This is a genomic window from Arthrobacter sp. KNU40, from assembly GCF_051515115.1.
GTDB lineage: Bacteria > Actinomycetota > Actinomycetes > Actinomycetales > Micrococcaceae > Arthrobacter.
On sequence record NZ_CP195850.1, the window covers coordinates 4,954,474 to 5,010,863 of the forward strand.

Here is a 56,390-nt window from a genome sequence, read left to right on the forward strand (position 1 = left end):
CACCAGCACGGAATCGTAGGTGGGGACCGCGCCATGAAGGCCCTCGGCGCCACAGCTCTCCAGCCAGTCAGCAAGACGGTGGACCGTGAGCCAGTTGTCCTCGCTTGCTTCAGCAAGTGCGACAACGCGCAATGCGGAGTCTCCGGATTCGTAGATCTCGGTGGGAACCGCAGTGAGAACGGACATGTCAGGCCGCCTTCCTCTTGGCATCCATGACCTCTGCCAACGGGGCGATGCGAACGCCAGCCAAGATGAGCTCCGAGCGGATGAGCCGGGCGAGTTCGACGGCGCCAGGGTTGTCCCCGTGAAGCAGGACGGTGTCCGTGGAGATGTCAATGTCAGTGCCGTTGGCGCAGCGGATCTTGCCCTCGCACACCATGCGGACGGTTCGCTCGACAATGGCCGAGGGATCGTGCAGTACGGCGCCCGGCTGGCTGCGCGGGACCAGCGTCCCATCCTCCTGGTAGGCACGGTCGACGATGCCCACAATGGCCACGTCCAAACCGGCCGAACGTGCCGCGTAGGCCAACTCGCCCTCCTGTGCGACCACGATGAGTTCGTTGTCCACGCGGGCGGCGGCCTCTGCCACGGCCGCAGCGTAGTCCGCACGGACGGCGACGAGATTTCCCAGCCGGCCGTGCGGCGCAATGTGGGTCACTTTGGTTCCGTGGAAGGCTGCGAAACCGTTAAGGGCCCCCAGCTGGTACAGGACATCGGCGCGCACCTCGTTGGCAGTCAGGCCCATGTCCCGGCGGCCGAAACCACGCAGGTCCGGGAAGCTCGGGTGGGCTCCAATACCGACCCCGCGGCGAACGCATTCGGCGACGGTGGCGTCCATGATGTCGGGATCGCCCGAGTGGAACCCGCAAGCGATATTGGCGCTTGAAACGATCTCCAGAAGATCGGTGTCGCTGCCTATGGTGTAGGCACCGAATCCCTCTCCAAGATCCGCTACAAGATCAATTATCGGGTTCACGTGGTTCTCTTTCCGCGGTTCTGCATTAGGGTCGGGATATTCCATACGAACGGCAGGAATATCCGGTAAACTCAGCCGCCTTTTCGATTGAAACTGTTTAGCTAAAATTCTTCAATCCGGCGAACTGTCGGTAATTCTTTGGTGATAGAAGTCTCGCACCAGAGAAGTTCGGGCACAAAGACCTATTCGCTATCACGGGATAGCTCCCGGTTATGACCTACGGCACACAAGCTGGTGGCGGGGTATATTTGGGTATCGGGACAATTGGTTGATGGGAGTCAACGAACTGTCAGTAAATGGTTGGGAAACGCCACCATGGGGATGTGGATCTCAAATTAGTCGCTGAGAGACAGGTCACACAAAGACGGATTGTGTGTCCCTACATAGAATTTCCTTATGGCATCCAGGCCCCAATGAGGACTTGGAGGAAGGCAGACCCATGGATACGCGGAAGCTCTCATATTTTGTAAAGATCGTCGATTCGGGGAGCATCACCAAGGCCGCCGCAGCGCTCCACGTCGCCCAGCCTGCCCTCAGCCAGCAGGTGTCGGCGCTGGAGACCGATTTGAAGCAGCGCCTGCTGATCCGCAGCAAGCAAGGAGTCGAGCCGACCGCCGCGGGACACACCCTCTATCGCCACGCCCAGACCATCCTGCGGCTCGTGGAACAAGCCCGGCTGGACGTAGCGGCGTCCGGGGCCGCGCCGTCGGGCAGGGTATCCATCGCCATCGCACCGTACAGCATGGCTTCCAGCCTGACGCCGCAGATCATCCGCGAGGTCGGCAGGCGATACCCGGACATTGTGGTGCACCTGACGGAGATCTTCGGCGGCGTGCTGAGCGAGGCAATCAAGAACGGCCGCCTGGACATGGCCCTGATCTACGAGCCAGGGAAGATCCGCGGAGTGCAGTTCACCACCATGATCGTGGAAGACCTGCACTTGGTGACCCATGAGGACGCCGATGTGGCCCAGGGTCGAACAACGGTCACGCTCGAAGAAGCCAGCAGCCTTGGGCTATTCCTCCCCGAAAAAAACCACACCCTGCGCCAGATCATCGAGAAGGGACTGGCTGACCACGGGTTGGCCCTGCGCCTTGTAGGGGAAGTGGAATCGGTTCCGTCACTCGTTCGACTCATCCGCGCAAACCTCGGCGCCACCGTGCTGCCGAAATCGGCCGCTGATGCGCTCTTCCCTGATGAGAACTTCAAGGTGTTGCGGATCGTCGAACCGGCACTGCAGAGCAAGATTGCCCTGTGCACCCCCGACCACGAGCCGCTGTCCGAGGCCGCCTCCGCGGTGCTCATCCTGGTCAAGGAGATGCTCCAGCAACAATTGATCAGCAAGTACGCGGCCGATCCAGCCGAAGCGTGATCCATCCATAACATTGCCTTATTCGGACAGACATCTTTGGTCTTATTCACCGGCATTTTTATTTCCTATTATCGAATTAGCAAGTAATTCGAAAGCGGCTCGCGGATTCCGTGAACCCAATCAAAGGAACAGCGGTGAAAAAGATCAGCCAGACCCAGTGGATTTCGAATCCGACTCGTGGATCGATCAGTGCGCGAACCGGATTCCACTGCCCGAGGAATGGTTTCTGGCGTCCTTTGGGCGGCCTGGGCGAACCTCTCTTCGTGTTCGAAGGAAGCCTCATGCCGGCGCACGCTGGACACAGTATCGAGTGGTACCTGGTCGACGCGCGGTCAGGACACCCCGGGCTGGACTGAAGCGGCTGGGGGGCAACCCGCCGTCGTCGGCTTCCTCAATCCCACCGCACCACTCAAGGCGCCCTGCCACTGGCAAGGCGCCTTCTGCGTGCCCGGAAACGGGCACGAGTTCTCGGGCGCACAAAGGGCCGGTCACCGCATTCGGTGACCGGCCCTCAGCAACAGGTTCAGTCTTCGACCAGGAGTCCCTTGGCCTTCAGCTTTTCCGTCAGTCCGCACAACTCGATGGTGGTGCCGCCGGCGTGGTAGGCCTTGATGAGCTCGCGTTCGGCGTCGTCCCGGGCCTGGGAGAGCGCAATGACCTCTTCAGCTTCTTCACGGCGGACCACCACGACGCCGTCAGCGTCACCGCGGAGGATGTCGCCGGGGTAGATGATCTCATCGCCGAAGACGAGCGGGTGGTTGATCGGCCCAAGGGTTTCCTTGACCGTGCCCTTGATGCAGACGCTGCCCGAGAAGACCGGAAGACCCAGTTCGATGAGGTCCTGGGTGTCGCGCACACCGGAGTCCGTCACCATGGCCGCGATGCCCTTGGCTTTCATGGCGTTGCCCAGGACGTCGCCGAAGGTTCCGGCGTCGGAGAATTCCTGCGCACCGACCAGGACCACGTCGCCGGCTTGGGCGTAGTGGATGGCGACCTGCAGCATGAGGTTGTCCTGCGGGGCGCACGCCACGGTCACGGCCGGGCCGCAGAACGACATCGAACGATCGATAGGCTTGATCTTGGAGCTCAGGGCGCCGCGGCGGCCCTGGGCTTCGTGGATGGTCGCGGAGGAGAACGCCGCGAGGCGGCTGACGACGTCGGCGTCCGGCCTCTGGAACTTGGTCTTGACGTGGATCATTTTCTGAATCTTTCTCTTGGCTGGCTGCTAGGGGTGCCCGTGGGCTTAGTTGAGGGCGCTGACTGCCTTGCGGATCGAGTCCACGCCGGCGTTGATGGTCTCCAGCGACGTGGCGAAGGAGATCCGGAAGTAGGGGCCAAGGCCATAGGCCGAGCCCTGGATGACGGCAACAGCGGCCGCGTTGAGGAGGTACAGCGTGAAGTCCTGGTCGGTTTCGATGAGGGTGCCGTCCGGAGCGGTCTTGCCGATGACGCCGCTGCAGTTCACGTAGGCGTAGAAGGCGCCCTCGGCCGGGGCGACGGACAGTCCGTCAATGAAGTTGAGGCCTTCGACGGCCACGTCACGGCGCTTGCGGTACACCTCCACGCTGTCCCGGACGAACGACTGATCGCCGTTCAGGGCGGCAGCCGCAGCTGCCTGGCTGACCGACGACGGGCAGGAGGACGTCTGGGACTGCAGCTTGTTCATGGCTGCGATCAAAGGCGCCGGGCCCACGCCGTAGCCAAGGCGCCAACCGGTCATGGCGTAGGCCTTGGAGACGCCGTTGACCAGCAGGATGCGGCTGCGCAGGGACGGAACCGCCGTGACAAGGCTCGTCACCCGGCCGTCGCCGAAGTGGATTTCGTCGTAGATCTCGTCGGTGAGGGTGAAGACGTGCGGGAATTCCTCAAGGACGGCACCCAGCGCCTGCAATTCTTCGCGGGAGTACACGGCCCCCGTCGGGTTGGACGGAGCGTTGAGGATGAGCCATTTGGTCTGGGGCGTGATGGCTTCGCGGAGGGCGGCCGGTGTGAGCTTGAAGCCTGTGTCTTCGCCGCAAGCGACGATCACGGGCGTGCCGTCGTTGGCGAGGACCATGTCCGGGTAGGAGACCCAGTACGGTGCGGGGACGATGACCTCGTCGCCCTCGTTGAGCGAGGCCATGAGCGCGACGTAGATGACTTGCTTGGCTCCGCCGCCGATGGTCAACTGGTTCGCTTCGTAGTGCATGCCGGTGTGGCTTTCAATCCGGCGGAGGATGGCGGTCTGCAGCTCGGGCGTTCCCGTCACCGAGGTGTATTTGGTCTGGCCGGCGTTGATCGCTTCGATAGCGGCCGCCTTGATGTGGTCGGGGGTGTCGAAGTCCGGCTCGCCGACGGTCAGGTCGATGATCGGAATGCCTTCGGCTCGTAGTTCACGGACGCGGGCGGCGGCCGCAACGCTCGCTGAGGACTTGATGCGTGTGACCCTCGACGCCGGCAGGTACTCGGACATTGTCTTCTCCAGAATCGTGAAACTCAGGATTCGGGTGTCGAATCCCCAATTTCGAGACTAGGCACTGCCGGGCGCCGTGGATAAGACCTAATGTGCGTGGATCAATAAGAGACCCTTATGACCGCCTGCTCCATTTGGGAGCTCCGGCTTCGTTTGGGGACATTTCCAAGCTATATAGGAATCTTCTATGCACTTTCCTTATGGGTTCACGCGGTATTGGTATTTCCGCAGCTCTGCGAACGCCGCCTAGATTTCATAGATCAGAAGTTCGCGAAGAGTCAGAAAGGGATCCATTGCCAGCCCAATCCGGCTCCCTTGGGGGCCTGTCAGCCACCGACAGGTACACCTACCGGGCCAAGGCTCCGGCCCGGCCCCAAACCGTGGCCAAAGGGGAGCGTGCCAAGCTCACGCACGCCCTCGCGGCGCACAGGCAACTCCTGTCCCACGCTTCGAGCGCCATCCGGACATTGACCGCTGCCCGCAACGAGATGATCGCCCAGGCCCTTGAAGACGGGCTCACCCTGGCCACAATTTCCGCGGTGACCGGGGAGAACATGCGTGCCGTCCGGTCTATCGGTTTGGCTTATGACGACCTTCACCCGAGTGGGCTTCCGCGAGGCGCACATGTGGATGGCCTGAGGGCGAAAAGCGAGCAACTCAAAACAGCCGAAAGGCACCGCGACCAGATCGTTAATCAGCGGGAAGCGTTGATTGTCACTGCGCTCCGCACCCAAGCTTGCGATGACCTTGAACTTGCCTCGCTGACCGGCCTCACACCCGAGCATATCCGCCGGTCAACGCGGGGGACCGCACGCTCCGCCTAGCCTCCGCGGGCCAGCCCAGACGGTGCCTCTAACCCAACTGACTAACAGTTGTTGTCGTTATGAGGCGTCAAAACGACAACAACTGCGAGTCAGTTGGGAGTGCTCACTTCGTTGGCTCTTTCTTGGCCGCGGGCGTCCTGCAGCTAAACAGTTCCTGTGTTCCCGTTTTCCTTGCGATGAGAACCGTCAATGCGCGGGCGGACGTAGAGATCGGTTCAAAATGTTGGATCGACCGCGCGCCAACGTTCCAGATGCGCTTCACGCCCAGCACCCGGTCATGCTCATCCGTCGCAACCAAGGGCGGACTTCCCTGCCCTGCCATGGGCCTGCGTTTCCAGCACAGACTGACTACCGTCGCGTGCTCCCAGAATTCCACGGCGGTTACGAAGAATTCGCGCCCCTCGTCATCCAGGAACAGCCCGGACTGCGGGACGTAAACAGCCCGCAGATCGTACTCCACGGGGCCTGGATGCCTTGCAGCCGGCGATTCGGCGATGGCTGCGGCTTGTTGAGGATTGAGATCTGGTTGCGGGACCACGGCATGCTCCATTGAAATTGCGGTCGACCCCCTCCTCGACCGCCCCCGAGTGGCCTCGGGATATCCAATGTAGCTCCGTCCAAGGACCTCCGAAAGAGTACCGACTACCTACCTAGTTCAGTAGCTCGACGGCGTGTCACCTGTCCCGCCAAAGGGGGTTCCGCCGTCGGGGGCTGTTGGAATGAACTTGTCCGCGAGGGCTTCCGTGCCGCGCGCCAGGAGTGCGACATCCGCCCCGACCAGCACGAACTTCGCCCCGGCGTCCAGATACGCACGCGCTGTGGCTTCGTTGAAGGCGTTGACGCCGGCCGGTTTGCCCGCGGTCTTCGCCGCGGCGAGGCAGTGTTCGACGGCGGCGCGCACCTTGGGGTGTTCCTGCTCGCCGAGCAGGCCCATGGACGCGGCGAGGTCGGAGGGGCCGAGGAAGATGGCGTCGACGCCGTCGACCGCCAGGATCTCCTCCACGGCGGCGACGGCGGCCTCGGTTTCGATCTGGACCGTGACGCTGACCGTCTCCGAGGCCCGGGCGAGGTAGTCCGGGATGCGGTTCCAGCGCGAGGCGCGGGCCAGGGCCGATCCTACGCCCCGCACGCCGTGCGGCGGGTAGCGTACCGCAGCGACGGCGGCCTTGGCTTCCGCGGCGGAGTTGACCATGGGGATCAGCAGGTCCTGCACGCCCAGGTCCAGGTATTGCTTGAGGAGCACGGTGTCGTTGACCGGCGGTCGGACCACGGCCTGGACGGGGTAGCCGCGGACGGCCTGGAGCTGGGCGAGGATGGATTCGAGGCCGTTGGGGCTGTGTTCGGCGTCGATCAGGAGCCAGTCCAGACCCGCCCCGGCGCACAGTTCGGCGATCAGCGGGCTGCCGGAGCACACCCACATCCCGGCCAGGGGCCTGTCCGCGATGGCCAAGGCTTCGCGGAACGTGCGGTCTGGTTCTACTCGAACCGGCATGTGACAACTCCCAAGGGTCCGTAGTCGGCGTGGACGGTATCGCCTTTGTACACCCAGAGCGGTCGGGTGAAGGAGCCGGCGAGGATGATCTCCCCGGCTTTCAGCCCGTCACCGTGCGGGGCGATCTTGTTAACGAGCCAGTGCACGCCGTTCGCCGGGTGGTCCAGGACGCCGGCAGCGACGCCGGTCTCCTCCACGGTCTGGTTTTTGTACAGGATCGCCGATACCCAACGGAGGTCGACGGCGTCCGGGCGCACCGGGCGCCCGCCCACCACCATGGCTCCCATCGCCGCGTTGTCCGAAATGGTGTCCACGATGGTCCGGCCCTCCATCTCGATCCGGGAATCCAAGATCTCAAGGGCCGGAACCACGTAGTCGGTGGCGTTCAGGACGTCGAAGATCGTGCAACCGGGTCCGGAGAGATCCTTCTTGAGCACGAACGCCAGTTCCACCTCCACCCTTGGGTGGGTGTACTGGTCCCACGGCACGGAGCATCCGGTGTCCAGGACCATGTCATCGAAAATCGCGCCATAGTCCGGTTCGGTGATGCCCGTGGCAGCCTGCATGGCCTTGGACGTCAGCCCGATCTTGCGGCCCACGAGCGTGCGCCCGGCGTCCTCGTTGCGGCGGCGCCACAATTGCTGGACGGCGTAGGAATCCTCCACCGTCATCCCGGGGTAGCGGGCAGTCAGGCGTGGAACCGGGGTCCGGGACCGGCCTGCTTCCAGCAGTTCGTCCGCAATGGTTTCTATCGTCTTCGGGTCAAGCATCTCCACACTCCATTCGGCCATCCTGCGGTCAGCATACGTTGAGGGCTGCGGGCCTAGAGCTGCGAGCCGACCTTGAAACCCATCTTTTCTCCTGCGGGGCCGCCGTCGGGCTGGCGGGTGTAGGAGAAGCCGTCGGCGCCGACGGTGACGGCCATTTCGCTCTTTTCCTCGCGGATGATCACGGGCTGGGGGTTGCCGTCCAAGTCCAGGACGAGGGAGGCCTCGGTGTACCAGGACGGGACGACGGGGTTGCCCCACCAGTCGCGGCGCTGGTTGTCGTGGACGTCCCAGGTGACGGTGGGGTTGTCCGGGTCCCCGGTGTAGTAGTCCTGGGTGTAGATCTCGATGCGGTGCCCGTCGGGGTCCAGGATGTACAGGTAGAACGCGTTGGAGACGCCGTGCCGGCCGGGGCCGCGTTCGATCCGGTCACTGATGCGCAGGGCGCCCATCTTGTCGCAGATCTGGATGATGTTGTGCTTCTCGTGGGTGGAGAAGGCGATGTGGTGCAGGCGGGGCCCGTTGCCGCCGGTCAGGGCGGTGTCGTGCACGGTCTGCTTGCGGTGCATCCACGCGGCGTACGTGACGCCGTCGGAGTCCTTGATGTCTTCCGAGACGCGGAAGCCGAGGTCCTCGAGGTATTTCCGGCCCCGGGGGACGTCGGGGGTGACCTGGTTGAAGTGGTCCAGGCGGACCAGTTCGCCGGCGGAGTAGAGGTCGTAGCGCTGGGTGAGGCGTTCGACGTGTTCGACGTCGTAGAAGAATTCGTAGGGGAAGCCCAGCGGGTCCTCGACGCGGACGGAGTCGCCGACGCCCTTGGTGAAGCCGTCCTTGCGGCGCTCCACCCGGCAGCCGAGCTCGCGGTAGTAGGCCTCGGCGGCGTCGACTTCGGCGGGGGACTTCACCCGGTACGCGAACGCCGCGGCCGCGGCGACCGGTCCCTTGCGCAGGACCAGGTTGTGGTGGATGAACTCCTCGAAGGAGCGCAGGTAGATGGTGTCCTCGTCTTCCTCGGTCACGTGCAGGCCGAGCAGGTCCACGTAGAACTCGCGGGACTTGGCGAGGTCGGTGACGACAAGTTCGAGGTAGGCGCAGCGGACGATATCCGGGGCCGGGACGGTGGGGGTGGGGACGAAGTTGGTCATGGGGTTCTCTCTTCTTTGAAAGGGGTGTCCGTGTTGAAAGTGCCACCCAACTGACTCGCAGTAAGTGTCGTTTTGGAGCCTCATAACGACAACAAGTGCGAGTTAGTTGGGCTGGGCGGGGCGGGTTGGGCTGCCCGGTGCTTAGGCGCCGAACTTGGGAGTATGAACAGCGCCGAGGGTGATGTGGACGGCTTGCTGGTCGGTGTAGAAATCGATGGAGCGGTAGCCGCCCTCGTGTCCCAGGCCGGAGGCTTTGACGCCGCCGAAGGGGGTGCGCAGGTCCCGGACGTTGTGGCTGTTCAGCCACACCATGCCGGCTTCGACGTTCTGCGCGAAGTTGTGGGCGCGGGTCAGGTTCTGGGTCCAGATGTAGGCCGCCAGACCGTATTTGGTGTTGTTCGCGAGGGCGAGGGCTTCGTCGTCGTTCTCGAACGGGGTGATCGCGACGACGGGACCGAAGATTTCCTCCTGGAAGATCCGCGCGTCGGGCGCGACGTCGGCGAACACCGTCGGTGCGATGTAGTTGCTGTTGTTGAGCCCTGCGGGCAAGTTTTCCGGGCGACCGCCGCCGGCGAGCAGCCGGCCTTCGGTCTTGCCGATTTCCACGTAGGAGGCGACTTTTTCGTAGTGCTCGGGGTGGACGAGGGCGCCGACCTGGGTCTTGGGGTCGTGCGGGTCGCCGACGACGATGTTCTTCGCGCGGGCGGCGTACTTTTCGCAGAACTCGTCATAGATGGCGCGCTCTACCAGGATCCGCGAGCCGGCGGTGCAGCGTTCTCCGTTGAGGGAGAAGACCCCGAACAGTGCCGAGTCGATCGCGGCGTCGAGGTCGGCGTCGGCGAACACGACGCACGGGGACTTCCCGCCGAGCTCCATGGACAGGCCCTTGAGGTTGGCTGCGGCGTTGCGGAAGATCGTCTGGCCGGTGGTGGTCTCCCCGGTGAAGGAGATCAGGGGAACGTCCGGGTGCTTGACCAACGCGTCGCCGGCTTCTTCGCCGAGGCCGTTGACCAGGTTGAACACGCCGTCGGGCAGGCCTGCGTCCTTGAAGATCTGTGCCCAGAGCGAGGCAGAGAGCGGGGTGAACTCGGCCGGCTTGAGCACCACGGTGTTGCCGGTGGCCAAGGCCGGGGCAAGCTTCCAGGACTCGAGCATGAACGGGGTGTTCCACGGCGTGATCAGGCCCGCGACGCCGATCGGCTTACGGTTCACGTAGTTGATCTGGGAGCCCGGGACCTTCATGGCGTCGTCGAACTGGGCCACGATCAGGTCCGCGAAGAAGCGGAAGTTCTCCGCCGCACGCAGCGCCTGGCCTTTGGCCTGGGTGATCGGCAGGCCGGTGTCGAAGGTTTCGAGCTCGGCGAGGCGTTCTTCCTGGGCTTCAACGGCGTCGGCGATCTTGTTCAGGACGCGGGCACGTTCGCGCGGCTTCATCTTCGGCCACGGGCCGTTCACGAACGCTTCGCGGGCGGCGGCGACGGCAAGGTCGATGTCTTCCTTCTGCCCGGCCGCGGCGGTGGCGTAGTTGGTGTTTGATACCGGGTCCAGTACGTCGAAGGTCTTCCCGCCCACCGAGTCAACGAACCGGCCGTTGATGAAGTGCTGGATGTGGGCCGGAAGGTCCTCCGGGACGTAATGGGAGGTGGTTTCTGGTGCAGTGAACGTCATTGTTTTCTCCTTTGCTATTGCAACGCGGGGTCACTTACGGCCCATGTTGAGCCGTCTAATGGGCGCTAAGTGACCCCGCGTTGCTTTGTGCGAGGTACGCGTCGAGGGTGGCGCTGCGGTGCCGGCGGGCGGCTTGTTCGATGGTGTCCGCGTCGGCGTTGCTTTCGATCAGCTGCAGCAGCGCCTCGTGCTCTTTCACGGATTCCTGTGCGCGGCCGGGGACGAAGCGGAACGTCGAGGCCCTGATCGAGGCGAGGCGGTTCCAGCCCCGGTGGACGAGGTCAAGGATGTGCGGATTGGGGCAGTGTTCGAAGAGCACGCTGTGGAAATCCTGGTTCAGCGCCGTGAAGCGGACCGGATCGAAATGCTCCAGGCAGTCGCGCATCTCCCCATTCACGGCACGGGCCCGGGCAATCGCCACGGAATCGATCAGCGGTGCGGACAACGCCGTCGCGGCTCCTTCGATGATGCTCAAAGTCTGCATCGTGTACAGGTACTCGGTCGGATCGATCCCCGAGACCGTGGCGCCGACGTTGCGCTCGAACTTCACGAGCCCTTCGGCCTCCAGGCGGCGGATCGCCTCCCGGACAGGGACCACGCTCACGCCCAGGTCCTCGGCGATCTTGGCCAGCACCAGCCGGTAACCCGGCGAATAGGTGCCTTCGACGATCCGCGCCTTGACGGCCGCATAGGCCTGCTCGGACTTGCTCCCGACGGCGGTTTCAGTCATCTTGGGCCCCTTCCCACTGTTCGTAGCGGGCACGCCACTGCGCGTTCATCGGGTATAAACCGTCCACGCTATTGCCCTGCTTGACCATCTCGAAGATGAAGGCCTCTTCCTTCTCCTGCTCGATGCACTCATCCACGAGCTCCCCCGCGATCGCCGGCGGAATCACCAGGATGCCGTCCGAGTCGGCCACGATGATGTCCCCGGGCTGGATAGTGGCCCCGCCGCAAGCGATGGTGATGTCCGTGTCCCACGGGATGTGGCGCCGGCCCAGCACGGCGGGGTGCGGGTTGGCGAAGTAGGTGGGCATGTCCAGTCCTGCCACCGCGGAGTAGTCCCGGACACCGCCGTCGGTGATGATGGCCGCGGCGCCGCGCATCTGGGCACGTAGTGCGAGGATGTCCCCGACCGTCCCGGTGCCCTTTTCGCCGCGGGCTTCCATGACCAGGATCTCGCCTTCGTTGACGGAGTCGATGGCCCGCTTCTGGGCGTTGAAGCCGCCGCCGTGGGTCGTGAAAAGGTCCTCGCGGTTGGGAACATAACGCAGCGTCCGGGCGAGCCCGACAACGCGGCGGTCCGGGCGCGTGGCCTGCAACCCGTCGATGCTCACGTTGTTCAGCCCGCGCTTGCGCAACTGGCTGGACAGGGTGGCCGTGGCGACACTTTCGAGCTTCTTCTTCAGCTCGGGGGTCAGGACAGGCACGACGACGGCGAGGCCCGCCGCTTCACGGGAACCGTATGCCTCCTCCCGCTGGGTGTCATCGGACTTGGGCCGGGCACCGAAGTCCGCGAACGGCGCCGTACCCTCCGTCACGGTGGTGGCCAGGCGGCCGCTGCTGAGCCCGCCGGCGGTCACTTCAACCTCGACGACGTCGCCGGGCTGGGCGACGGAGGCGCCGGCCGGGGTGCCGGTCAGGATGATGTCGCCGGTTTCGAGCGTGAGGAGCTGGGAAAGATCGGCAACGAGGCGCGCGAAGGGAAACAGCAGGTCCTCGGTGGTGTCCTCCTGGACGAGTTCGCCGTTGTGCCACGTGCGGATGCGCAGTCCCGAAGGGTCGACGTCGGCGGCCGGGATGAGCGCGGGGCCCACCGGGGTGAAGCCGTCGCCGCCCTTGGACCGGAGATTGGAGCCCTTGTCCGCGTAGCGCAGGTCATAGACGCCGAGGTCGTTGCTCGCCGTGACCCACCCGACGTGGTCCCAGGCGTCCTCGATGCGGACGCGGCGCGCAGCCTTGCCGATGACAAGCGCGATCTCGCCCTCATAGCCGAGGAGTTCACAGCCTGCCGGACGTTCTACTGTCGAGCCGCTGAGAGCAAGGGACGACGGTGGCTTCAGGAAGTATGACGGCTGCTCCGGCGTACGGCCGCGCTGGGCCGCCCGGCTGGGGTAGTTGATATGCACCGCGATGACCTTGCGGGCCGCGGCCAGGGTGTGGTCGGTGACCTGTTCCAAGTTTCACTCCTCATCGAGTACGAAATCGTATACGATAACTATGGCCCCGGAGCTTCGGGACGTCAACCCCTGTTTTTTAGGCGCACTCGACCTTGTAACCCCCGCCACGCCTGCCGTACAGTGTGAATCCAAACTCAAGGTTCAAATAAAGAATTCACAGTTCTATAATTGAACAACCACACGATGAAGTGAGGAAAGCCCATGCAGTTCCACCACCACGGTTATGTGTCCGGTGACCCCCGAGTCCAAGCGGCCGCCGGCGTCGGCATCGACAGGCCCGCCGAACTTCCCGACGAGGTCGACGTGCTCATCGTGGGCAGCGGACCGGCAGGCATGCTCGCCGCCGCGCAGTTGTCCCAGTTCCCGGGCGTCACAACCCGTATCGTGGAGCGCCGCCCCGGGCGGCTCGCGATCGGCCAGGCCGACGGGATCCAGGCCCGAAGCGTGGAGACCTTCCAGGCCTTCGGATTCGCCGAGCGGATCATTGCCGAGGCGTACCGGATCACCGAGATGGCGTTCTGGAAGCCGGACCCCGCGGACCCCTCGCGAATCATCCGGACCGCCCGCGCCCTCGACGATCCGACAGGAGACATCAGCGAATTCCCGCACCTCATCGTCAACCAGGCGCGCGTGCTCGACTACTTCGCCGAATTCATGGCGAACTCCCCTACCCGCATGACTCCCGACTACGGATACGAATTCCGCGGCCTCGAGGTCAGCGGTGAGGGCGACTACCCCGTCACGGTTACCCTTCTCCACACCGCCGGACCCAACGAAGGCCAGGAGCGCGTTGTCCGGGCCAAGTACGTCGTGGGGGCGGACGGCGCCCGGAGCAAGGTGCGGGAGTCGATCGGCTGCACGCTCGCCGGCGACCAGGCCAACCACGCGTGGGGCGTCATGGACGTCCTTGCCGTCACGGACTTCCCCGACATCCGCACGAAGTGCGCGATCCAGTCCGGCACCGGTGGCAGCATCCTGTTGATCCCGCGCGAAGGCGGTCATCTTTTCCGCATGTACGTCGACCTCGGCGAGGTGGACCGGAACGACAACCGCTCCGTGCGCAACACCACCATCGAGGAGATCATCGCCAAAGCCAACGACATCCTCCACCCCTACACGCTCGATGTGCGCAACGTCGCCTGGCACAGCGTGTACGAAGTGGGCCACCGCCTCACGGACAGGTTCGACGACGTCCTTCCGGAGGAGCGCGGCACCCGCACGCCACGCGTTTTCATTACGGGCGATGCCTGCCACACCCACAGCGCGAAGGCCGGCCAGGGCATGAACGTCTCCATGCAGGACGGGTTCAACCTGGCCTGGAAGCTCGGGCACGTACTCGAAGGCCGCAGCCCGGAGAGCTTGCTGTCCACATACTCCGCCGAGCGCCAAGTTGTTGCCAAGAACCTCATCGATTTCGACAAAGAGTGGTCCACGCTCATGGCGAAGAAGCCCGAGGAATTTGAGGATCCCACTGAGCTCGAGAACTTCTATGTGAGCACGGCAGAGTTCCCTGCCGGTTTCATGACCCATTACGCCCCCTCGCCGCTCATCGCCGAGCCCACGCACCAAGGCCTGGCCACGGGATTCACCATCGGCAAGCGCTTCAAGTCCGCGCCGGTAGTGCGCGTCTGCGACACCAACCCGGTGCAACTCGGTCACCAGGCCAAGGCGGACGGACGGTGGCGCATCTACGTCTTCGCGGACGCAAGCGAAGCTGCCGGGACGGCAAAAGTGGGAACCTCGCCGGTCGTCGACTTTGCCGAGTGGATCGCGAACTCGCCGGACTCGCCGCTGGCCGCAACGCCGTCGGGCGCCGACCGTGACGCATGGTTCGACGTGAAGGTGATCTACCAGCAGGAACACACGAGCGTCGACATCGGGGCGGTGCCGGAGGCATTCAAGCCGCAGGTGGGACCGTTCAAGCTCACGTACCTTGAGAACGTCTACGGCACCGATCCTTCGGCTGACATCTTCGAGCTGCGCGGCCTCGACCGCGGCGGCGTCGTGGTGGTGGTGCGGCCGGACCAGTACGTGGCGAACGTGTTGCCCTTGACCGCGACGGCGGAACTCGCCGCGTTCTTCGCGCCCCTCCTTCGATCGGGACGGACCGCGGCAGTGTGAGCTGTTGGCGTCCCGGCGTGCGGGACCAACGCAAGGGTTCATTCTGTCGGTGGCCCGTCGTAGGGTACCGGCATGGATATCATCATGGTTCCCGGATTCTGGTTGGACGCTTCTTCATGGTCGGAGGTCACCCCGCCGCTCGTTGCTGCAGGGCATACGGTCCACCCGCTCACGCTGCCTGGGCTGGAAGCTGTTGACGCCCCGAGGTCAGGGATCGGCCTCAGGGATCACATCGAAGCAGTAGTGGCGGCGGTCGACGCCGTTGGCAATCCCGTAGTACTGGTCGGCCACTCCGGCGGAGGTGCCATCATCCACGGAGCCGTCGACGCCCGCCCGGACCGCGTGGTCCGGGCGGTCTACGTAGATAGCGGCCCGCTCGGCGAGGGCGGTGTCATCAACGACGAACTGCCAGTCGAGGGCGATGCCGTGCCCTTGCCACCATGGGAGCTTTTCGAAAATGAGGATCTCGTGGACCTCAACGAGGAGCTGCGGGCCGCCTTCCGCGCACGGGCCATCCCGGAACCAAAGAACGTCACCACAGATAAGCAGCGCTTGCACGATGTTCGCCGTTACGACGTCCCCGCCACCATCATCGCGTGCGAGTTCCCGTCCAGCCTGCTCGGCGAATGGATCGAATCCGGCCACCCCTTCGTGGCCGAGCTCGCCCGCATCAACGACGTCGAATTCATGGATCTGCCCACCGGACACTGGCCCCAGTTCACCAAGCCGATAGAGCTCGGGAAAGCAATTCTTGCGGCGGTTGAGCGGAGGGGTTAGTCATTGCGCTGAATGTCTCGATGAGGGCTTTCGGTAGCTGTCCACTGTGGCCTCCAAAGCCTCGTCCCAGGGCGTTGCCGTAACACCCAGCATCTTCTGCGTCTCCGTGGAGTCGACCACGAATGGCATCCTGAATTGATAGCTTGAGGCTGAGATCTCGCGCATCATGGGAACGACTGCGCCGAGAGCGCTGAGAAACCATTGCGGGATCGAGGCGACCCGGCCATTCACGCCCCACCGCTCATTTACCCGCCGCACGATTTCCGTGCGCGGGACCGACGCACTCGGCACATGCCAGGCACGCCCCCAATCGCCCGTGTGGTCTGCAGCAGCGATCAGCGTCGCGGCGATATCGGGAAGGAAGCTCCAACTGTGCTCGAGTGCCGGGTCCCCAACGACGCGCGCCGTCTTCGAGGCCAAGAGCGGTTCGAAAAAACCACCGCCGAGGTGTGTCGACATCCCCGCAGCGCCAGGACCGAAGTAGTCGCTGGCCCGAACCTCCACGGCCCGGATTTCACCGCGTTCGTGTGCGGCGAGCACTTTCTCCCAACCCGCCTTGCGTACCAGGCCCTTTTTCTCGGTGGTGGCGAGCTGTGAGTGCTCGGTCATCGGGCCGGCCGGCTGCCCGTACGCATAGAGGTTACCCATGAGCACAAGCGCGGACCCGGAGTCACGGGCCGCAGTGATCACGGCGTCGAAGATCGGCGGCCAGTCGGCTACCCAGTTGGTGTAAGGCGGGTTTGTGCAAACGAAGATCGTGGCGGCTCCGCGCGCAGCCTTTGTCACCTCGGCCGGGTTGCTGGCGTCCAGCTTCACTGGACTCGCGCCAGGAACCGTAGTGCCGCTGCGCGTGCCGAGTGTTACCTCGTCTCCACGGGCGGAGAGCTGCCTCGCGAGCGTCCCGCCTACGAGTCCCGCGCCAAGGATGAGATGGTGTGCCACGATGGTTTCTCCTTAACTCTTCGGCGATGCTTTGCTGGTGGGGTCGCACTTAAACACGACGCAGCTCGTCACCCTTGACAAGATCCGAGGGTGGAATGAATGATACGAGCCTCACCAGCTTTGTCCCTACCGGTGGTCAGTAGCTGAATTGGTGTCCAACAATGTCGAAAGAGCGCATTGACTGTAATAGTGTGGGCGTGTTTTTCAGTCGGGTTGCTTGGGTTGCTCCTGAACTGGATGAGTGTGATCGGAACGCTGATCGTGCCACGTCCGCTGCACAGCAACCTTTCACGGGTGACCCATTTGGTCACTGCGAAAATCTTCTTTGCCATCACAAAACCCGTCACCTCGTACGAAGTGCGTGATCGAATCCTTGCCTGGCAGTCTCCGATGGCGCTCTTCGTCCGCCTCCTGGTTTGGGTGATCCTGTTCGACTTGTCGTTCAGCCTCCTACTCCTTCCCTTCGTCGACGGCGACTTCTGGCAAGCCTCAAGCGAAGCCGGCTCCGCGATGTTCACCCTCGGCTACGCTGCCCCGTCGAATGTCGGCAACACGGTGTTGGTTTACGTTGCCGCGTATACCGGATTGATCGTCATCGCTTTGCAGATCGGTTACTTGCCTACGCTCTATGCAGCCTTCAACAGGCGGGAAGCAGAGGTAACGCTCCTGGTTTCGAGGGCAGGCTCGCCCTCATGGGGGCCGGAGCTTCTGGTGCGCACGCGGTTTGGTATGGCCGCCCAAACCAGCACCAGCGAACTCAGCGAGCTCTACCGCACGTGGGAGCGGTGGGCCGCAGATGTGGCCGAATCACACAGCACCTACCTCACCTTGGTGTGGTTCCGCTCACCTTCGCCGCAATCCAACTGGCTCAACTCCCTCCTCAGCGTCATGGACGCGGCCGCGTTGCAGCTATCCCTGAGTCCGGGGTCTGCCCCGAGCACCCGCGCGCGGTTGGTCCTCCGGATGGGGTTCACCTGCCTGAATCAGGTGGCGCGGGCCATTCGTATCCCGGTCGATGAAGACCCCGATCCCGATTCCGAAATCGACGTGAAATTCGAAGACTTTCAAGCCGCCGTGGAGCTCATGCGGACAGTCGACTACCCCGTTGAGGTGACGGCCGAACAAGCGTGGCCTCATTTCAGGGGCTGGCGCGTCAACTACGAAAAGGTCGCATACGCCCTTGCCTACGCGATCGATGCCCCGCCATCAATGTGGAGTGGCCCACGGCGCTTCGCGTCCGAACCGATCATGCCGCACCGGCCGAAGAACCGCACTTCCAAGGACGTCAAGCCGGACGACCCGCAAATGATTGCCCAGAGGAAGACACGGTGACAGCAAGGTGCGAGGATGGCACAACAAATGACCATTGACCTGCACCGAAGAGGAGATGCATCATGCCCATGATCGACGTTTACGCCACGGCGGGGACCTTTGCAGACAAGCACAAGCTCGCCATTGATCTGGCGTCGACGGTGATGCGCGTGGAGCAGGTGCCGGACATCCCGATGTTCCGCAAGAACACTGCGGCATTCATCCACGAACTCCCCGAGGGGGATCTGTCGAATGTCGACGGCGACAGCAACTACGTTCGCGTCCAGGTGCTCACGAACGCGGGCGCATTGAACCGCGAAAAGCAGCTCGCTCTGGTCGAACAGCTCACCGCGCTCGTTGCGACGGCGGCCGCTGATCCGACACTTCCCGATCGAACCTGGGTCCTCCTCACGGAAGCCCCCGACGGCGGCTGGGGCCTCAAGGGCCACGCCAACACGAATGAGGAACTCATCGCGGCCGCGCGTGCACAGATCGCCTCCCTCCAAGGGCAGGCCCCGGAGGCCTGACTTCGGCAGCAACAGGGAAAGAAGGGCGCCAAGCGCCTCAGACCTTGGCTACTCGGCAAACACCTGCTTGGCGACTGCCATGGCGGACATCGCTTTCGGCCAGCCCGCGTAGAACGCCAGGTGCGTAATCGCCTCGCTCAATTCGGCCTCGCTCAGTCCGTTGGCCTTCGCAAGACGCAGGTGCCCGAAAAGCTGTTCGGTGCTGCCGCTCGTCACGAGACAGGCAACGGTAATGAGGCTCCGGTCCCGCTTGGCCAGTTCGGACCGTTCCCAGACGTCAGCGAAGAGAACGTCGTCGGTCAGGGAGGCAAGTTTGGGCGAGATGTCTCCGACGAGTTGTTGGGCACGGGATTGTTCAGTCACTGGGTTCTCCTTGTTAGTGGTTCATTCAGGGGAGCGAAGGGTCCGCCTTCAGCCTCCTCAGCGTCCTCCTGGGGTGCCCAGCTGTTGAGCAGCCGGAGGCCTTCCTCGGACCGGGAACCCGGTTCGGCGGCATAAATGAGGAGGGTGAGGCCCTCATCCGTGGTCAGTTGCATGGCCTCGTACGTGAGTTCCAAATCACCAACAACGGGATGCCGAAGGCGCTTGGTGCCGTTTCGGTGGACGAGGACTTCGTGTGAAGCCCAGAGCTGGCGGAAGGGTTCGCTGTGGGTCGCGAGTTCGCCGATGAGGTCGGTGAGGCCTTTGTCGTAGGGGTGCTTGCCGGCCTCGGCGCGAAGGGTTGCGACCATGCCGCGGGCCATTTCCGGCCAATCGGGATAGAAGTCTCCGGCGCGCGGGTCCAGGAATAGGAATCGAGCGGTGTTTCCCGGCCGTCGGGGATCGACGAAGATCGGCGCGTAGAGCGCCCGTCCCGGACGGTTGCCGGCAAGGAAATCGGCTTTGCCGTTTCTGACCCAGGCCGGTGCGGCGATCGAGTCGATTATGCGCTGCACAGCCGGACGTACGTGGTGCGCCGCAGGACGTGCGCGGCGGGCCCCGCTGCTGTTGGCTGTGTTGGCGAGATCGTAGAGGTGGGCGTGCTCAACCTCGCTCAGCTGGAGCGTGCGCGCGACTGCGTCGAGAATACTCTCAGAGACACCGGAGATGTTGCCGCGTTCCATGCGCACATAGTAGTCAACGCTCACGCCGGCGAGCATCGCCACTTCCTCCCGGCGAAGGCCCTTGACGCGCCGGCTACGTCCATAGACGGGAATCCCGGCTTGTTCCGGTGCAACCCGGGCGCGACGCGACGTCAGGAAGTCCTGCACCTCGGTCCTGTTGTCCATTTCATTACCTTAATTTCGACGACGGCGACGCACGGGTCCGCTGATTCAGGCCTGGCCGGCGGGGCGGAGCAGGATCTCGTTGATGGTCAGGCGCCGCGGGCGGCTGACGGCGAACGCGATGACTTCGGCGATGTCCTCTGCCGTTACAGTCACCTGGCTGTACAACGCCTCGGCGCCCTGCCGGGTCTGCTCGTGCGTGATGTGGCTCGGAAGCTCGGTGGCAACCGCCCCGGGTTCGATGACTGTGACCCGAACCCCGGGCTGAAGTTCCTGCCGGAGCGATTCGGACCAACCGTTCATTCCCCACTTCGTCGCGGCGTAGACGCCATTGCCAGGCCTGGCCGTCCTGCCGGCGACAGAAGAGATGTTGACCAAGTCCCCGCCACCATCGCGGAGCTGGTCCAAAAAGACCTCCGTCGTTGTGATCGCCCCGATCAGGTTGACTTCGATCATCTGGCGGTAGTCCTCCTGCTGATCCGAAGAGAACGGACCCAGCAGCATGATCCCCGCGTTGTTCACCAACACGTCGGTCCCGCCGAACTCTGCCTTGACCCGCTCCGCGGCGGCCACCAGGGAGCTGCGGTCGGTAACATCTGCCTCAATGGCAATAGCAGCGTCCCCGAGCTCATCAGCCAACGCCTGGATCCGGTCGGACCTCCGTGCGAGGAGGGCGACACGGTAACCGTCTGCGGCGAGGGACCGCGCCGTGGCGGCCCCGATTCCCGACGACGCCCCAGTAATGACGGCAACCCGTCCTTGTCCAGTACCCATGATGTGTCCCTCTTCCGTGAAAGCTTGCCTACTCGCTTTCAATCCTAGGAACGCACATCGGAATGAGGCAGGGTCCGCTATTACCTGTTTCCCGATGAACTCCGGGGTCCGGGATCAGAGCGGCGGATATCTTCTGAGGCCCACCACTCCGCCCGCGGCGATCAGGGTTCCACCGAAGGCCACCAGGATTCCAGCCACTGAGACGGTTGGAGCGACGGGATGGTCGCTCTGTGCGGTCGAGCCGGAGTCGACCCGGTCGGCGGCCACCGCCGAGGCTGAATTTTGCGTCGAGGGGCTCGGGCTGGACACGATCGGCGAAGGCCCTGCAGCGACGGTTGCGGCAGGTGGCGCCACCTGGGTGGGTGCCGGTACGGCCGTCACCGCCGGCGAGGGCGTCGAAACGCCACCCGGAGGAACTGCGACGCCGGGATCCGGCAGGGGTTGCGGTTGGACCGGTGGGCTGGCCGTGGCGGACGGCGTTGCTTTGCCCGTCGGCCGAGGAGACGGGGAGCTGCTGGGAGAGCACATGCCGACCACCCCTAGAAGCCCTTGCGAATCGCAGTTTGCGGCCCCTGCGGGCCCCGCCGGCGCAAGTACGATCAGGCACAACGCGAAAGGGAGCGCGACGAGGGCAACTGGAACCTTCCGGCGAGTCATGGCTTCGACTCTACCTACTCCGCGGCAACTTGGGAGGGAAGCGGCGTTGGCCTCAATCCCCGAGCTGCCCCAGAATCCGGGCCAGCTCGGCGCGATCCTCTGCGCTCAGCCGGGCAAAGTACTCGGAGGACTTGCCGCGCCGTTCGGCGCTGACCTTCGCGAAGAGCTGCTGCCCGGTTTGTGTTGCGGCGACAAGGGTGGCCCGCCGGTCTGTGGGGTCCGGATCACGACGGACGAGGCCTTTGACCTCCAGCTGATCCACCACTTCCGTGGCCGAACGCGGCGCAATGCGCAGCCGTTCCGCCAGGTCTTTCAGTCGCATCGGCTCCCCGGGCGCCGGGCGCATCAGTGTCATGAGCGCCCGCCACTGGTGCGGCGTCAGCTCCCAGGGCGAGAGCTGCTCGGCCCAGGTCCGGCGCAGCCCCCGGAAAGCGGCATGGAAGAGATCCCCGAGGTCGGCAGAATCAGGGGGCTGTGAGTGCATGCTGCCAGTCTAGCAATTTGACCAGTAACCACATAGTGAGGTAACCTCTGCATTAGTAGGCGCGATTCCCGCGCCCCGCTCGCCACTGGAGGTGGTGCTTATGACGGAGAACATCCTCACCCAAAATCCCCATCGACCGGGCGCTGGAGCCCGAAGTCCCGGCCGCGGCCCCGCCCGCCTCAATCCTGCCGACCGCACCCAGCTGAAACAGCATCCCGTGCGCCTCAAACGGATCGCGGGGCTGTTCACACCGCACAAAGTGACCATTGCCGCCGTCGTGCTTCTCATCAGCGCTTCCAGCATCATCGGCCTCGCGCAGCCGTTCCTGGTCCGCCACATCATAGACGTCGCGCTGCCCGGAAAGGATCTGCCGCTTCTCGCGTGGCTGGCCGCCGGACTGATCGCGGTGGCCGCCGCAACCGCACTCATTGGCGTGCTACAGACCTGGATGACCACGGGCATGGGCCAGAAGATCATGCATACCCTGCGCACGCGACTGTTCACCCACTTGCAGAAGCAATCGCTCGGATTCTTTACCCGGACCCGCAGCGGCGAGGTGCAGTCGCGGTTGAACAACGATATTTCCGGCCTGCAGCAAGTCATCACCTCCACCGCCACCGGTGTCGCGTCCAATCTGACCACGGCCATTGCCACCGCCATCGCCATGGTGGCCATTTCGCCAGGGCTCTCGCTCCTGTCCCTGATCGTGATCCCGCCGGCGGTCTGGTTCACCCGCCGCGTGGCCTTGCTCCGGCGCAACATCACGTCCACGCTGCAGAGTGAACTGGCCACCATGAACACCCAGGTCGAGGAAGGCCTGTCGGTCTCCGGCGTCCGGCTCTCCAAAACCCTCGGGACCACCAAGCGCGACGCCCGCCGTTACACGGAAAGCTCCAAACGGCTGATCGGCCTGGAGATGCGATCCCAGTTGGCCGGCCGCTGGCGGATGTCCACCATGGGCATCATCTTCTCGGCCATTCCGGCGCTGATCTACCTGGCCGCTGGATTGCCCGTCACCAGCGGAGGCATGACCATCGGCACGCTCGTGGCGTTCACCGCCCTGCAGTCCGCCATCTTCCGCCCCGTCATGAGCCTGCTGGACCTCGGCGTCCAATGGGTCACCGCGATGGCCCTGTTCAGCCGCATCTTTGAGTACCTGGACTTGGCTCCCGAGATCACTGCCCCGGTGCAGCCCGTTGCCCTGGACCCGGCCGCAATACGCGGCGAGGTCCGCTTCGAGGGTGTCAGTTTCGCGTACGACGGCGGCGCTGAAGTCCTGCACGGCATCGACCTTACGCTTCCGGCCGGCACCAGCACCGCAATCGTTGGACCCACGGGCTCCGGGAAATCGACCCTGGGCTCGCTGGTCCCGCGACTGCATGACGCCACCGCCGGGAGGATCACAGTTGACGGCGTGGACGTCCGCGACATCGCCCCGGAGGACCTGACGAAAATCGTTGGTGTCGTGTCACAGGAGACGTATTTGATTCACGACACCATCCGGGAAAACCTGCTGCTGGCGGCGCCCGGAGCGGACGATGCGGTGCTGTGGAACGCGCTGGCCTCCGCGCAGATCGCGGACCTGATCGCGAGCTTGCCCGACGGCCTGGACACCATGGTCGGCGCCCGCGGCCACCGGTTCTCCGGCGGAGAACAGCAGCGCCTGGCCATTGCCCGAACCATCCTGCGCAACCCCAAAGTGCTGGTCCTCGACGAGGCCACCTCCGCCCTGGACAACGCCACGGAGGCCCAGGTCCAGGCGGCGCTCGACCGCCTGGCGGTTGGCCGGACTACGCTGACCATCGCCCACAGGCTCTCGACGGTGGAGAAGGCCGATCAGCTGGCGGTCCTCTCTGGCGGAGCGGTCGTGGAGCTCGGAACGCCCGCCGAGCTTCGCAATGCCGGCGGCGCGTATGCGCGGCTCACCGAGGCCGGAGGGACGGTGGAGTTTGCCGGCTCCGCGGCCCGCCTCACGGCATGAAACGGTACCCGATCCCTACCTCGGTGATCAGGTGGCGCGGGTTCCCGGGCTCCCGTTCCAGTTTCCGGCGGAGCTGCGCCATGTACACACGCAGGTAATTGGCTTCCTTGGCGTAGGCCGGGCCCCAGACCTCGCTGAGGAGCTGCTGCTGGGTGATCAGCTTCTCGGGATTCCGCACGAAGAGATCCAGGATCCGCCACTCTGTCGGCGTCAGCCGGACGTCTTCGCCGTCGCGCGTCACGCGTCTCATGGCCAAATCCGCAGTGAATGATTCAGTGACCAGCACCGGCTGTTCTTCGCCCGGTTCCGACGTCCGCCGCAGGATCGCCCGGAGACGAGCCAGCAGCTCGTCGAGTCCGAAGGGCTTGGTGATGTAGTCGTCCGCGCCGGCGTCCAGGGCTTCAACCTTGTCGTCGGAGCCGTGCCGGGCGGAGAGGACCAGGATGGGCACGCTGCTCCACTCACGCAAGCGGGTGATGACCGTGGTTCCGTCGATGTCCGGCAAGCCCAGGTCGAGGATCAAGACGCCCACCGGGTGCTGGGCTGCAGAGCGCAAGGCCGATTCGCCGTCGGACGCTGTGGCCACAGTGTAACCGTGGGCTTGGAGAGTGATCCGCAGGGCCTTGACGATATGGGGATCGTCGTCGACTACCAGGACGTTGCTCATCTCGCCTCCCCGGAGGCGCTATCCGGACTGCCCGACGGCGGCACGTGCCGGCGCTGCAAAAGCACCGATTGCGCTTCCATGGGAGCTTGCGCTTCCTCGTGCGGGAACGCGACCCCTGTGGACAGCGGAAGCCGAATGACCATGGTCAGGCCACCGCCCGGAGTCGCTTCCGCGGTGAGCGTTCCTCCCATCGCTTCCGTGAATCCCTTCGCTACTGCGAGCCCCAAGCCAACTCCGGTGGTGGAAGGGACGTCGTTGAGCCGCTGGAATGGCTGGAACATCCTGACCACGCTTTCGGCGGGAACGCCTTGGCCGTGGTCGATGATGCGCAGTTCCCCCGACGGCCTCCCGTCCAGGGTGGACGAGCTGAAGCCACCAGCGGCTCCCACTAACACAACATCGGAATCCGGAGCGTACTTGATGGCGTTCTCCACGATGTTTGCAATGACGCGTTCCAGCATGCCGGAGTCGGCGTCGATCTCCGGCATGTTTCCCGGCAGATCAACGCGCACCCGTCCCGGCGGTATGCCATGGAGCGCAGTTGGTATCACCTCGTACCAGCGCACCGGGCGAATGAGGGCGTTCACTGAGTCCGAGGTGATGCGGGACATGTCCAGAAGGTTACCCACGAGGACGTCGAGCCTGTCCGAGCATTCCTCGATGGTTGCCAGCAGTTCCTGTTCCTCCTCGGGTGTGTAATGGACGTTGCTTTGCCGCAAGCCGCCCACGGCCAACTTGATCCCGGCCAACGGAGTCCGCAAATCGTGGGAGACGGCGCGCAGGATGGAGGTGCGCATGGTGTTGCTCTCGGCCAAGCGCATGACCTCCCGTCGGCTGGCTGCCAGTTGTCGCCGCTCGAGCTGGGCGGAAAGGTGCGCGCCGAAGGCGCTGAGCAACCGGCGGTCGCTGGCCGGCAGGATGCGGCCGGACAGGACCAGCCGGGTTCCGGCGTCGATCTGTTCGGTGTTTTCGCCGCCGTCGGGCGGTAGTGGTGCGGCCTCTCCCGCTTTGGCGACGAGGCGCCAGCCGCCGGTCGCCGCGCCAGCCGGGCCCCCCGCCCTGAACAACGCGGCACCGCGCATCTGGAACACGTCCAGCGCTTGCTTCAAGAGTCCCTCGACAGTGTCCTCGGCGCTCGATGCCCCCCGCGTGAGGTCACCCAGGGTGGTGGCCTCTGCACGGGCACGGGCGGCCTCCTTGGAACGCCTGGCCGATACGTCCACGACGGCGGCTACTGCGGCTGAAACACCCACGAAGACGAGCAACGCGAGGATGTTCTCGGGGTCGCTGATGGTCAGGGTTCCCACGGGCGGTATCGAGAAGAAGTTCACCAACAGGCTGCTCCACAGGGCACCGAGCAGGGCAGGCCACAACCCGCCGACCAGCGCCACGGCAACCGAGCCCGTGAGCTGGAGGAGCACGGCCGTCGCAATGCTGTGCGAAGGGCTCGCGGCCAGCAGGAGCTGCAAAAGAACCGGAAGGACCACCGCCATGGCAAATCCGACGATCACCCTGGTGCGGCCAAGGTCCCGCTGCCGCCGACGGTCGACGCCCCGGCCACCCAGCGGATGCGAAACCATGTGCACGTCAATATCGCCGGAGTCACGGACCACCCGGTTGCCGATCCCCCGGCCGGTCAGCCGGGCGACAAGGCTCCGTCGTCGGGAAATCCCGACGACGATCTGCGTCGCGTTCACGCTGCGGGCGAAGTCCAGCAAGGCCTTTGCCGGATCCTCCCCCGCCACCGTGTGGTAACTGCCGCCCAAATCCCGGACCAAAAGGCGCTGGGATTCCAACGCCTGCGGAGATTCCGACGCCACGCCATCGGCCGCGCGGACATGCACCGCGAGCAAGTCGCCGCCGTTGACGCGCTTGAGGATCCGGGCGGCGCGGCGGACGAGGACTTCTCCTTCAGGGCCGCCTGTGAGGCCGACGACTATGCGTTCGCGGGCTGGCCAGCTCGCCTCGATCCCCTGTTCCAAACGGTACTTCGCGAGCCCTTCGTCCACGCGATCGGCCAGCCACAGCAAGGCCAGTTCCCGTAATGCCGTCAGGTTGCCCATCCGGAAATAGTTGGAAAGGGCTGCGTCGATCTTGTCCGCCGAGTAGATTTTGCCGTCGCCCAGCCGTTGCCGCAGCAGCTCGGGGGAGATGTCCACAAGGTGTATTTGATCGGCACGCCGCACGACGTCGTCGGGCACTGTCTCCGCCTGCCGGACGTCGGTGATGGCACTTACGACGTCACCGAGGGATGCCAGATGCTGCACGTTGACGGTGGAGAGGACGTTGATACCGGCGTCGAGCAGTTCCTCGACGTCCTGCCAACGCTTGGGATTTCGGCTTCCTGGGATATTCGAGTGGGCGTATTCATCGACGACGGCGGTGCGCGGCTTACGTACCAGGACCGCGTCGACGTCCATCTCTTCAAAGCTGGTATCCCGGTACGCGATGCTGTGCGGTGGAATGACTTCCAATCCATCCATCAAGGCCCGGGTGTCGCTGCGCCCATGATCCATGGCGAAGGCCACCACTACATCTTCACCGCGCCCGCGGAGCCGGTGGGCCTCTTCAAGCATGGCGTAGGTCTTCCCTACTCCCGGGGCTGCCCCGAGGAAAATGCGCAGCGTTGCCCGTGCCATGTGGTCATTCTTTCACTTGTTGAACGCGGCGGTTCCCCGCGCTGAGCAGGCCACGCTCGCTTGCCCGGTTTCCGTCACTTGGCGGCCGCTGCGGCTACGTCCAGGTTCAACTGCGTAACATTGACGGACGACTGCGCCAGGAAGGCCTCGAGTCCCGTGACCGTGCGGCGGTCCACCATGGCCTGCACCGTCTCAGGACTCAGCCCGTGCGCCTTGGCCACCCTCGGCACCTGGAGCCGAGCGTAGGCCACCGAGATCTGGGGGTCCAGCCCGGAGCCACTCGCGGTCACGGCATCGGTGGGGACGTCGGACTCCTTGACCCCCTCTGCGGCGGCCACGGCGGCACGGTTGGCTTTGATGGCGTCGAGCAGTTTGGGATCGTTAGGTCCAAGGTTGCTGGCGGTTGACGCCCCCGGGTCCCACTTGGCCGCCGAAGGGCGGGCGTGGAACCACAGCGGGCTCTGGGTGCCGGCGTCGTTGGCGGAAACTTGCGCAATCAGCGCCGAGGCGGCCGGGTTTCCAGCCGAGTCTTTCACGATGGAGCCGTTGGCCTGGAACGGCGCAACGGCCTGCCCGATGCCGAAAATCGCCAGTGGGTAAATCAATCCGAGGACAACGGTGGCGAGGAGCAGGAACCGCAGGGCCGTTCCTGCTTGCCGAAGATAGCCGGGAAGGGTGTTCATGGTGGCTCCTAGCCGATGCCGGGGATGAGGGAAATGAGCAGGTCGATGAGCTTGATCCCGATGAAGGGAGCTATGAGCCCGCCGAGGCCGTAGATGGCCAGGTTCCTGGCCAGCGCCTGGTTTGCCGAGACAGCGCGGTACTTGACGCCGCGCAGGGCGAGCGGAACCAGGGCGATGATGATCAAGGCGTTGAAGATCACCGCGGACAGGATGGCCGAGGACGGCGATGCCAGGCCCATGATGTTCAAGAGGCCGAGCCCCGGAAACGCGCCCGTGAACAGCGCCGGAACAATTGCGAAGTACTTCGCGACGTCGTTGGCGACCGAGAACGTGGTCAGGGCGCCGCGGGTGATGAGCAGCTGCTTGCCGATGCCCACAATGTTGATGAGCTTGGTGGGGTCCGAGTCCAGGTCCACCATGTTGGCGGCTTCCTTGGCTGCCGGCGTGCCCGAGTTCATGGCCACTCCGACGTCCGCCGCGGCCAGCGCGGGGGCATCGTTGGTGCCGTCGCCGGTCATGGCAACCAGCCGGCCTTCGGCCTGTTCTTCCTTGATGACGGCCATCTTGTCTTCCGGGGTGGCTTCAGCAACGAAGTGATCCACCCCGGCTTCGGCGGCGATCGCCTTCGCCGTAATGGGGTTGTCACCCGTGATCATCACGGTCCTGATGCCCATCTTCCGTAGTTCCGCGAAGCGGGCGTGCATCCCGGGCTTGACCACGTCGGCGAGGTGGATGGTGCCCAGGACCCGGGCTCCGCCGTCGTGCCCGACGCCGGCCACCAACAGCGGGGTGCCGCCCTGGGCAGAGATCTCCTGCACCTTGCGGTCGACCTCGGCGGGCGTGTGCCCGCCGGCGTCCGCCACGAACTTCGCGACGGCGGTTGCGGCGCCCTTGCGGATCTTCCGTCCGTCGAGATCCAGGCCGCTCATGCGCGTGCTTGCACTGAACTCGACAACTGCGAACTCTTCCGTGCCCTTCAAGAGAGCGGCCAGGTCCGGGCCGCCGAGGCCCTTTTCCGCCGCGAGGTCCACGATGGAGCGTCCCTCCGGCGTCTCATCGGCCAGGCTCGAGAGGCGGGCCGCCTCGATGAGTTCGGCTCGATCGACGTTGTTAGCGGGGAAGAAATTGACCGCGCGCCGATTGCCATAGGTGATGGTGCCGGTCTTGTCGAGTAGAAGCGTGGTGATGTCTCCGGCGGTCTCCACCGCGCGGCCGGATGTGGCCAGGACGTTGTGCTGCACCAAGCGGTCCATGCCTGCGATGCCGATGGCCGGCACCAGCGCCCCGATAGTGGTCGGGATCAGGCAGACAAGCAGCGCCACCAGGACAATCGGGGACGGCGTGGCCCCTGCCAGGGAAGCGAACGGCGCCAGGCTCACCGTGACCGCCAGGAACACGATGGTGAGGGAGACAAGGAGGACGTGGAGTGCGATTTCGTTGGGCGTCTTTTGCCGGACTGCGCCTTCCACGAGCTTGATCATCCTGTCGATGAATGTTTCGCCCGCCTCAGCCGTAATGCGGACGGCGATGCGGTCCGAAAGGACCTTGGTACCGCCGGTCACCGAGGAGCGGTCGCCGCCGGACTCACGGATCACGGGCGCCGATTCACCAGTGATGGTCGATTCATCCACGCTCGCCAGGCCTTCGATGATCTCGCCATCGGAAGGGATGACGTCCCCGGCTTCGCAAATGACGACGTCGTTCTTCCGCAGTTCCGTTCCCGGCACCTCCTTGAGGGTACCGTCGGCCTGGCGGAGCCTGGCGACAACGCCTTTCCTGCTGGCCCGAAGGCTGTCCGCCTGGGCCTTGCCCCGTCCCTCGGCAATGGCCTCCGAGAGGGTTCCGAAGAGCACCGTCAGCCAGAGCCAGGCTGTCACCGCAATGCCGAACACGGCGGGTTTGAGGATGCAAATGGCTGTGCAGAGAGCCGCCCCGACCAGCACGGTGAACATCACCGGAGAATGGATCATCTGCCGCGGCGCCAGCTTCCGTACTGCGACCGGCAGGGCGGTCCGGATGCTGGCAAGGTCCAGCTTGGCCGGCGCCTTGGTGTGGTGCTTGTGCTCCCCCGGTGTACCGAGGGGATTTCCGTCCGCGTAGGTCTGGGCGGCGGTGTCCGAGGCTAATGCCGTGTTGGACCGGGTCATTTGAGGAGTCCTTCTGCGAGGGGGCCCAAGGCAAGGGCCGGGAAGTAGCTCAAGGCGGTCATGATGACTGTGACGCTGAGCAAAAGGGAGCCGAAGAGCCAGCCATGGGTCGGGACGGTTCCGGAGGACGCCGGGATCCGGGGTTGTTTCGCCAGGGAACCAGCCAAGGCCAGCACTAGCACGATCGGCAGGAAGCGGCCCAGCAGCATGGAGATTCCAAGCATGGTGGACAAGTATGGGCCCGAGGTGGTGATCCCGGCGAAGGCCGAGCCGTTGTTGTTGGCTCCGGAGGTGAAGGCGTAGAGCACTTCGCTGAATTGGTGTGGTCCGGAGGCAGGTGCGTTGGCCACGGCGTCCGGAAGCAGGACCGTGACTCCGGCCGTGGCCAGCACGACGACGGGCGTAACCAGGATGTACATGGCTGCCAGCTTCATTTCCCGGGGCCCGACTTTCTTGCCCAGGAATTCCGGTGTGCGGCCCACCATGAGACCGGCGATGAACACGGAGACAATCGCGAGTACGAGCAGGCCATAAAGCCCCGACCCCGTACCGCCGGGGGCTACTTCGCCGAGCATCATGTTGACCATGGCCACCCCGCCAGCAAGTGGCGGCAGGGAATCATGGGCAACGTTGATTGCCCCCGTGGAAGTCAAGGTAGTGGCCGTGGCAAAGATCGAACTCTGGGCCGCGCCGAAGCGCTGCTCGAAGCCCTCGCCCAGACCGCCCGCCACTGCGGTTGCCGTCCCTTGCGCGCCGGCAACGGCCCAACCCATCAGCATCGTGGACGCCAGCCAGAGCGTGCCCATGACGCCAACGACGGTGTACCCCTGCCGCTGGTCCCCGACCATGCGGCCATAGGCGTACGGCAACGCGGAAGGAATGAGCAGGATCAAGAAGACCTGGAACAGGCTGATGAAGACGTTCGGGTTCTCGAACGGATGGGCCGAATTCGCGTTGAAGTAGCCGCCGCCGTTGGTGCCGAGGATCTTGATGGCTTCCTGGGAGGCTACCGGCCCGCCGGGGATGGTCTGGGTGACACCTGTTGCTTGGTTGACGACGTCGGTAGACCAGAAATTCTGCACGACGCCGCCAATCACCATCACGACGGCCGCAAGCGCGGCCATGGGGAGCAGTACACGGGACGAGGTGCGGGCCAGGTCCACCCAGAAATTCCCCAGCCTGTCCGTCCGGGTGCGCGCGATGCCGCGGATCAGGGCGACCACCACCACGATTCCGACGGCGGCAGAGAGGAAGTTCTGCACGGCCAGCAGGCACATTTGCACGAAGATGCCCATGGTGGTCTCAGGGGTGTACGTCTGCCAATTGGTGTTCGTGGCGAAGGAGATGGCCGTGTTCATGGCCGTCCAAGGATCTACGCCGGGGAGGGAATTGTTCCCGGGCAGGACGCCTTGGAGCCGCTGGAGGAGGAACACCACCAGGATGGACACGGCAGAGAAGACCAGGACGCTGCGTAGGTAGATCGACCAGCTCTGTTCAGCGCCCGCATCCACTCCGGCCAACCTGTAGAACAGCCGCTCCACACGGGTTGACTTCTTGCCCTCAAACACGCGGGCAAGGTAGACGCCCAGCGGCTTGTGCACCAAGATCAGCAGCAAAAGCAGAACGGCCACCTGGGTGACAAAGGAGGCAATACTGAAGACCATCCGGAATCACCACTTTTCCGGGTGGATCAAGACGGCCAGCAGGTAGCCGAACAGACACAGGCCTGCAATGAACAGGACCAACCACATCACGGCGTCCGCGCTCACTGCCCGTTCACCGGCCCATCGCCGTCGACGATTTTGCCCAGAAGGTGGGCAATCCACATCACGATCCCCATCGACACCACGAAGATCCCCACAACAGCCACGTCGGCCACTGGAACGTCCTTTCATCCGTGCCCCGTTTGCGGGGCTGATGTCAGTCAACTCTCTGGCAGCCGGCGAAAATCGGTTCCTGATGGTTCCTTAACACGGCAGGGCCGAATCTTGACGGCTTCTTAACAGGTGCGGGTGGATTCCGGGAAGTCGACGTTAAGGATTCATCAAGATCGGCTTCAACCAGCGAAAACACCTGTAGTCGGTGCTATCTTCAGCAATGATCGCGGTGCCTGCGCGTCGCGCGGAAAGGACACCATGACTACATTGAGCAGGCCGCCGGCCGACCCTTCGGCACCACGGCCCGGGGGCATGGCCTCCTTGCGGACATGGCTGTTGTTCGGACTGCAGGACTCCAAAGGATCACACCAAGGCCCCGGAGCGGTGGGCGATCCCCACCTGAAGAAGCATTCGTGGTGGCAGGTCATGTGCCTCACCGGCGTCGACTATTTCTCCACCCTCGGCTACCAGCCCGCCATCGCAGCCTTGGCTGCGGGAGTGATCTCCCCCTTGGCCACCATCGTCCTGGTGGCCGTCACGCTGCTGGGCGCCCTGCCGGTGTACCACCGCGTCGCGGGGGAAAGCCACCGCGGCGAGGGATCCATCGCCATGCTTGAGCGCCTCTTGCCTCGCTGGGGAGGAAAGCTCCTGGTTCTCGTTCTCCTCGGGTTCGCGGCGACGGACTTCATGATCACCATGACCCTCTCGGCCGCAGACGCCACGGCGCACGCGATCCAAAATCCGCTCGCCCCGGGCTGGCTACAGGGACAGAACATCCTGGTTACGTTGTTCCTGCTGGCCCTGCTTGCCGCGGTATTCCTGCGCGGATTCAAGGAAGCCATTGGCGTGGCGGTGGTCCTCGTCATCGTCTATCTGGGCCTCAACGTCGTCGTCGTGTTCTCAACGTTTGTGGAAGTGTTCGCCCATCCGGTCGCTGTAGGCGACTGGTGGCATGAACTGTCGACGTCGCACGGAAACCCCTTCATGGTGGTCGGCATCGCGCTACTCGTTTTCCCCAAACTCGCCTTGGGCCTGTCCGGTTTCGAGACCGGAGTCGCCGTGATGCCCCAGATCCGCGGACGCGCTTCGGACACCGAGGAAAACCCTGCCGGACGGATCAAGGGAACCCGCCGCCTCCTGACCACCGCGGCAGTCATCATGAGCTCATTCCTGATCGCTACCAGCTTCACCACCGTGGTGCTGATTCCGGAGAAGGAATTCCAGCCCGGCGGCCAGGCCGATGGACGTGCCCTCGCATTCCTCGCGCACCAATATCTCGGCGTGGGATTCGGCACTGTCTACGACCTCAGCACCATCGCCATCTTGTGGTTCGCCGGCGCCTCCGCCATGGCCGGTCTGCTGAACCTGGTCCCGCGGTACCTACCGCGATATGGAATGGCACCGGGATGGGCCCGGGCAGTTCGCCCCCTGGTGTTGGTGTTCACCCTCATCGGGTTCCTGATCACCTTTCTTTTCAACGCCGACGTCGACGCCCAGGGTGGCGCATACGCCACCGGCGTGTTGGTGCTGATGACATCGGCAGCCGTCGCGGTGACCCTCTCCGCGCGCCGCTTGAGGCAGCGCAAGCGCGTTGTCGGATTCGGCATCATCGCCCTCGTCTTCATCTACACAACAATTGCCAACATCTTCGAACGTCCCGAAGGCATCCGGATCGCCGCGATCTTTATCGTCGGGATCATTGTGATCTCCCTGCTTTCCAGGATCCGGCGCTCCTTTGAACTGCACGCCACCCACGTCCATCTGGACCGCCAGGCACTGGAATTCATGTCCACCAACCTGAGCGGCCCGATTGCGCTCATCGCCCACGAACCGCTCCGCCTCACCGCAGAGGCCTACCGGGACAAACTCACCTCAGCCATCGAGGTCAGCCACATTCCGGTGGATTACCAGGCCCTCTTCCTGGAAGTGATTGTGGACGATTCGTCCGACTTCGAAACCGCACTCGAAGTCCGTGGCGTGGTTCGGCACGGACACCAGATCCTTGAAGTGCACGGCCCCGTTGTCCCCAACACCATCGCCTCCGTGCTGCTGCACATCCGTGACGTGACCGGCCTCATGCCGCACATCTACTTCCGCTGGACCGAAGGCAACCCGGTCATCAACCTCCTTCGCTTCCTGTTCCTCGGCGAAGGGGAGATCGCCCCGGTCACCCGTGAAGTCCTGCGTGAAGCCGAACCCGATGTCAGCCGGCGCCCGTGGGTCCACGTCGGCTAAGTGTTGCCACACGGCGCCCGGATCGCGCTACTGTCAGGGCGCCCCGGGTGCTTCGCCGTTCGCTTCCGCCTCTATCCAGTCGACCGCCTTGTCCGAGAAATAGAACCCCGAAGACCCATTCCGACCAACCCACCACGCATCGGACGTAACGTCGCCTCCAACTTGGGTGATCTCGGCGACTACATCCGGGGACACCGCGTCGCCATTGTTCTCAATCAACCATTTCCGGGTGGACGGCTTCAGCTTCGGCCACCAGTGTTCGATACTCATGGCCGAAGTCTGCCATGACCGCCGCCAATGCTCGAGCCTTGCCCGTTAAGAGGATGCTAAATCTGCCCCTGCCGGCATATGGAAACTATTAAGATCCGGGAGACCGCCGTGTTCGGTGATCTGATGAAAAAGAGGAATCCATGGCCAACGGGGCCGTGGACGCGTCCTCCGCAGGAGATGAATTCACCATGAAGCGCATTGCCTTGACCAAGGTCACGGTGCCCGATGACACAGTCCCGGGCACGCGTCCGCAAGACTATGTCGTGGTCGATGACATCGGCGAGTTCACCTATTACCCGTCCGAGGCGGCGATGCTGGAAGACCTCGAGTACGTGGACGAAGCAGCTTGCGTCCTTGACCGGGAAGGCAATGACTGCCGCCTCACCTTGGATAAGGACAGGAACCTTTGCCTTGGCCCATCGTTCGGGCGGGTGGAATTCAGCTGGCTCCGCCAGGCATGGGTGAACGACCGGCACCGGAATCTGCCGGCGCATCGTTTGCAGCGCTTCTTCCCGGCAACCGGCGAGGCCCTTGTGGCGGAATTGTTTGACACCTTGACCCTCGAACGCGCCCGCAGTGCCGCTGGGACACCGTGGGTGCTGGACGTAGATGGAGAAGAAACGCATCCGGCGACGTTGAGGGACATCGATGGGCTACTCGCGGGGCTGGATCACCTTGAACAGGCCACGGTGCGGGACCCTTTCGGCCATGAATACCGGCCAGTCCGCCACCAGACACACCGGCACCTCGCCCCAGGCGCGGGATCAATCTACTACGTCGAGATCCACCCTCGCGGGCGGGGGCTCCAGCAGTCGGGCGTCCAGCACTGAGGCCCACCCGCGCGATGGTAAGCCTCCGAACGGTACGTGGTGGCCGATGAGGTCGGTGACTTCTCGTACTATCCGTCCGAGGCCGCCATGCTTTTCGGCCAACAACCACAACGACTCCCCCGCTACAACAGTGTGTTTAGGAAGAGCGCCGGCAGGGCTGGTTTTTTGTTCGGCAGCGCGGAGTTCTCGCCGGGGGCTTTCGTGGTCAGTGGCGCGGAGACGTGGGTCTCGGAGTGAAGTGCCGGTGTTGCTGCTTGTACGGCCGGGGCGGATCCCTGCGACCATGATCAGTGCCGTGGGGATGCCGACGACGAGCACCAGCAGGTCAGGCTACGTCCCACAAAGATGGCACTCTTCATCTCGCACTCCCCCTAGCGTCCGTACCTGTTGATGTAGTCCGCCATCCCCGGGACGGTGAAGGCAAGACATCCGCGGCGCGGCGTGTAAACAAGACCTGCCTGTATGAGCGATTGCCGCGGCGTTCAGTGCCGCAAGATCGTCCTTGGGCGCCTCCAGCAGCTCGTCCACAGCAAGAAGCACCCCGGTGCCGGCGGCCCGGCGGCAAGACCCAGAGACTCAAGCATTTCGGCGACATCCGTGGAAAGTTGGCCGCTGTCCGCCTTTCCGGCAGCTGCCTGGACGTCGAACCCGAATCCATAAACACCGGCGGGGTCCACCTTGATCTGGAAGGACCGGAACACGGAATAGGTCTCTTTGAACGCCTGCTTGACCTTCTCGGACACCGTCGCCGCCTTACGGAGTGCGACATAAATTTCCTTGGCGAGCTGAACAGCCAACGGCTGATTACCGGAAGCTTCAAGCTTGACGACAACCCAACCAGCGTCAACCGCGTTACGTCCACACTGGTTCAACAACACAGTCTTCCCCACACCCCGGAGTCCGGAAATAATCCACGGCCGCTCACCCTCACCGCTCCCCGCCATCGAGCCAAGAACGCCCATGAAGTCGGAAAGCACGGCTGAACGCCCAACCAGCTCAGGGGGTACCCGGCCCGCACCGGGCCGAAAAGGATTCGGAGTATTCAGAATCATAAATCCCGCCCTATCCACCTTTATCCAAAGATCAAGATAATTTCGGATAGTACGAACATGTTCTTGAGCGCATTCGCCATGCGCTTAGGGTGGTAAGGCATCGCGCGAAATGAAGGACTGAACCGGGCCTAGCTCGGGCAGGCCAAGTCTCAGAACCCCGGCAGCCACCACGGGCATGCGCCGAGGAGATCCGCTCAGCAGGGAGGCCGGTCGCGTCGCAGATCAGGCCCTACACGCTGGTGATCTTGCCGTCCCACTCGCCGCCGGCCGGGACGGAGGCGTGCTGGTGGATCAGTTCCCAGCCGTTCTCACGCCGCTCGAAGCAGTCGGTCTGCCGGGTCATGACGTGCTTGGTGGAGCCGTTCTTGAGCACGATGTTCGTACTCTGCACCGTGCAGACGATGCCCATGTCCACGTTGACCTTCGCGTCCAGTTCGAGGATCTTGACGTTGCAGGACTCGAAGTTGGCGAAGGTGTCGTCGAACAGCTTGCGCGCCGGTGGGACGCCCCTGGACGCGAACGGGGGGATGTCGAACCACAGCACGTCGGACGCCCAGTGCCGGGTGCTCTGCGCACCGGTCATCGACGCCGCCATCTCGCGGACGATGGCAATGATGGCTTCCTTGTCCTGCTCGGTCGTCGTCATGACTTTGCTCCCTTCATCTCGCGGCCCTGATCGGCCGCTACGGACAACCCTGCGGCGTGCCCCGAGGAGAGGTGCAAGACCCGCGCGCGCCCGTGTATCTCCCCTTGGGGGAGATGGCACAGTGGAAGGCATGAACGCGACACTGCCGATCGGGGACTTCGCAAGGGCCACGCACCTGAGCGTGAAGACGCTGCGCTATTACCACCAAGTGGGCCTGCTGGAACCGGACGAGGTGGACCGGCGCACCGGCCACCGGTACTACACCACCGCGCAGATCCCGACCGCGCAGATCATCCGCCGCTTCCGCGCCCTGGACATGCCGGTCGAGCAGATCTCCAAGGTGCTGGCCGCCCCCGACCTCGACACCCGCAACGCGCTGCTGGCCGCGCACCTGAACCAGATGGAGCGGGAGTTGGCGCGCAGCCAGTCTGCGGTCGCCTCGCTGCGCGACCTGCTTACCCGCACGCCGGGCGGCACCCGCGCCGAGATCGGGCGCCGGAGCGTTCCGGCCACGCCGGCGGCTTCGATCACCGAGACGGTGGACGTCGCCGAGGCGTTGACCTGGTACCAGGGTGCGCTCGGTGAGATCTACGCGACGCTCGACGCCCAGGGCTTGGCCGCCGACGCGCCGGCTGGCGGGATCTTCAGTACCGACCTGTTCACCCACGGGCGCGGAGCGGCGACGATCTTCGTGCCTTGCGCCGGACCGCTGCACCCCATGGGTCGGGTCGACGCGCTGGTCATCCCGGCGGTCGAGTTGGCGACGATTGTGCACCGCGGCCCGCATACGAATATCGACCTGGCTTACGGAGCCCTCGGCACGTACGTCGCTGAACATGCCCTCGCCGTGGACGGCCCGATCCGCGAGTACTACCCCGTTGGGCGCCACGAGAGCGCAGAGGCGGCCGAGTGGCGGACAGAGATCTGCTGGCCGATCTTCCACACCGGACCGTCGCCCGACGGACCCGCAGCGCGCACGCACGAAGGCGGCGATGGTTAGAGGGCGCAGATGGCACTCGGAACCTGCGGCGCTGAACGCGCCGACACCGGCGATATCGAAACTCCGGGGAGCTACCAGCAGGCGCGCCGCACCCGCCACCGCTTGCGGGGCCTACGAGCATGCGGACGTTCCGGTGAGCACAGGATTGGGTTCCGCATTTGAGATGTCAGCGAGTGAGCGCGTGGATGCAGGTCCCGTTCGGCTTTCGTCAGGGCAGCAGCCACCGACGCATCACGCCTAGGTTGTCCACGTCGAGGCCGTAACGGCGCTGCACCTGATCGCGGATCATTTCCTCGGTTGGGCTTGAAGATGTGAGCGCGCGTCGGCGAAAACACCCCCAAAAGTGAGCGAGGATCGGGAGGGACATGCCTACGCCGGCGGCGCCGTGGATTCGCGGACCACTAGGTGCGTAGCGAGCTCCACCCGCCGCGAGTCCACCGCGTCACCCCGCATTTGGCGTAGGACGAATCGCAAGGCGGCGCGGCCCATCTCCTGCAGCGGCTGGGATACGGACGTCAGCGGAGGGACCGATTCCTCCGCTTGGTAGGTTCCGTCGAATCCCACCACGCTGATGTCCTCCGGGATGCGGATCTTTTGCCGACGCGCCTCGGCGAGTACGCCCAAGGCGATGCTGTCGCTTGCAGCGAAGATTGCCGTTGGGCGCTCTTCGAGTTGAAGCAGCGTTTTCATTCCCGCCACCCCGTTCTCGGAGCGGAAGGGTCCCGACAGGATGTAGCGCTCCTCGACGGGCACCCCTTTCGCCATCAGCGCCGCCATGTAGCCGTGCAGCCGGGCCTGGTTGCACTCGGCCGCTTCCGGCCCGCCCAGATAGGCGATCCTGCGGTGCCCTAGATCGAGCAGGTGGGCCGTTGCGGCCTTGCCTCCGGCCCAATTGCTGGCACCGACGCTGACCACGTCACCCGGCGGCGGGTTGAGCGGGTCGATGACAACAATTGGTATCTGCCGCCGTCGAAATGGATCCAATTGTGCCGAGCTGAACGCTGAGGTCACCACGATCATGCCGCTGCGGCCTTCGTCGACGATCCGCTGCGCCCGTTGCTCGAGGCTCAGCTTCGACGCCGATTGCTGGCCGGTGATGTTGAGCAGGACTTCGACGTCGGAGGCGGCCGCGTGCTCCAACACGCCATTGAGCACTTCCACTCCATACGCCGAATTCAGGGTGTCGAAGACAACCTCCACCACGGGCCGGCGGCTGGCTGTGTTCTTTCGCTGAAGCGGCGACTTGTATCCCGTCCGCTCCAAAGCGGTCAGAACTTTGGCACGTGTATCAGCCGCAACGTCCTCGCGCCCATTGACCACCTTCGAGACGGTCGGCATCGAGACGCCCGCTTCCCGGGCGATCGCGGCCAATGTCACCTTGGCGGGACTTTCGCTGCTGGCCATGGATCCTCAACTCTTTCGAAATGTTTCGTTGACCTAAGTCTGAGCGGCGAGGCCAGCAGAGTCAATCGCCATTTCGTAAAAGAGTTGAACTTTATGTCTGATTTGCCTTGACGGTGACCCACACCACAGCTAAATTTGCCTAACGGACCGAAAATATTGTCGAAATATTTCGAAGATTCGGATCAAGCATATTCAGCGGCAGTGCAGCCTCGCTCCCCGAAGGCCGGACTCCCGAAACCAATAGCCGGGCAATCAGCGTCGAGCCCGGAGGACGAATGGAATTGCAAATGCTAAAACTCACGTTGCGCTCAGCGGCGATCGCCGCCACTGCTGCGGCCGTATCGATCTCCCTCGCAGCTTGCGGATCAGGTGGACCGGCAAGTTCAGCAGGAAACGCCGATTCGGCCACCATGTGGGGCCTTACGGGCGGTAACCAGCCCGTACTTCAGAAGTCCATTGATGCATGGAACAAAGCCCACCCGGACGAGACCGTCAAGCTCGACTTCTTCGCGAACGACGCGTACAAGACCAAGGTGCGCACCGCCGTCGGCGCCGGCCAGGGACCCACCTTCATTTACGGTTGGGGCGGCGGCGTCCTGAAGTCCTATGTCGACGCCGGCCAGGTGGCCGACCTGTCGGACTTCGTAGCGTCAAACCCGGATGTCAAGAACCGCTACCTGCCGTCCGTGCTCAAGAACGGCGTGATCGGCGGCAAGACGTATGCCCTGCCAAACAACAACGTGCAGCCCGTCGTTCTGTACTACAACAAGGAAGTCTTCGACAAGATCGGCGCGCAGGCCCCCAAGACCTGGGACGAGCTGATGGCATTGGTGCCGAGGTTCAAGGCTGCAGGAATCGCTCCCTTCTCCCTGGGCGGCCAGTCCAAATGGCCTGACCTGATGTGGCTCGAATACCTGGTGGAGCGCATCGGCGGACCCGATGTCTTCGCGAACATCGCCGCCAACAAGCCCGGCGCCTGGTCCGATCCGGCCGTCAAGGAAGCCCTGAGCAAGATCCAGAACCTGGTGGACGCCGGCGGATTCGCCAACGGCTTCTCCTCCATCGCGGCCGACAGCAACGCGGACCAGGCCCTCCTCTACACCGGCAAGGCCGCCATGATCCTGCAGGGTGGCTGGATTTACCAGAGCATGAAGAAGGACGCCGCGGACTTCGTCAAGAACGGCAAGCTGGGCTACGTCACCTTCCCCGCCGTTTCCGGCGGCAAGGGCGATCCGGCCAACGTCGTGGGCAACCCCTCCAACTTCTGGTCGATCTCTTCCAAGGCAACTGACAGCCAGAAGAAAGCTGCACTCGACTACGTCAAGAGCGGCATGTTCACCGACGCCGACACGCAATCCTTGATCGACTCCGGAGCCGTTCCCGTGACCACGGGCATCGAAAGCAAGCTGGCCGCATCGCCGGACAAGGACTTCCTGAGCTACGTGTACGGCATGGCCAAGAACGCCCCCAGCTTCACCCTCTCTTGGGACCAGGCCCTCAGCCCCGCCCAGGGAGACGCCATGTTGGCGAACCTGGACCAGATCTTCCTCAAGAAGATCAGCCCCGATCAGTTCGTCTCAACCATGAACGCCACGATCGGAAAATAACCAGTGTCTACCTCAACCGGTTCTTCCCGGCGGGTCCTTGAAAAGGGCCCGTCGGGGTGGCTGGCCGCTCCAGCCCTCGTCTTCTTCCTCCTCTTCGCCATCATCCCGCTCTTCGGCGTGCTCTTCCTCAGCTTCACCAAATGGGACGGGCTGGGCGAAATCAAGCTGGACGGCTTGTCGAGCTGGACCACGGTCCTGACTGATCCCGTCACCGGCAATGCGCTGTGGGTGACCGCCAAGATCATGTTCTTCTCGTTCATCGTCCAGGCTCCCATCAGCTTGCTCCTCGGAGTCTTCACGTCCGCATCCCAGAAATACCGCGCGGCCCTCGCCGTCCTCTACTTCGTGCCGCTGCTGCTGTCCTCCGCGGCCGTCGCCATCGCTTACAAGGCCCTTTTGGACCCGAACTTCGGCCTTGGCCCGGGCCTGGGCCTCCCATTCCTGGCCCAGGACTGGCTCGGCAACTCGGATCTGGTGCTGTTCGTCGTCGTCTTCGTGATCGCCTGGCAGTTTGTTCCGTTCCACACGCTCATCTACCAAGGCGGCGTGCGCCAGATCCCGGTGTCGCTGTATGAAGCGGCCCAAATCGACGGCGCCGGGCGCGTCCAGCAGTTCTTCGCCATCACCTTGCCCCAGTTGAAGTACACCATCATCACGTCCTCCACCCTCATGGTGGTCGGCTCACTTGCCTACTTCGATCTCGTCTTCGTCCTCACGGGCGGAGGCCCCGGCTACTCCACGCGGCTGCTTCCGCTGCACATGTACCTGACCGGCTTCAAGGCCAACGACATGGGAGCGGCGAGCGCCCTGGGCGTCATCCTCGTGGTGATCGGCCTTGCCCTGGCCCTCCTCCTGCAAAGACTCGGTGGCAAGAACCGCAACGCAAGCCAATTGGAAGGTGCCTGATGGCTTCCACGACCCAGATTCCTGCACCGCCGGCAAGGCGCACCGCGCTAAGCAACAAGCAAGGCCGCAAGCATGGCCTCGGAGCAAACCGGACCAAGGGGCCCGGCCGACTCCGTCCCAATTACCTGGGCGGCCTGGGCGGCTGGCTTTGGCTGGCGATCATCATCGTTCCCATCTACTACGTGGTGGTGACCAGCCTGAAGAACCAAGCCGGGTTCTTCACCTCGAACCCGATGATGCCGCCCACCGAGCCGACCCTCGACAACTACAAGTTGGTCCTGGACAACGACTTCGCGATGTACTTCGCCAACAGCCTGATCGTCACAGTGGGCAGCGTTGTACCGGCACTCTTTGTCTCGTTCATGGCCGCCTACGCGATCGTCCGGGGCAAGGGCCGGTTCCTGGCGTGGACGAACAACACGTTCCTCCTAGGCCTGGCGATTCCCCTGCACGCCACGATCATCCCCATCTATTGGATGATCACGAAGGCTCATCTCTATGACACTTTGTTGGCGTTGATCCTCCCCTCCATCGCGTTCGCCATTCCCATCTCCGTCCTTATCCTGAGCAACTTCATGCGCGACGTTCCCAACGAGTTGTTCGAGTCCATGCGGCTCGACGGCTGCTCGGACTGGGCCATGATGTGGCGCCTCGCGCTGCCCATGACGCGGCCGGCAGTCGTGACCGTGGGCATTTACAACGCCCTCGGAGTCTGGAACGGCTTCCTTTTCCCGCTGATCCTGACCCAGAGCCCGTCCACTCGCGTGCTTCCGCTGTCTTTGTGGACCTTCCAGGGCGAATTCAGCGTCAACATCCCCGCCGTGCTGGCTTCCGTGGTGCTCGCAACCCTTCCGCTGCTGGTCATCTATGTGGTGGCCCGCCGCCAGCTGCTCAGCGGGCTGACCGCCGGATTCAGCAAATAGCCAACGCTCTTTTGAAATTCACGAAAGGAAACTCAATGACCACCGCAAAGCCCTTACGCGTCGGCATGGTCGGCTACGCGTTCATGGGTGCCGCCCACTCCCACGCCTGGCGGACAGCGCCGCGGTTCTTCGAGCTCCCGCTGGACCCCCAGCTCACCGCGCTTTGCGGCCGGAACGACGACGGCGTCCGGGCCGCCGCGGGCAAGCTCGGCTGGGGATCCGTGGAGACTGATTGGCGCCGGCTCCTCGAACGGGACGACATTGACCTCATCGACATCTGCACCCCGGGCAACACGCACGCCGAGATCGCCATCGCGGCCCTTGAGGCCGGTAAGCACGTGCTCTGCGAAAAGCCCCTGGCCAATTCGGTGGCGGAAGCGGAGCGCATGACCGAAGCCGCCCAGGCCGCGGCGGAACGCGGAGTGTTCTCGATGTGCGGCTTCAGCTACCGCCGCACTCCCGCGTTGGCCCTCGCCAAGCGGATGGTCGAGCAGGGCCGTTTGGGAAACATCCGGCACGTGCGGGCGCAGTACCTGCAAGACTGGCTTAGCGACGAAAACGCGCCCATGACCTGGCGGCTGGACAAGTCCAAGTCCGGGTCCGGTTCCTTGGGCGACATCGGAGCGCACAGCATTGACGCCGCTCAGTGGGTCACCGGGCAGCACATCTCGGGCGTGTCCGCGCTCCTGGAGACGTTCGTCCACGAGCGGCCGCTGGCCGGCGACCTCGTGGGCCTCGGCGGTCACGGCGACGTCGGCGCGGATGCGCCGCGCGGCACGGTCACCGTCGATGACGCCGCCATTTTCACCGCAAGGTTCGACGGCGGCGCTACTTCCGCGGGCGCCGTCGGGGTTTTCGAGGCCACCCGTTTCGCGCTCGGACGGAAGAACGCCATGCGAGTGGAGGTCAACGGGACGAAGGCATCCCTTGCGTTCGACTTCGAAGAGATGAACGTCCTGTCCTTCTACGACGCCGCCGAATCCCCCGACGCCGGTTTCCGCCGGATCTTCGTCACCGAACCCGAGCACCCCTACGCCGGAAATTGGTGGCCCACAGGGCATGGCCTCGGATACGAACACGGCTTCACGCACCAAGTGGTGGACCTCGTGACGGCGATCGGCGCAGGAGAGCAGCCCTCGCCGTCGTTCGCTGATGCCCTGCAGGTGCAAAAGGTGCTGGCCGCCGTGGAAGGCAGCGCCGCAGAGTCCAGCCGCTGGCAGAAAGTCTAGGAGGGAACCCCCATGACAAGACCCATCACACTGTTCACCGGCCAGTGGGCCGATCTGCCCTTCGAAGAGGTCGCACGGCTTGCCGGCGAGTGGGGCTTCGACGGGCTGGAAATCGCCTGCTGGGGCGACCACCTCGACCCCTACCGGGCCTCCACTGACGACAGCTACGTCCAGGAACGCCTCGACATCCTCGACAAGAACGGCCTGAAGGTCTTCGCGATCGCCAACCACCTCACGGGCCAGGCCGTGTGTGACGAACCTATCGATGAGCGCCACCGGGACATCCTCTCCGATGAAGTCTGGGGCAACGGTGAAGCCGAAGGGGTGCGCCGACGCGCTGCAGAGGCAATGAAAGTGACGGCACGGGCCGCGGCACGCCTCGGCGTCAAGACCGTCACGGGATTCACGGGCTCCTCCATCTGGAAAGCAGTGGCCATGTTCCCGCCCGCCTCGGAGGCGATGATCGAGCGTGGCTACCAGGATTTCGCGGACCGCTGGAACCCGATCCTCGACGTGTTCGACGAGGTGGGAGTCCGCTTCGCCTTGGAAGTCCACCCCTCCGAGATCGCCTACGACTACTGGACCGCAAAGCGCGCCCTGGAAGCTGTAGGCCATCGGGAGAGCTTCGGGTTGAACTTCGATCCGTCCCACTTCATCTGGCAGGACCTGGATCCGGTGATGTTCCTCCAGGATTTTGCGCCGAAGATCTTCCACGTGCACGTCAAGGAATCCATCCGCCAGCTCAACGGCCGCAACGGCCGGCTTGGATCCCATCTTCCATGGGCGGATCCGCGGCGGGGCTGGGACTTCGTCACCGCAGGCCATGGGGACGTGAAGTGGGAGCCGATCTTCCGGACTCTCAATGCCATCGGCTACGAGGGGCCAACCAGCGTCGAGTGGGAAGACGCGGGTATGGACCGGCTCGTCGGGGCGCCGCAATCCTTGGCCATGGTTCGGGAACTCGCCGCTATCGCCCCGCCCGTCGCCGCATTCGACGCGGCATTCTCAATCCGCTGACCGTTCGTTTTATCCAGCCTTATTTCTCAGCAAAGGAAACCATGACTGACAAGAAGACCGCCCTGGTGGTCCGTGGCGGCTGGGATGGCCATCAGCCATTCGAGGCCACAGAACTCTTTATCCCGTTCCTCAAGGACAATGGCTATGACGTCCGCGTGGAGGAATCCCCCAAGGTATATGCCGATTCGGCATATATGTCCGGGGTGGACTTGATCGTGCAATGCGTGACCATGTCCACGATTGAAAAGGACGAGTTCGAGGGGCTCCGCACCGCCGTCGAAAACGGCACCGGGCTTGCCGGCTGGCACGGCGGCATCGCCGATTCCTACCGGAACAACTCGGATTACCTGCACATGATCGGCGGCCAGTTCGCCTGCCACCCGGGCAAACACCCGGACGAACGCATCGGCGAGCAGTCCGACAACTACGTGCCATACACAGTGAATATGCTCCCGAGTGCCGCGAGCCATCCCATCACGCAGGGCATCGGCGATTTCGAGCTGGTAACCGAGCAGTACTGGGTCCTCTCGGACGACTACATCGACGTCCTCGCCACCACCACCCAGAAGGTCCGCGAATGGGACCAGTGGAACCGGGAAGTCACCTCACCCGCCATCTGGACCAGGCAGTGGGCCGAAGGCCGGATCTTCGTTTGCACCCCGGGACACCGGGTGGAAATCCTTCAGGACAGCAACGTCCGCACGATCATCGAAAGGGGCATGCTTTGGGCAACCCGATAGACACAGCCAAGCCAATAAAAGTAGGAATCATTGGCTGCGGCGCCATCATCGCCCAGTACCTCAAAAACTTCCGCCGGCTGGAGGCTATCGACCTGGTGGCCGTGGCGGATCTCGATCCCGCGCGCGCTCAGGCGGTCGCGGATTCTTACGAGGGCGTCCGTGCGGTGACCGTTGACGAACTCCTGGCGGCGGACGACGTCGAGCTCGTCCTGAACCTCACCATTCCGGCCGCGCATGCGCCGATCGCTTTGAGGGCGATCGCCGCCGGCAAGAGTGTGTATGGGGAAAAGCCGCTCGCTGCGACGACCGCCGAGGCACGGCAAGTGCTCGACGCCGCGAGGAAGGCCGGCGTCGTGGTCGGCTGCGCGCCGGATACGGTGCTCGGTACCGGGATCCAGACCGCACGCAAAGCGATCGACGACGGTCTGATCGGTGCGCCGATCTCGGCCACGGCAACCATGGTGACGCCGGGACACGAGCGCTGGCACCCCAACCCGGATTTCTACTACCAACCCGGCGGCGGACCGCTGCTGGACATGGGCCCCTATTACGTGAGTGCCCTGGTCACGTTGCTGGGCCCGGTAGTCTCGGTCATCGGAGCAGCAAGCCACACACGGAACTCGCGCACCATCGGTTCGGGCCCGCGCGAGGGAGAGTTGATTCCGGTGACCATCGATTCGCACGTGACCGGCGTCCTGGTCCATGCCTCCGGCGCCCTGTCCACGCTTGTGATGAGCTTTGATGCGGTGAAAACCAAGTCGCCCAACCTCGAGATCCACGGTGCGGCAGGGTCCCTGGTGGTTCCTGATCCGAACCACTTCGACGGCGACGTTGAGCTTTTCACCCTCGGCGCCGACTCCTGGCAGACGCTTCCGGTCTCGGCCGGTTACATCGATTCGGGCCGGGGCTTCGGCATCGCCGACCTCGCGGCAACCCCGGCTGGCGTCGAACCACGTGCTGGTGGCCAACTGGCATTCCATGCGCTGGAGGTCATGGAATCTGTGTTGGCATCCGCCCGCAGCGGCTCAGCGGTGTCGATCGAAAGCACGGTTGCTCGGCCGGAACTCGTGGAACTGACCGCCTTGGCTGCCCCGCTCGCGGAGGTTCAGGGAATCAGTTCGTAGGCCTGGCTCAATATTCTCCGGACTGAGGTTGCCGCGGCGCCCCTGAGGGCCCCCGTCTGCCCCAGTCCGGAGACCGCCAGCTTTCCTTCCGGGATCAGCCCGGGCGCGTGGTGGTCCAAGCTCCGGCGCAGTGCGGGAGCGATCCATTCCTCCAGTACGGCGAAATGACCGCCGAGCACGACGGCGGAAATGTTCGCCACGCGCGCCGTGGATGCAACCGCGATTCCGAGGTAGTGCCCGGCCTGTTCCACCGCTGACACGGCGCGCTCATCGCCGTCGGCAAGGCGGCTGAGCAAGTGGTCCATTTGCTGGGAGCTTGAATCCCGATCTATTCTCAAAGCGGAATATATGGCGTCTTGGCCCGCGAACGTCTCAAGGCAACCATGGCCGCCGCAGGCGCACAACGGGCCGTCGGGATGTACCACCACATGGCCGATCTCACCTGCATGGCCTCCCGGGCCGGCGAACAGTTGGGAATCGATGATCAGCCCGCCACCAACACCCACTTCGCCGGAGATGTACAGGAAATCCCGGAACCGCTCGCTTTTGCCGTGATCCGCGCCGTGGCCAAACCAGAGTTCCGCGAGCGCTGCGCTATTGGCCTCGTTCGAGAGGGAGACTCCGAAGGGGGCTTCGGGCAGGAGCTTGGGCAGCTCTTCGGAGAGCTCGACGTCGGCCCAGCCCAGGTTTGGCGCGGCCAGCACCCGGTTGTGTTCCGTATCCACCAACCCAGGCACGGTCAGTTCCCCACCAAGAAGTTCGACGCCGTCGGCCGCCGCCTTCGTTGCCGCCCGCTGCGCCATGGCGACGAGGAGCGGCAGGATATCGGACGGTAAGCTTCCACGGTTGTGCCGTTCAATGCTTTCGTGGAAGGTCAGTTCCCCCGCGAAATCCAAGACTCCCACCGCGAGGTAGTCCACATTGATTTCTGCGGCCAAGGCACCGCGGGCCGGATTGAGGACAAGGCCGGTTCCGGGCCGTCCACGTTCGCCGTCGCGGGTGACACTTGTTTCCCGCACCAGGCCGGATTCGAGTAAGTCGGTGACGAGGCTTGAAACGGAAGCCTTCGTCAGGCCGCTTTCCGCGGCAAGCTGGGCGCGCGTGGCCCCGCCGTTCCCCTGGATCCCTGCGAGGACGAGAGCAAGGTTCTGCCTGCGGACATCGCCCACTCTTCCGGGCGACGGCGTGGCGGACATGTTTCCTCCGGGATCCTGATTGACAAGGTGATCTCCATCATCATTCAGTGATCCGAGGTTGCGGGCCATTTGGACCGTGCCGCGCGGCTTGGCGATGGATCCTGCGCCGGGACCGCGGGGAGCCTCCCCTAGTCCGCCGGGTAGCTGATTCCCGCTTGGCTGCGCGCTTCATCCAGCAGGGACATCGTGGTCAAGGTATCTGCCAGCGGCATCGTGGGGCTCTCGAGAAGGCCCTGCTGCAGGCAGCGGATCACTTCGCGCAACTGGTATGTGTAGCCACGGCCGGCCAGGATGAATTTCTCCACCCGCTGCTCGCCTGAGCTGGAGGTAATGGCCAGTTCGGTCGGATTAAACAGCGGGGCGTTGCATCGGAGCATCCCCTTCGTGCCGCATACGGTGGCCGTTTGCGGGGTCGCCGCGGTCAACGAGGTCATGGCCTGGACCTGGGCTCCGGAAGGGTAGGACAAGGTCAGCGCGGTCTCGGAATCCACTCCGCCATCGGCGACATGGGCCGTGGCCGTGATCGACTGGGGGCGTCCCAGGCTGATCAGTGCCCACGTCAAGGGATAAACCCCCACGTCCATCAAGGCGCCTCCCCCGTCTTCGCGCTTCCACAGCCGCGATTCGGGATGGTGCGGCGCTGGAAATCCGAGGTCAGCTTGCAGCCACCGGATCTCGCCGAGTTCGCCGGATGCGATGATTTCCGCCGCCCGTTGCACGCTGGGCAGGAACCGGGTCCACACTGCCTCCATCAGGAACAGGTTCTTCTCCCGGGCCAGCCTGACCAGATCTGCTGCTTCACGGGAGTTGATGGTCAACGGCTTCTCGCACAACACGTGCTTCCCGGCTTCGAGGGCAGCTTTCGCCACGGAGTAGTGGCTCGCGTGCGGAGTTGCCACATACACAACGTCTACGGCGGGGTCCTGGAGCAAACGCTGATAACCCGGAAGCCCGTCGTCGTCACCGTAGGCGCTCTGGAAGCCGTGCTCGGCGGCGAACGCCTCCGCGTTTTCCTGGTTCCTGGAACTCACGGACTGCAGGACGGCGTCGGGCAGCAGCGCGAGGTCGCTGACGACGGTGGAGGCGATCCGTCCGGTGGAAATGACTCCCCACCGGACGGCATCGCCCGATGCAGGCACCGGGTCTTGATTCAGGGAATCCAGAAGCGGTGTCCTGACGAGCAGCGGTTCAGTTGCCGGTGTCAACGCGGGCACTGACCTTCCTGTAGTTCTGCCCGATCGAAGCTCGGAAATCCGGCTCGGGTGTGGCGTCCAGGGCAACGGGCCAGTCCGGGCGGAACCCGGCGAGCGCCCATGCCGCCTGCACTGCTGCCCCCCGCGCAACGTATTCACCCGGACTCGGAACCACCACCGGCAAGTCGAACACCTGGGCCGCGATCCGTTGGACAGCAGGGTTCTGCACGGCACCCCCGATCAGCAGCAACCGTTCCGCGCGGCCGCCCTGGGCACGCAGCGCGTCCAGACCTCCGGCGAGTCCACAAAGCATGCCTTCGATGGCCGCCCGGGCGATATTCGACCGGGTGGTAGAGGCGATGCTGAGCCCATGGAAGCTGGCTTTCGCGTGCGGCAGATTGGGGGTTCGTTCCCCTTCGAAATACGGCACCAGCACCACACCTCCCGCACCAGGTTCGGCTTCCAAGGCGAGCCGGGAAAGCCCGTCGAAGTCGACGTCGAGCACTGCGGCAACTGAGCTGAGCACACGGGCGGCGTTCAGCGTCACTGCGATGGGCAAGTACTCCCCGCTCGCATCCGCGAATCCCGCCACGGTCCCGCTCGCATCATGTCCGGGTGAGGAGTCGACGGCAAACACCGTACCGCTTGTGCCCACCGACACGACGACGTCGCCGGGTTTGGCTCCGAGTCCCAGCGCCGCGGCGGCGTTGTCCCCCGCCCCGACACCGAGCAGGATTCCGCCACCCAGCGCCTCGCTTGCGCCGGTGCCACCGAAACACGCCGGGTGCACGCGGCCTGCGGTTTCGCCCGGACCCAGCACCCGGGGAAGAACGACGACGCCGGGCGCCGCCGTCGCCGACCCGCCCGAGGCTTCCCGGGCGTCCTGGCCGAACGCCAATTTGAACAAGTCCAGATCGTAGCGTCCGGTCAGTGGGCTCCAGTAACCGGTGCCGCTGGCGTCCGAGCGGTCACTGGTGAGCTCGTCCAGGTCCGGCCCCAACGGGCTGGAGTCCGCCGGGCCGTAACCGCGGAGACGCCACGTGAGCCAGTCGTGAGGGAGCGCGACGGCGGCCACCCTCGCCATGCTTTCGGGTTCGTGGTCCCTGATCCAGCGGATCTTCGTGATCGTGAACGAAGCCACTGGCACCAGCCCGGTCCGCCGGGCGAAGTCCTCCACCCCTACTTCTGCGGTGAGGTCTTCCGCCGAGCCGGCCGAGCGCGTGTCGTTCCACAGCAAGGCTGGCCGCACCACATTGCCGTCGCGGTCCAGCAGCACCATCCCGTGCTGCTGGCCCCCTACGGACACTGCCTTGACATCGGCGAGGCCGCCGGCGTCGTCGAACGCTGCGGACAGAGCCTGCCACCACTCGTCGGGATGGACTTCCGTTCCCTCCGGGTGGCTCGCCCGGCCCGAACGCACGAGCGCACCGCTTTCCGCGTCCAGGACCACCACTTTGCAGCTTTGAGTAGAGGAATCAACCCCGGCAACAAGGTTCAAGGAAGCAGCGGCCACGGGATCAGCGCGCTCCGAGGAGGTGCTCGATGAAGAGCTGCTGGAGCTTCACGAAGCCGAAGCCCTTGCCGCCGAAGTAGGCATCGGCGTCGAATTCCTCATAGGCGGACTTGTCCGCACGCAACTGCTCGTAGCCTTCGCCTGGGTTCAGGGTAGGCTCGTTGATTTCAGCCACGCGGGACGCCTGGAGGGCTTCCTGGACCTCGGGGTCGGCACGGAATGCCTTGGCTCGCTCCTTGAGCAGCAAGTAGGTCTGCATGTTCGCGGCCGCAGAGTCCCACACGCCGTCGATGTCCTCGGTGCGGCTGGGCTTGTAGTCGAAGTGGCGCGGGCCCTGGTAGGACGGGCCGCCGTCGGGTCCGCCGTTTTCGAGCAGGTCCACCAAGGAGAAGGCGTTCTGCAGGTCACCGTGGCCGAACACCAGGTCCTGATCGAACTTGATGCTGCGCTGGCCGTTGAGGTCGATGTGGAAGAGCTTGCCCTGGTACAGGGCCTGGGCGATGCCGTGCGTGAAGTTCAAGCCCGCCATCTGCTCGTGGCCGGTTTCGGGGTTGATGCCCACGAGCTCCGGACGTTCCAGGGTTTCGATGAACGCCAGGGCGTGGCCCAAGGTGGGGAGCAGGATGTCCCCGCGGGGTTCGTTCGGCTTCGGTTCGATCGCGAAGCGGATGTTGTAGCCCTTGTCCGTGACGTAGTCGCCCAATAGGTTGACGGCCTCGCGATAGCGCTCCAGCGCGCCGCGGATGTCCTTGGCGGCGTCGTATTCGCTGCCTTCACGGCCGCCCCACATGACGAAGGTTTCGGCGCCCAGTTCAGCAGCGAGATCGATGTTGTCCAGCACCTTGCGCAAGGCGAAGCGGCGGACGCCGCGGTCATTGCTCGTAAAACCGCCGTCCTTGAAGACGGGGTGGCTGAACAGGTTGGTGGTGACCATGGGGACGATCATCCCTGTGGCCTTGAGCGCTCCCTGCAACCGGTCGATTTCGCGCTGGCGATCGGCAGCCGAGCAGCCGAAGGGGAACAGGTCGTTGTCGTGGAAAGTGATCCCGTAAGCGCCAAGATCGCTGAGCCGGTTGATGGCTTCCACGGTGTCCAGGGGAGGGCGGGTGGCTAAACCGAATTGGTCCTGCGCCTCCCATCCCACGGTCCAAAGGCCGAACGAGAACTTGTCTTCACGGGTGGGCTGAATCGTCATTGAGTGCTCCGGGTAGTCGATGTGGAGTTTGTTTCGCTATCCAACATATTACGAATCCCTGTGATGTCAACCACTTGGAGTTAACAAGATTTTTCATCCAGCTAACGGATTGTTCGCAAAAGATCTAGCGCGGCGGCTAACAAGCCGTTATGTTGTTGTGGACATCAAATAAGGCCGCAGAGCCCTCTAACGAAGGATTCAACCGTGACTGATCAGCTGGTGGCGGAACGCAACTGGGCAGGAAACTACAGCTACCAGGCACCGCAACTCGCCCATCCCACGAGCGTGGAGGAGCTCCAGGGGCTCGTGGCAGGCGCCAAGAAGATCCGCGCGCTCGGGTCCCGCCATTCCTTCAACTCCATCGCGGACACGGCCGGTACCCTCGTGGTGCTGGACCGTCTGGATCCTGGCATCAGTGTGGATGCGGCGAACATGACCGTCACAGTGAGCGGTGGTACGCGTTACGGGACACTCGCGGCAGAGCTCCAGCGCCAGGGTTTCGCCCTCCACAACCTCGCATCGCTCCCCCACATTTCGGTGGCAGGAGCTGTCGCCACTGCCACGCACGGTTCCGGTGACGCCAACGGCAACCTGGCCACCGCCGTCGCGGGCCTTGAACTGGTCATAGCGGACGGCAGCATTCTCAGCGTGCGCCGCGGCGACCCCGGCTTTGACGGCATGGTGGTGGGACTCGGCGCTCTCGGCATCGTCACCAGACTGACGCTGGACATCCAGCCAAGCTTCGACGTCGCCCAGAGCGTCTTCGAAAACCTCAACTGGGATCTCGTCCTGGAAAACTTCGACCAGATAACCTCCTCCGCGTATAGCGTCAGCCTGTTCACTGACTGGAGCGGAGAGACCGTAGGCCAGGCTTGGCTCAAGAGGCGCAGCGGCGATCCGGCACCGGAAACATCGGACTTCTTCGGTGGCACCCCGGCAACGGAAGCCCGGCACCCCCTTCCCGGAGTGTCTGGCAGTAACTGCACGCAGCAGCTCGGGATTGCCGGGCCGTGGTCCGACCGGCTGGCCCATTTCAGGATGGAATTCACCCCGAGCCAAGGCGACGAGCTGCAGAGTGAGTACCTCATCCCCCGTGAACACGCCGTGGACGCCCTCCGCACGATGCGCAGGCTCTCCGACGTCGTGACTCCGCTGCTGCTGATTGGCGAAATCCGCACGGTGGCGGCCGACCAGCTCTGGCTGAGTGCCAACTACGGCCGCGACGGCATCGGCTTGCACTTCACGTGGCGCCAGGACCAGCCGGCGGTCGAAGCCATCCTGCCTCTGCTTGAGGCGGAGCTGGCTCCGTTCGCGGCGAGGCCGCACTGGGGCAAGCTGTTCGACGCCGGTGCTGCCGCCGTCGCCCCTTTGTACCCTCGCTTCGGCGACTTCATCGCCCTGGCTGAGCGCCTGGATCCTTCCGGAAAGTTCCGCAACGACTTCCTGGACCGAACGGTGTTTGGGAGCTGATATTGTCGCGATGATGCCCTCGCCCACCCCACATCCCGTCACCGCAAGCGAGCCCGATCCTTCGCGGCGAAACAACCTGGCCCTGCTGACCTCCCTTGTCCATCACAACGGTGTACTCAGCCGCGCCCAGCTGACCAAACGCACAGGCTTGAACCGGTCGACGGTAGGGACGCTGATAGGGCAACTCGTGAACTTGGATGTGGTGTATGAGACGGCGCCTTCCGGTGAAGCCCAAGTGGGCAGGCCCAGCCCGATCGTCCATCCGCGGCCATCCATAGCCGCCCTTGCGGTCAACCCGGAGATCGACGCCGTCACCATCGGTCTTGTCGGCCTCGGGGGAAAGGTCCAGAAGAAGATCCGTTTCGACACCGAACGGATCCCGACGGCCAAAGAAGCCGTGAACATCGCCGCCGCAGTGATCGCCGGAATGCGGTCCGAGCTCGACACTTCGTACCGGGTCATGGGCGTGGGCATCGCGGTGCCCGGGCTCGTCAACCGCGACGACGGCGTGGTCCGGCACGCCCCGCATCTGGGCTGGCGCGATGAACCCATAGCCCGAATGCTCGGCGAAGCCACCGGATACCCGTGCCACGCGGCCAACGACGCATCGCTCGGCGCTGAGGGCGAACTCCTCTTCGGCGCCGGTGCGGGCCGGAAGAACCTGATCTTCCTCAACGGCGGCGCCAGCGGCATCGGCGGCGGAATCATCGCTGACGGGGAATTGCTGCGCGGAGCTTCCGGCTACGCCGGGGAACTTGGACACACGTTTGTCCGCTCGTCCGGCAAACCTTGCCACTGCGGCGCCGCGGGCTGCCTTGAAACCGAAGTCTCCCAGTCGCCCCTTTTTGAATTGGCCGGGATCGGCGGCGGCGATGCGGGCCAACTCGAGCAGGCGCTCCGCGCGAGCAGCAGCGATGCCGTGGCCGCCGAAGTGGCACGCCAGCTTGAGTATCTTGGCGTCGCCTTGCGGAATGCGGTGAACATTTTCAATCCGGAAGCGATCGTCCTGGATGGCTTCCTCGGCGTCTTGCACGCCCTGTCTCCAGGGACATTGGACAGCTCGCTCCGCTCGCAGGCGATGGACGGCCCGGCAGGCCAGGTGAAGATCTACCGGGCTGCCCTCGGCTCGGATCTGATGATGATAGGAGCGGCGGAACTCGCCTTCGCGCAGTTCCTTGCGGACCCTGCCGGTACCTTAGGTGCACTTCCTCTTCGTAAGGTCGACTATGTCCACTGACAGTTCGCCCATGGGCGAACACTTCGAACTCACGGCCAGCATCGGCGGCCGCTACCAGCGCGCGGTGCTGACGGAAGTCGCCGCGAGCCTGCGGGAGCTCGACGTCGACGGCGTAGCGCTGGTCCAGGACTATCCCGTCGATGCCCAACCGCCATGGTGCGCGGGCTGGGTCCTGGTCCCGTGGCCCAACCGGGTGGCTGGCGGTACGTGGAGCTACGACGGCGTCGCCCAACAACTGGACATCACCGAACCGGGCAACGGCAATGCCTTGCACGGATTGCTGACGCACACTCCGTATAGCGTCAGTGCCCGGACCGCTGACAGCATCACGCTCGACGCCGGCATCTCGCCGCAGTCGGGGTACCCGTTCGAGTTGTCTACGTCGGTCCGTTATCAACTCCTGGAGGACGGGCTGCTTGTCACGCACCGACTGGACAACAAGGGCCACCGGTCCGCGCCCGTCGCGCTGGGTGCACATCCTTTCCTCCGCCTTGGGAGCGTGCCGACGGAAGAACTCACGCTCTACATCAACGCCGATACCCACATTGAAGTGGACGACCGCCTGAACCCCAGCGGAATCACCACGGACGTCAGCGGAACCAGGAACGACTTCCGTGCCGGACAGCTGGTGGGCGCCGTTGACCTCGACGACGCGTGGGGCAATGTCCGCCGCGAGGACGATGGATGTTCACTGCACTATCTTGAAGCGCCCGACGGCAGCCAAGTCCAGATGTTCATGGATGCTTCCTTCGGCTACGTCCAAGCGTTTACCACCACGGAGTTCGCAGCCGACGGCGGCATGGTGACCGCCGTCGCGGTTGAACCGATGACGGCTCCCGCCGACGCCTTCAACAGTGGCGAAGGCCTGCGTTGGCTGGAACCCGGGGAGGTCTGGGAAGCCAGTTGGGGCATCCGGTACCTGACGACGCGCAAACTGCTCGGTGACACAGAAAAGGCCTGACTACTTCGCCCCCGGCCACCCCGTGTACGACTCCGCCATGTATGCCCGCGCGTGGCGCGAGGAGACCACGGAGTGGAGCTCGCCGAGCTGGCGGGCCCGGCCGAAGTCGTCCGAACCGGGGACAGTGTGCAGCATGGACGTCATCCAGTAGGAGAAATGCTGGGCCTTCCAAACCCGCTCGAGAGCGCGGTCGCTGTAGGACTCGAGAAGCGCGTTGGAACCGTTCGAGTAGTAGGATTCGAGGCCTTCGAAGAGCACTTTGACGTCATGGAGGGCCAAATTGAGGCCCTTGGCACCGGTCGGCGGGACGGTGTGGGCGGCGTCGCCGGCTAGGAACAGGTTCCCGTGGCGCATGGGCGTGTGGACGAAGCTGCGGAACGGCAGGACCATCTTCTCGAGGACGGGCCCCTCCTTGAGCTCAAAGCCGTTTCCGTTGACGCGTTTGCGGAATTCGGACCAAACGCGCTCGTCGTCCCAGTCGGCCACGTTTTCCTTGGGGTCGCACTGGAAGTACATGCGCTGCACGTTCTCCGTGCGCTGGCTGATCAGGGCGAAGCCGTTCTCGGAGTTGGCGTAGATCAGTTCATCCGAGCTTCGCGGAGCCTGGGCGAGGATGCCGAACCACGCGAAGGGGTATTCGTGGAAGTACCACTTGCGGTTGGCCTCGGGGATCTGGAAGCGGCAGTGGCTGCGGGAACCATCGGCGCCCACCAGGAAGTCCGCCTGGATTTCGAATTCCTGGCCCTCGGCATCGGTGAACCAGACCTTCGGTTTGCCTTCGAGGTCGTGGATGGTGGTATCCGTGACGCTGTACCGGACGTCGCCGCCGTCGTCCTTTCGCCGTGCGGCGAGGTCGAGGAAGACGTCAGTTTGCGGGTAGAGCCACACCGATTCCCCCACGAGCTCTTTGAAGT

53 protein-coding genes (2 of these 53 only partly in view) are annotated in these 56,390 nt (G+C 64.2%); 21 read left to right on the plus strand and 32 right to left on the minus strand.

Annotated features, from left to right (window positions below):
* Both ACSKT0_RS23110 and ACSKT0_RS23115 read right to left on the minus strand, forming a co-directional pair.
* Positions 1-186 carry the 5' portion of a 5-oxoprolinase subunit B family protein gene (locus tag ACSKT0_RS23110; protein WP_437771806.1) on the minus strand. The gene continues 537 nt to the left of window position 1, outside the view, so 186 of the gene's 723 nt are visible here — the first part of the coding sequence; its start codon is at positions 184-186; its stop codon lies off the left edge, out of view.
* Between the two features lies 1 nt (position 187).
* Positions 188-976, minus strand: coding sequence for a LamB/YcsF family protein (locus tag ACSKT0_RS23115; RefSeq protein WP_437771807.1), 789 nt, complete (start codon positions 974-976; stop codon positions 188-190).
* Between the two features lie 439 nt (positions 977-1,415).
* On the opposite strand from ACSKT0_RS23115, the gene ACSKT0_RS23120 reads away from it, so the two are divergent.
* Both ACSKT0_RS23120 and ACSKT0_RS23125 read left to right on the plus strand, forming a co-directional pair.
* A complete protein-coding gene (locus ACSKT0_RS23120) occupies positions 1,416-2,348 on the plus strand; it encodes a LysR substrate-binding domain-containing protein (RefSeq protein ID WP_437771808.1) in 933 nt (310 codons plus the stop codon).
* 134 nt (positions 2,349-2,482) lie between these two features.
* Positions 2,483-2,704, plus strand: coding sequence for a hypothetical protein (locus ACSKT0_RS23125; RefSeq protein WP_437771809.1), 222 nt, complete (start codon positions 2,483-2,485; stop codon positions 2,702-2,704).
* Between the two features lie 167 nt (positions 2,705-2,871).
* Here the strand turns inward: ACSKT0_RS23125 and ACSKT0_RS23130 are convergent, their stop codons facing one another.
* Positions 2,872-3,546 (minus strand): 4-carboxy-4-hydroxy-2-oxoadipate aldolase/oxaloacetate decarboxylase, encoded by a 675-nt coding sequence (locus tag ACSKT0_RS23130; RefSeq protein WP_059388748.1) that lies wholly within the window; start codon positions 3,544-3,546, stop codon positions 2,872-2,874.
* Positions 3,547-3,591: 45 nt separating this feature from the next.
* Positions 3,592-4,800: an aspartate transaminase gene (locus tag ACSKT0_RS23135; RefSeq protein ID WP_437771810.1), complete on the minus strand. Its 1,209-nt coding sequence runs from the start codon at positions 4,798-4,800 to the stop codon at positions 3,592-3,594.
* 293 nt (positions 4,801-5,093) lie between these two features.
* Between ACSKT0_RS23135 and ACSKT0_RS23140 the strand changes: the two genes are divergently transcribed.
* Positions 5,094-5,624, plus strand: a complete 531-nt coding sequence (locus tag ACSKT0_RS23140; RefSeq protein WP_437771811.1) for a hypothetical protein — start codon at positions 5,094-5,096, stop codon at positions 5,622-5,624.
* Between the two features lie 103 nt (positions 5,625-5,727).
* Here ACSKT0_RS23140 and ACSKT0_RS23145 read toward each other — a convergent pair whose 3' ends face one another.
* From ACSKT0_RS23145 to ACSKT0_RS23175, 7 genes are all read right to left on the minus strand, one after another.
* Complete coding sequence (locus tag ACSKT0_RS23145) at positions 5,728-6,162, minus strand: hypothetical protein (RefSeq protein ID WP_437771812.1); 435 nt, start codon at positions 6,160-6,162, stop codon at positions 5,728-5,730.
* A 117-nt stretch (positions 6,163-6,279) separates the two neighbouring features.
* Positions 6,280-7,116, minus strand: coding sequence for an HpcH/HpaI aldolase family protein (locus tag ACSKT0_RS23150; protein ID WP_437771813.1), 837 nt, complete (start codon positions 7,114-7,116; stop codon positions 6,280-6,282).
* A complete protein-coding gene (hpaH, locus tag ACSKT0_RS23155) occupies positions 7,101-7,886 on the minus strand; it encodes a 2-oxo-hept-4-ene-1,7-dioate hydratase (RefSeq protein WP_437771814.1) in 786 nt (261 codons plus the stop codon). Before hpaH ends, ACSKT0_RS23150 begins: the two co-directional genes overlap by 16 nt.
* Before the next feature lie 53 nt (positions 7,887-7,939).
* Positions 7,940-9,028 (minus strand): 3,4-dihydroxyphenylacetate 2,3-dioxygenase, encoded by a 1,089-nt coding sequence (hpaD, locus tag ACSKT0_RS23160; protein ID WP_437771815.1) that lies wholly within the window; start codon positions 9,026-9,028, stop codon positions 7,940-7,942.
* Between the two features lie 141 nt (positions 9,029-9,169).
* The gene (gene hpaE / locus ACSKT0_RS23165; RefSeq protein ID WP_437771816.1) at positions 9,170-10,696 is read right to left on the minus strand and encodes a 5-carboxymethyl-2-hydroxymuconate semialdehyde dehydrogenase; all 1,527 of its coding nucleotides are present in this window, start codon (positions 10,694-10,696) and stop codon (positions 9,170-9,172) included.
* Between the two features lie 55 nt (positions 10,697-10,751).
* Positions 10,752-11,426: a GntR family transcriptional regulator gene (locus tag ACSKT0_RS23170; protein WP_437771817.1), complete on the minus strand. Its 675-nt coding sequence runs from the start codon at positions 11,424-11,426 to the stop codon at positions 10,752-10,754.
* Positions 11,419-12,876, minus strand: coding sequence for a fumarylacetoacetate hydrolase family protein (locus ACSKT0_RS23175; protein ID WP_437771818.1), 1,458 nt, complete (start codon positions 12,874-12,876; stop codon positions 11,419-11,421). The genes ACSKT0_RS23170 and ACSKT0_RS23175 overlap by 8 nt, the downstream gene beginning before the upstream one ends.
* Before the next feature lie 201 nt (positions 12,877-13,077).
* On the opposite strand from ACSKT0_RS23175, the gene ACSKT0_RS23180 reads away from it, so the two are divergent.
* Together ACSKT0_RS23180 and ACSKT0_RS23185 are read left to right on the plus strand one after the other, a co-directional pair.
* A complete protein-coding gene (locus tag ACSKT0_RS23180; RefSeq protein WP_437771819.1) occupies positions 13,078-14,997 on the plus strand; it encodes an FAD-binding monooxygenase in 1,920 nt (639 codons plus the stop codon).
* 72 nt (positions 14,998-15,069) lie between these two features.
* Positions 15,070-15,774, plus strand: a complete 705-nt coding sequence (locus ACSKT0_RS23185; protein ID WP_437771820.1) for an alpha/beta fold hydrolase — start codon at positions 15,070-15,072, stop codon at positions 15,772-15,774.
* Here ACSKT0_RS23185 and ACSKT0_RS23190 read toward each other — a convergent pair whose 3' ends face one another.
* Positions 15,775-16,716 (minus strand): NAD-dependent epimerase/dehydratase family protein, encoded by a 942-nt coding sequence (locus ACSKT0_RS23190; RefSeq protein ID WP_437771821.1) that lies wholly within the window; start codon positions 16,714-16,716, stop codon positions 15,775-15,777.
* 237 nt (positions 16,717-16,953) lie between these two features.
* Between ACSKT0_RS23190 and ACSKT0_RS23195 the strand changes: the two genes are divergently transcribed.
* On the plus strand, positions 16,954-18,048 hold the full coding sequence (locus tag ACSKT0_RS23195) for a hypothetical protein (RefSeq protein WP_437771822.1): 1,095 nt from the start codon (positions 16,954-16,956) through the stop codon (positions 18,046-18,048).
* Between the two features lie 62 nt (positions 18,049-18,110).
* Positions 18,111-18,554 (plus strand): hypothetical protein, encoded by a 444-nt coding sequence (locus ACSKT0_RS23200; RefSeq protein WP_437771823.1) that lies wholly within the window; start codon positions 18,111-18,113, stop codon positions 18,552-18,554.
* Positions 18,555-18,602: 48 nt separating this feature from the next.
* Here the strand turns inward: ACSKT0_RS23200 and ACSKT0_RS23205 are convergent, their stop codons facing one another.
* The 5 genes from ACSKT0_RS23205 to ACSKT0_RS23225 all read right to left on the minus strand — a co-directional run bounded on the left by ACSKT0_RS23205 (position 18,603) and on the right by ACSKT0_RS23225 (position 21,734).
* Positions 18,603-18,917 carry a carboxymuconolactone decarboxylase family protein gene (locus tag ACSKT0_RS23205; RefSeq protein WP_345448124.1) on the minus strand — a complete coding sequence of 105 codons (315 nt, stop codon included), beginning with the start codon at positions 18,915-18,917 and terminating at the stop codon, positions 18,603-18,605.
* A complete protein-coding gene (locus tag ACSKT0_RS23210; RefSeq protein ID WP_437771824.1) occupies positions 18,914-19,822 on the minus strand; it encodes a helix-turn-helix transcriptional regulator in 909 nt (302 codons plus the stop codon). Before ACSKT0_RS23210 ends, ACSKT0_RS23205 begins: the two co-directional genes overlap by 4 nt.
* 45 nt (positions 19,823-19,867) lie before the next feature.
* Positions 19,868-20,593 carry an SDR family oxidoreductase gene (locus ACSKT0_RS23215; protein ID WP_437771825.1) on the minus strand — a complete coding sequence of 242 codons (726 nt, stop codon included), beginning with the start codon at positions 20,591-20,593 and terminating at the stop codon, positions 19,868-19,870.
* 114 nt (positions 20,594-20,707) lie between these two features.
* On the minus strand, positions 20,708-21,250 hold the full coding sequence (locus ACSKT0_RS23220) for a hypothetical protein (protein WP_437771826.1): 543 nt from the start codon (positions 21,248-21,250) through the stop codon (positions 20,708-20,710).
* 52 nt (positions 21,251-21,302) lie between these two features.
* Positions 21,303-21,734, minus strand: coding sequence for a MarR family winged helix-turn-helix transcriptional regulator (locus ACSKT0_RS23225; RefSeq protein ID WP_437771827.1), 432 nt, complete (start codon positions 21,732-21,734; stop codon positions 21,303-21,305).
* Between the two features lie 100 nt (positions 21,735-21,834).
* On the opposite strand from ACSKT0_RS23225, the gene ACSKT0_RS23230 reads away from it, so the two are divergent.
* Entirely contained in the window at positions 21,835-23,715 is a 1,881-nt protein-coding gene (locus ACSKT0_RS23230) for an ABC transporter ATP-binding protein (RefSeq protein WP_437771828.1), read from the plus strand.
* Here the strand turns inward: ACSKT0_RS23230 and ACSKT0_RS23235 are convergent.
* From ACSKT0_RS23235 to ACSKT0_RS23260, 6 genes are all read right to left on the minus strand, one after another.
* On the minus strand, positions 23,705-24,382 hold the full coding sequence (locus ACSKT0_RS23235; protein WP_437771829.1) for a response regulator: 678 nt from the start codon (positions 24,380-24,382) through the stop codon (positions 23,705-23,707). The genes ACSKT0_RS23230 and ACSKT0_RS23235 overlap by 11 nt on opposite strands.
* Positions 24,379-27,021 (minus strand): ATP-binding protein, encoded by a 2,643-nt coding sequence (locus tag ACSKT0_RS23240; RefSeq protein WP_437771830.1) that lies wholly within the window; start codon positions 27,019-27,021, stop codon positions 24,379-24,381. Before ACSKT0_RS23240 ends, ACSKT0_RS23235 begins: the two co-directional genes overlap by 4 nt.
* Before the next feature lie 74 nt (positions 27,022-27,095).
* Positions 27,096-27,704, minus strand: coding sequence for a K(+)-transporting ATPase subunit C (gene kdpC / locus ACSKT0_RS23245; RefSeq protein WP_437771831.1), 609 nt, complete (start codon positions 27,702-27,704; stop codon positions 27,096-27,098).
* 8 nt (positions 27,705-27,712) lie between these two features.
* Positions 27,713-29,851 (minus strand): potassium-transporting ATPase subunit KdpB, encoded by a 2,139-nt coding sequence (kdpB, locus tag ACSKT0_RS23250; protein WP_437771832.1) that lies wholly within the window; start codon positions 29,849-29,851, stop codon positions 27,713-27,715.
* Positions 29,848-31,515, minus strand: coding sequence for a potassium-transporting ATPase subunit KdpA (kdpA, locus tag ACSKT0_RS23255; RefSeq protein WP_437771833.1), 1,668 nt, complete (start codon positions 31,513-31,515; stop codon positions 29,848-29,850). Before kdpA ends, kdpB begins: the two co-directional genes overlap by 4 nt.
* A 6-nt stretch (positions 31,516-31,521) precedes the next feature.
* Positions 31,522-31,602 (minus strand): potassium-transporting ATPase subunit F, encoded by an 81-nt coding sequence (locus tag ACSKT0_RS23260; protein WP_231497388.1) that lies wholly within the window; start codon positions 31,600-31,602, stop codon positions 31,522-31,524.
* 384 nt (positions 31,603-31,986) lie between these two features.
* Here ACSKT0_RS23260 and ACSKT0_RS23265 point away from each other — a divergent pair, with 384 nt between their 5' ends.
* Positions 31,987-33,963, plus strand: a complete 1,977-nt coding sequence (locus ACSKT0_RS23265; protein WP_437771834.1) for an amino acid transporter — start codon at positions 31,987-31,989, stop codon at positions 33,961-33,963.
* A gap of 33 nt (positions 33,964-33,996) precedes the next feature.
* Here ACSKT0_RS23265 and ACSKT0_RS23270 read toward each other — a convergent pair whose 3' ends face one another.
* Positions 33,997-34,233, minus strand: coding sequence for a hypothetical protein (locus ACSKT0_RS23270; RefSeq protein ID WP_437771835.1), 237 nt, complete (start codon positions 34,231-34,233; stop codon positions 33,997-33,999).
* Between the two features lie 140 nt (positions 34,234-34,373).
* Here ACSKT0_RS23270 and ACSKT0_RS23275 point away from each other — a divergent pair, with 140 nt between their 5' ends.
* Positions 34,374-35,063: a hypothetical protein gene (locus tag ACSKT0_RS23275; protein ID WP_437771836.1), complete on the plus strand. Its 690-nt coding sequence runs from the start codon at positions 34,374-34,376 to the stop codon at positions 35,061-35,063.
* A gap of 482 nt (positions 35,064-35,545) precedes the next feature.
* Here ACSKT0_RS23275 and ACSKT0_RS23280 read toward each other — a convergent pair whose 3' ends face one another.
* Entirely contained in the window at positions 35,546-36,040 is a 495-nt protein-coding gene (locus ACSKT0_RS23280) for a hypothetical protein (protein WP_437771837.1), read from the minus strand.
* 304 nt (positions 36,041-36,344) lie between these two features.
* Complete coding sequence (locus tag ACSKT0_RS23285) at positions 36,345-36,761, minus strand: YybH family protein (protein ID WP_437771838.1); 417 nt, start codon at positions 36,759-36,761, stop codon at positions 36,345-36,347.
* A 130-nt stretch (positions 36,762-36,891) separates the two neighbouring features.
* Here ACSKT0_RS23285 and ACSKT0_RS23290 point away from each other — a divergent pair, with 130 nt between their 5' ends.
* The gene (locus ACSKT0_RS23290) at positions 36,892-37,761 is read left to right on the plus strand and encodes a MerR family transcriptional regulator (protein ID WP_437771839.1); all 870 of its coding nucleotides are present in this window, start codon (positions 36,892-36,894) and stop codon (positions 37,759-37,761) included.
* 369 nt (positions 37,762-38,130) lie between these two features.
* Here the strand turns inward: ACSKT0_RS23290 and ACSKT0_RS23295 are convergent, their stop codons facing one another.
* Positions 38,131-39,165: a LacI family DNA-binding transcriptional regulator gene (locus ACSKT0_RS23295; RefSeq protein ID WP_236813675.1), complete on the minus strand. Its 1,035-nt coding sequence runs from the start codon at positions 39,163-39,165 to the stop codon at positions 38,131-38,133.
* A gap of 287 nt (positions 39,166-39,452) precedes the next feature.
* Between ACSKT0_RS23295 and ACSKT0_RS23300 the strand changes: the two genes are divergently transcribed.
* The 7 genes from ACSKT0_RS23300 to ACSKT0_RS23330 are packed head-to-tail and all read left to right on the plus strand — an operon-like array spanning position 39,453 to position 46,711.
* The gene (locus ACSKT0_RS23300) at positions 39,453-40,772 is read left to right on the plus strand and encodes an extracellular solute-binding protein (RefSeq protein WP_437771840.1); all 1,320 of its coding nucleotides are present in this window, start codon (positions 39,453-39,455) and stop codon (positions 40,770-40,772) included.
* A 3-nt stretch (positions 40,773-40,775) separates the two neighbouring features.
* Complete coding sequence (locus ACSKT0_RS23305; protein ID WP_437771841.1) at positions 40,776-41,678, plus strand: carbohydrate ABC transporter permease; 903 nt, start codon at positions 40,776-40,778, stop codon at positions 41,676-41,678.
* Complete coding sequence (locus ACSKT0_RS23310; protein WP_437771842.1) at positions 41,678-42,601, plus strand: carbohydrate ABC transporter permease; 924 nt, start codon at positions 41,678-41,680, stop codon at positions 42,599-42,601. The genes ACSKT0_RS23305 and ACSKT0_RS23310 overlap by 1 nt, the downstream gene beginning before the upstream one ends.
* 35 nt (positions 42,602-42,636) lie before the next feature.
* Positions 42,637-43,830, plus strand: a complete 1,194-nt coding sequence (locus ACSKT0_RS23315) for a Gfo/Idh/MocA family protein (RefSeq protein ID WP_437771843.1) — start codon at positions 42,637-42,639, stop codon at positions 43,828-43,830.
* 12 nt (positions 43,831-43,842) lie between these two features.
* Complete coding sequence (locus ACSKT0_RS23320) at positions 43,843-44,847, plus strand: sugar phosphate isomerase/epimerase family protein (RefSeq protein WP_437771844.1); 1,005 nt, start codon at positions 43,843-43,845, stop codon at positions 44,845-44,847.
* Between the two features lie 41 nt (positions 44,848-44,888).
* Positions 44,889-45,587: a ThuA domain-containing protein gene (locus tag ACSKT0_RS23325; RefSeq protein WP_437771845.1), complete on the plus strand. Its 699-nt coding sequence runs from the start codon at positions 44,889-44,891 to the stop codon at positions 45,585-45,587.
* Positions 45,572-46,711, plus strand: coding sequence for a Gfo/Idh/MocA family protein (locus tag ACSKT0_RS23330; protein ID WP_437771846.1), 1,140 nt, complete (start codon positions 45,572-45,574; stop codon positions 46,709-46,711). Before ACSKT0_RS23325 ends, ACSKT0_RS23330 begins: the two co-directional genes overlap by 16 nt.
* Here the strand turns inward: ACSKT0_RS23330 and ACSKT0_RS23335 are convergent.
* From ACSKT0_RS23335 to xylA, 4 genes are all read right to left on the minus strand, one after another.
* Positions 46,693-47,907: an ROK family transcriptional regulator gene (locus ACSKT0_RS23335; protein ID WP_437771847.1), complete on the minus strand. Its 1,215-nt coding sequence runs from the start codon at positions 47,905-47,907 to the stop codon at positions 46,693-46,695. The two genes, ACSKT0_RS23330 and ACSKT0_RS23335, sit on opposite strands and share 19 nt — an antisense overlap.
* Positions 47,908-48,035: 128 nt before the next feature.
* On the minus strand, positions 48,036-49,121 hold the full coding sequence (locus ACSKT0_RS23340; RefSeq protein WP_437771848.1) for a Gfo/Idh/MocA family protein: 1,086 nt from the start codon (positions 49,119-49,121) through the stop codon (positions 48,036-48,038).
* On the minus strand, positions 49,096-50,598 hold the full coding sequence (gene xylB, locus ACSKT0_RS23345; RefSeq protein WP_437774099.1) for a xylulokinase: 1,503 nt from the start codon (positions 50,596-50,598) through the stop codon (positions 49,096-49,098). Before xylB ends, ACSKT0_RS23340 begins: the two co-directional genes overlap by 26 nt.
* 19 nt (positions 50,599-50,617) lie before the next feature.
* The gene (xylA, locus tag ACSKT0_RS23350; RefSeq protein ID WP_437771849.1) at positions 50,618-51,808 is read right to left on the minus strand and encodes a xylose isomerase; all 1,191 of its coding nucleotides are present in this window, start codon (positions 51,806-51,808) and stop codon (positions 50,618-50,620) included.
* A 204-nt stretch (positions 51,809-52,012) separates the two neighbouring features.
* On the opposite strand from xylA, the gene ACSKT0_RS23355 reads away from it, so the two are divergent.
* The 3 genes from ACSKT0_RS23355 to ACSKT0_RS23365 are packed head-to-tail and all read left to right on the plus strand — an operon-like array spanning position 52,013 to position 55,476.
* On the plus strand, positions 52,013-53,278 hold the full coding sequence (locus ACSKT0_RS23355) for an FAD-binding protein (RefSeq protein ID WP_437771850.1): 1,266 nt from the start codon (positions 52,013-52,015) through the stop codon (positions 53,276-53,278).
* A gap of 10 nt (positions 53,279-53,288) precedes the next feature.
* On the plus strand, positions 53,289-54,515 hold the full coding sequence (locus ACSKT0_RS23360) for an ROK family protein (protein ID WP_437771851.1): 1,227 nt from the start codon (positions 53,289-53,291) through the stop codon (positions 54,513-54,515).
* Between the two features lie 10 nt (positions 54,516-54,525).
* Positions 54,526-55,476, plus strand: coding sequence for an aldose 1-epimerase family protein (locus ACSKT0_RS23365; RefSeq protein ID WP_437771852.1), 951 nt, complete (start codon positions 54,526-54,528; stop codon positions 55,474-55,476).
* On the opposite strand, the gene ACSKT0_RS23370 is transcribed toward ACSKT0_RS23365, so the two are convergent.
* Positions 55,477-56,390, minus strand: partial view of a 4-hydroxybenzoate 3-monooxygenase gene (locus ACSKT0_RS23370; protein WP_437771853.1) — the 3' portion only. It continues 274 nt past the right edge of the window; only the last 914 of its 1,188 coding nucleotides appear in the window; the start codon falls outside the window, past its right edge — the gene reads right to left on this strand; the stop codon is at positions 55,477-55,479.

Excerpts from the sequence above, each read along its gene's own strand:
- ACSKT0_RS23335 (WP_437771847.1), bottom strand. The coding sequence starts at position 47,907 with ATGTCCGCCACGCCGTCGCCCGGAAGAGTGGGCGATGTCCGCAGGCAG.
- ACSKT0_RS23290 (WP_437771839.1), top strand. The coding sequence starts at position 36,892 with ATGAACGCGACACTGCCGATCGGGGACTTCGCAAGGGCCACGCACCTG.
- ACSKT0_RS23185 (WP_437771820.1), top strand. The coding sequence starts at position 15,070 with ATGGATATCATCATGGTTCCCGGATTCTGGTTGGACGCTTCTTCATGG.
- kdpA (WP_437771833.1), bottom strand. The coding sequence starts at position 31,515 with ATGGTCTTCAGTATTGCCTCCTTTGTCACCCAGGTGGCCGTTCTGCTT.
- ACSKT0_RS23360 (WP_437771851.1), top strand. The coding sequence starts at position 53,289 with ATGATGCCCTCGCCCACCCCACATCCCGTCACCGCAAGCGAGCCCGAT.
- hpaH (WP_437771814.1), bottom strand. The coding sequence starts at position 7,886 with ATGCTTGACCCGAAGACGATAGAAACCATTGCGGACGAACTGCTGGAA.
- ACSKT0_RS23315 (WP_437771843.1), top strand. The coding sequence starts at position 42,637 with ATGACCACCGCAAAGCCCTTACGCGTCGGCATGGTCGGCTACGCGTTC.
- ACSKT0_RS23200 (WP_437771823.1), top strand. The coding sequence starts at position 18,111 with ATGCCCATGATCGACGTTTACGCCACGGCGGGGACCTTTGCAGACAAG.
- ACSKT0_RS23365 (WP_437771852.1), top strand. The coding sequence starts at position 54,526 with ATGGGCGAACACTTCGAACTCACGGCCAGCATCGGCGGCCGCTACCAG.
- hpaE (WP_437771816.1), bottom strand. The coding sequence starts at position 10,696 with ATGACGTTCACTGCACCAGAAACCACCTCCCATTACGTCCCGGAGGAC.
- ACSKT0_RS23310 (WP_437771842.1), top strand. The coding sequence starts at position 41,678 with ATGGCTTCCACGACCCAGATTCCTGCACCGCCGGCAAGGCGCACCGCG.
- ACSKT0_RS23320 (WP_437771844.1), top strand. The coding sequence starts at position 43,843 with ATGACAAGACCCATCACACTGTTCACCGGCCAGTGGGCCGATCTGCCC.
- ACSKT0_RS23210 (WP_437771824.1), bottom strand. The coding sequence starts at position 19,822 with ATGGACAACAGGACCGAGGTGCAGGACTTCCTGACGTCGCGTCGCGCC.
- ACSKT0_RS23265 (WP_437771834.1), top strand. The coding sequence starts at position 31,987 with ATGACTACATTGAGCAGGCCGCCGGCCGACCCTTCGGCACCACGGCCC.
- ACSKT0_RS23325 (WP_437771845.1), top strand. The coding sequence starts at position 44,889 with ATGACTGACAAGAAGACCGCCCTGGTGGTCCGTGGCGGCTGGGATGGC.
- ACSKT0_RS23180 (WP_437771819.1), top strand. The coding sequence starts at position 13,078 with ATGCAGTTCCACCACCACGGTTATGTGTCCGGTGACCCCCGAGTCCAA.
- hpaD (WP_437771815.1), bottom strand. The coding sequence starts at position 9,028 with ATGACCAACTTCGTCCCCACCCCCACCGTCCCGGCCCCGGATATCGTC.
- ACSKT0_RS23120 (WP_437771808.1), top strand. The coding sequence starts at position 1,416 with ATGGATACGCGGAAGCTCTCATATTTTGTAAAGATCGTCGATTCGGGG.
- ACSKT0_RS23220 (WP_437771826.1), bottom strand. The coding sequence starts at position 21,250 with ATGACTCGCCGGAAGGTTCCAGTTGCCCTCGTCGCGCTCCCTTTCGCG.
- ACSKT0_RS23170 (WP_437771817.1), bottom strand. The coding sequence starts at position 11,426 with ATGACTGAAACCGCCGTCGGGAGCAAGTCCGAGCAGGCCTATGCGGCC.
- ACSKT0_RS23195 (WP_437771822.1), top strand. The coding sequence starts at position 16,954 with ATGAGTGTGATCGGAACGCTGATCGTGCCACGTCCGCTGCACAGCAAC.
- ACSKT0_RS23240 (WP_437771830.1), bottom strand. The coding sequence starts at position 27,021 with ATGGCACGGGCAACGCTGCGCATTTTCCTCGGGGCAGCCCCGGGAGTA.
- ACSKT0_RS23135 (WP_437771810.1), bottom strand. The coding sequence starts at position 4,800 with ATGTCCGAGTACCTGCCGGCGTCGAGGGTCACACGCATCAAGTCCTCA.
- ACSKT0_RS23235 (WP_437771829.1), bottom strand. The coding sequence starts at position 24,382 with ATGAGCAACGTCCTGGTAGTCGACGACGATCCCCATATCGTCAAGGCC.
- ACSKT0_RS23150 (WP_437771813.1), bottom strand. The coding sequence starts at position 7,116 with ATGCCGGTTCGAGTAGAACCAGACCGCACGTTCCGCGAAGCCTTGGCC.
- ACSKT0_RS23225 (WP_437771827.1), bottom strand. The coding sequence starts at position 21,734 with ATGCACTCACAGCCCCCTGATTCTGCCGACCTCGGGGATCTCTTCCAT.
- ACSKT0_RS23270 (WP_437771835.1), bottom strand. The coding sequence starts at position 34,233 with ATGAGTATCGAACACTGGTGGCCGAAGCTGAAGCCGTCCACCCGGAAA.
- kdpB (WP_437771832.1), bottom strand. The coding sequence starts at position 29,851 with ATGACCCGGTCCAACACGGCATTAGCCTCGGACACCGCCGCCCAGACC.
- ACSKT0_RS23285 (WP_437771838.1), bottom strand. The coding sequence starts at position 36,761 with ATGACGACGACCGAGCAGGACAAGGAAGCCATCATTGCCATCGTCCGC.
- ACSKT0_RS23260 (WP_231497388.1), bottom strand. The coding sequence starts at position 31,602 with ATGTGGTTGGTCCTGTTCATTGCAGGCCTGTGTCTGTTCGGCTACCTG.
- ACSKT0_RS23215 (WP_437771825.1), bottom strand. The coding sequence starts at position 20,593 with ATGGGTACTGGACAAGGACGGGTTGCCGTCATTACTGGGGCGTCGTCG.
- xylA (WP_437771849.1), bottom strand. The coding sequence starts at position 51,808 with ATGACGATTCAGCCCACCCGTGAAGACAAGTTCTCGTTCGGCCTTTGG.
- ACSKT0_RS23230 (WP_437771828.1), top strand. The coding sequence starts at position 21,835 with ATGACGGAGAACATCCTCACCCAAAATCCCCATCGACCGGGCGCTGGA.
- kdpC (WP_437771831.1), bottom strand. The coding sequence starts at position 27,704 with ATGAACACCCTTCCCGGCTATCTTCGGCAAGCAGGAACGGCCCTGCGG.
- ACSKT0_RS23300 (WP_437771840.1), top strand. The coding sequence starts at position 39,453 with ATGCTAAAACTCACGTTGCGCTCAGCGGCGATCGCCGCCACTGCTGCG.
- ACSKT0_RS23275 (WP_437771836.1), top strand. The coding sequence starts at position 34,374 with ATGGCCAACGGGGCCGTGGACGCGTCCTCCGCAGGAGATGAATTCACC.
- ACSKT0_RS23130 (WP_059388748.1), bottom strand. The coding sequence starts at position 3,546 with ATGATCCACGTCAAGACCAAGTTCCAGAGGCCGGACGCCGACGTCGTC.
- ACSKT0_RS23295 (WP_236813675.1), bottom strand. The coding sequence starts at position 39,165 with ATGGCCAGCAGCGAAAGTCCCGCCAAGGTGACATTGGCCGCGATCGCC.